Source organism: Serratia sp. JSRIV002, assembly GCF_019968725.1.
Lineage (GTDB): Bacteria > Pseudomonadota > Gammaproteobacteria > Enterobacterales > Enterobacteriaceae > Chania > Chania fonticola_B.
The window spans coordinates 1-57671 of record NZ_CP074145.1; the positions used below are offsets into that span (position 1 = coordinate 1).

The window sequence follows — 57671 nt, forward strand, 5'->3', positions numbered from 1 at the left end:
TGCACTTTGTTTTAATGAGACTATATAATTATGGATTATAAGAAAAAGTACTCATTCATCACTACTGTTATTCTTTTCCTCTTTATGGTAGCCTCTGTTCAGGCTGAGGGTGAGACAGTTGAATTTGAAACCAGAGCGCTCGGTCTGGGTGATAATAAAAATGTTAACCTGAGTGATTTTTCTCGTTCCGATTATATTCCTGAGGGTATTTATCCACTTACCTTAATGATTAATGATAGGGTAATTACTAATTATAACTTTAACATTATTAACGTAGAGGATAAAAGCCAGATCTGTTTTCCTCTTCAGATCGTCGAGAAATTTGATCTCAAAGAGGTTCCTTTGGCTCAGTTGAGAAAAAATACAATACCTGGCAATCCAGAATGCATTCTGATTACAGGCTACCAAGGGGCAACCACTCGAGTCGATCGTGAAAAGAGCATTCTGCTAGTAAGCGTACCACAGGCATTACTTAACTATAGCGATCCGGATTGGTCGCCACCGAGCCAATGGGATGATGGTGTTCCTGGGATCCTGTTTGATTATACCTTGAGTGGCAACTTGTATGGCCGGAGCGGCAGTACTAGCAATAGTATTGTTTCAAGCTTTGGCACTTTAGGAGCAAACTACAACTCTTGGCGCTTAAGAAGTAATTATCAGGCGTCATTGTACAGCAGTGGTTATGGTGAAAAAAAACGTCAATTTAGCACAACTGCAGTTTATGTAACCCGTTCGCTTAAAGAGGCTGGAGCGCACCTGACTATAGGCAAAAACTATCTTCAGTCTGATGTTTTCGGTTCGCTGAACTACCGAGGAGTCTCGATTTTCAGTGATGACCGTATGCTGCCTCCTGCTTTGCGTGGTTATGCCCCTAAATTAACAGGTGTGGCTAGAACTAATGCACGAGTCACCATCAGTCGAGGCGATAGTATTGTTTATGAAAAGATGGTACCACCGGGCCCATTTGTTATTGAAGATCTTACCAATAATACTTCTGGTCTGCTCACTATGTCCATTAGAGAAGAAGATGGGGAAGAGCAAACTTCCACCATTGAAACTTCGAACGTCCCTTTCTTGACCCGTTCCGGTCATATTCGCTATAAGGTTGTGCTAGGTCAAATGGTCGAAAGTTATGGATCATTTAAACCGATGTTGGCGACAGCAGAGGCCTCTATCGGTATTCTATCAGGCATTTCTTTGTTTGGTGGAACAATCCTGACAGATAAAGACTATTATGCGTTCAATAATGGGATTGGCTATGATATGGGGGGGCTGGGTGCTCTTTCTATTGATGTAACTCATGCCCGTGCCCATGTAAATTCCCAAAGCTTCGCAGGTGAAAGCTACCGGTTTAATTACTCGAAAGTCTTCGATAGTATTGACAGCCAGATCACTTTTGCCGGTTATCGTTTTTCAGAGAAGAATTATCTTTCTCTGGACAATCTAGCATTTATGAAATCAGCACCTAACTTTGCCGCCACTAACAAGGAAAACTATAACTTGGTCGCCAGCAAGAATTTTCATGATGTAGGATTATCAGTTAACTTAATTTATAACCGTCAAACTTATTGGCAGGATGTCTCTGACAGTAACAGCTATGGTCTTAGCGTTTCAAAATCTTTTGATATTGGTAACCTGAAAAACATAAATGCCTATGTATCGATTAACCGAACTGAGTTTAAAACTAGTTTTCTTTCGCAGGAGCAGAAAAACAACAATACGGTTTATTTAGGGTTGAGTATCCCTCTTGATTCGCATTCTTACCTCAGCACAGGAATGCAATTTAATAATAGTCAGTTTTCCCCGAGTACGACCTACACCAATAGTGCTGATTTACGCAATGTCTGGTCGATCGGTGCTAACACCAGTTCACCCAATTTTTACAGTCAAAGCAACTTGAATGGCAATATTGTGCAGAACCAAGATGCCTATTCCGCAGCTTTTAATGCCTCAGTAAATAAGGATAACTATTATCTGGGAGGGAGTATCAAATCTGGTATTACAGCGACCGAGTATGGGGTTGCAATGCACCGCGATGGTTATGCTGGCAATACACGTCTAATGATAGATACCAACGGTATTGAAGGCGTATATGTTGGCAACCAAAGTGCCAATGATACGCTGATGACTAATGCTCAAGGTATTACGATGATTAACAACGTACCGGACTATTATCGAACCAACTACACCATTGATACCAACCGTTTGCCAGACGATGTCGAAAGTACTGACCCAAACATTCAGATGGTGCTGACGGAGGGGGCTATCGGCTACCGTAAATTGAATCTTTATCGCGGTATCAAAGCATTGATCAAGCTCACTGACGCGCAGGGAAGAGCTATTCCTTTTGGCACCTCGGTTGACGATAGCCAACAGAAACGTCAGGTGGGTGTTGTGGGCGAAAATGGCGAAGTTTATGTCTCTGGTATCGCCGCAGGGGCTCGGTTGACCGCGTTGAACGGCGAAGGGCTACGTTGCACATTCATACTACCAAAACAAAATTTCTCATTATCATCCGTTGTGCCACTGACCTGTCGCAAGGACATATTTTCTTGAGGAGACTCACAATGATATCTAATACTTTTGTTAACCGCCGATCAATCGGATTATTTTTCCTCCTTACAGGTATAAGTGGCTCGGTCCAAGCTGCGATATCTATTGACCGAACTAGGGTAATTCTCATGGGTGATGATAAATCGTCTCCGGTTAATGTGATCAACCACAGCAAGACCTTGCCCTATCTGGCACAAACCTGGCTGGAAAATGAAGCAGGAGAAAAAATAAATTCACCACTGACCGCATTACCACCGCTGCAACGGATAGAAAAAGACAGCACCGTACAGGTCCGCGTGATGCCTTTGCCAGACGCCGCCAGATTGCCACAGGATCGAGAGTCACTGTTTTACTTCAACCTGCAGGAAATCCCTCCAAAATCCGATAAACCCAATGCGGTCCAGCTTGCTCTGCGCCTTAAGGTGAAGCTTTTCTATCGCCCAGCTAGCCTAAAGTCACAGGCCGAGAGTGTATGGCAGGAAGAGATTCGCTTGGAACCTGGCAGTCAGGGGATGAAATTTGTGAATCCTACACCATTCTTTATCATTTTGCCGGAAGTTGTGGTAGAGAAAGCAAGCCTATTGGGGAAAGATGAAGCCGTAACGCTGAAACCAAAGAGTGAAGTCATACTTTCAGCCATCAAGCCTCAAGTTCAAAAGATTACCCTTAAATACATCAATGACTATGGGGCTTACCAGCCATTGAACTATACCTGTACTGTCAAGCAATGTGTAAGGGATAAGTCATGATGATTAGGATTATATTCTTAGGCATGCTAATACTATATTCCATAATGAGTAGTGCGATAGCTGGGCCTATTATAAATTGTGTTTGGGATAATACTAAATTTTTTCCATTGACCACTAGAGGATTTAAAGAAGTCATTGATGCAGCTATTACTAGCCATACAGAGGAGTACAATTGTAATTCTGATGGACAATGCCTTAAGCGCATCTACTATACTGTTCCTAACCAGACCTTTACAGTAACAGCTTCAAATTCGGTAACTTGCATCAATAATGGAGATAGTGCCGGCGATATTAAATATCAGTTTTATCGTATACTTAGTCAGACTCCACATAATTACAAAGGGTTAACGATGTTTGTACCAGGAGGTGGTGCTTGGCTAACATTAGATGGTCGTCCTGCGGGTATCTCTATATGGCAAGACGGGACCCTTGCACCTTGCGAGAAAAATTGTACAAATATAAGAACCGGATCGCCGCAGTATCGTAAAATATTTTCTCTTACTTTTACTGCGTCACCAATCTTGACTAGATCATATGATTACAATTCACTTCGATGGGATGCACCGGATTATATAGGGAATTGGTCTGTAGACTCTCGAAGTCCGGTAACTTGGGCTACTATACCAGTCTGCATTTCTAATCAAAATAATTCTACTTGTGGTCAATATCTTGGTGGGATGGGCAGTGGTGGTAATTTAGTTCCCCCACCACCACCGACCCCTCAGTGTACACTAAAAATAACTACGCCAGATATCGTCCAATTCCAGCCAATATCATCTGATGACTTGAGCCGTAATCGGGTAAGAATGGAAGATTTTACGCTTACAGCGACTAAGGGACCTGTTCAGTCCGAGGTCTGCATTGGAAATGTCTATAATCTCCCTGGTGAAATTAAAACCGAAGGAGGGTATTCCATCAGCAGCACATTCTGGGGGATTAACCATTCTAGTGGGATATCACAAGGTATCGGCCTGAAAATTTATGATTTGGATGAGGGAAATTACATGCAGTTCAATCATCGTTACTCAAACTTTATTAAAAATATCCGCACGATTAGTGAGACCAAAAGGTTCCGTGCAGAGATTGCTGCCAGCACTAATGATTTAAAAAAGATAAAATCAGGAGAATATAGCCAGGTATTGACGTTTGAAGTCAGAATACCTTAACGATCAATATTAATTGTTGGAGGGGAGCCCTCCAACTTTCGGTCATCTGGAGTGAATAATGATAAGAATACTCTATTCTTTATTGATTTATCTTTATTTGATTAATATGGCACAAGCAGAGATTGTGGCAACTAGTCGGACGACGTTTAAAGGCAACATTACTATTGCTACCTGTAATATAGTTGTAGGTGATGACAGCCAGACCGTAAACATGGGAGAGATATCCACGGCTGAGTTGGAGGTTCGGGGGCGTTCAACCCCGGTTCCTTTCACAATAGGTTTGTATGGCTGTAATGCTGCAGATAAAATTGTTAAGACACTGTTCGACCAAACCGGTCGGGGGGGCAGTGGCTCAGTGATCACGGTCAATGGCATCAGCGGCGTTGGTCTAAGCCTTCAGGACGGTGCTGGTAATCCAATTTATTTTAACCAGAATACTGCCGGGCAGAAGATTCAGGCTGGGGATAACGTGCTGCTCTATTCAGCCTATCTGGTAAAAACAGGTACAGTGCAAGCGGGCAACTTTTCTCGTTTGCTACATTATACGTTGTCCTATGAATAGCGTTGGGCGTTCTATCATGTCCATGGCTCCACTTCTGCGGCAATACCTGTGAGGCGCAGCAGTAGCGGCGTACGCCTATGAGACAGGTACCGCAGGCGAGCAGCGTTCGACCGCGAGTTTGGTCCAGTCGCTGAAGGTGTCGCCGTATTTGTCGAGATAGTGGCTCCAGCCATCATCGTGCTTGAACAGCAGCTTTGCGGGGCGCGGAATATACATGGTGCAGAGTCTACAGTGCAGCAGCAGGCTGGAAAAGGGCGTCGGCGTTAGCCGGCTCACGGCACAGGCGTGCACATTTTATGAGGGGGTCAATGTGGCGGTGGTGCATGTCCCACCGCGAGGGTCTTGGTGCGCTCAGGGGTTGTGTCGCATTAAGGCGTTGTCAGGTAACATGCTGTTTTTTGATGTTACCTGACTATGTCTCTGATCCGAAGAGCCTTTAAACGCCTGCATTATCCTGTCGATATTATCGCGCAATGTGTTCGCGGGTACCTCGCTTATTCACTGAGCCTGCGAAACCTCGAAGAGATAATGGCAGAGCGTGGAATTGTCCTTGACCATTCGACGCTGCACCGTTGGGTTATCCGCCTGGTACCGCTGCTGGATAAAGCTTTTCGCCGACACAAGCGCACAATAGGTCGGCGGTGGCGAATGGATGAAACCTACATCAAAATCAAAGGACAGTGGAAATATCTGTACCGCGCGGTAGATACTTCAGGCCAGACTATCGACTTCCTGCTGGCCGCTAAACGGGATACCGCAGCGGCGCTGCGCTTCTTTCGCAAAGCCATTCGTCATCACGGCGAACTCGAGGTGGTGACCATTGATAAAAGTGGAGCCAACACGGCAGCGCTGACTACACTCAACACCGACAAACCAGAAGAAGAAACCATTACTGTCAGACAGAACAAGTATCTGAATAATCTAGTTGAACAAGATCACCGCAACATCAAACGCCGCATACGCCCGATGCTGGGATTCAACTCGTTTCGACGAGCACAGACGATCCTGGCCGGCATCGAACTGATCTATATGATACGAAAAGGACAATATCAACATCCGCAAAGTGAGGGATTGTCGCCTGCGGGACAATTCTACTTGCTGGCTGCTTAAATAACCGACAGAGCAACTTTTGCCAACTTCATATCACTAATGCGACAGAATCCATTTTATTATCCTTAAGATTTCAGGCATTCCTGAAAAGACCCATTCAATTATTTTAATCAGCGTTCGTCCATTACCATAACTCGCGTAAGAAGGATTGTAACTCAACAATTATTGTAGTTAACATATTTAGGAGGACTTTTTCTTCTAAATCCAAAGTAAATAGCAGAAAGATAAATAGCCATATATCTTTCTGCCATCTCGATAAACTTTGATGTGATAGATATCTTACGTTTGCTGGTGCATAATGTCAGAAAACCATTTTTTTCGGCATCATTCAAACACCTTTTTAAATGTGACCGTGAGACTCCGCACTCCTTAGCCACATTTACCAACTCAAAATCAAAGGAAAGTGCTTTGCTTCTAATGTATTTAACATAAATACTAGTTATTATCATATGCCCTGAATCCCTCATTATAAATGTAGAGCTAGCAGGGTGTATTAAATGCATGAAGTTACCTGTAAAAATTATCTTTGAGTAATTAATAAAAAAATAACGCAATGATTCGTTACTGTTCACACAATAATCCCCACTAAATATTTCCATTAATGGTTTTGCCATGCTATTAATAAGTGTTTTAGCCTCTAGTAACGCTCTTTCTGTCAGGTAATAAGTTAATTTTCTATTATCGAAGTCTGACTTTATAACCTTTATTAAACCAAGTACTCTTAGCGTCATTATAAAACTGCTTATTGAATTCATGCTAATTAAGTCAATTCTCCCGCAACGTCGCTTTACATCCTCTATATACGAGGGTTCACTAGTGTAGTATACCGAAAGTATAAATAATAGAATTATAAATCTGCTCGAGTTGAAAATTGATTTAAAGAAGAAAGGTTTTTTTTTGAAGCTATCCTGTATTAAATCATGATGGGCTAATACAGCCCTTTCGAATCCCGATTGCTTTGCTATCTCATAGGATAGATAATTTAAATATATTCTTATATCATTGGTTTCTCTATCAATAGTAGTCATGCATCCCACTTTACTTATCAAATAATATAACTCTCTTGACTATAAAATATCATCCTCAACAGCCAGAGTAAATAGGGGTTCTACGCCGGAACCGCCGAAATTTCCGTTACCCCAGCTTCAGCCCGGCAACCAGCGCATCCAGGTCAACAATCTCATCGCTGCTCTGGAAGGTATAATATCTGTTCAGCAAAATGCGTTGCCAGGTCACCGGTGATATCCTTGCGTAAAAATGCCGGTTTTTTCATTCTTTTTAATCCCAAATCTGCTTTTTAGGCGCTCTGATCCAGAGCCGGTTCCTGAAGCCATCGTTTTTTCTCCATCCACTGCAGCCTGGCCGACAGTAATTCTATCGCATACCTGCCAGCCTCGACGCCGGCAAATCGCAGCCTAACACCGCACAAGATGCATTGGTATGGACCTGTGCCCAGGGGAAGCCTTTCATCAACACCGCGAACTCGGGCCGTTTGGGCTTATCCCGCACCGTCATCGACAGCGCTTCGTAGACCTTCGGCAACAGGTGGCCCCGTTTGCGGTTGGTCAAAAAGCAGTAGTAACGCACCATCTTAAAATGCCGCGCTGGTATATGGCTGACGTAACGCTGCAGCATCTCCTCCTGGCTGACTTTCTGGCGTTTATGTTGCTGTGTGCGGTGAACGTAATACTGATGCACCATAGCCCCGCCGCGATAGTGGCGCAGCTGCGAAGCCGCCACCGGTAGGCGCTTCAGATAACGGCCCAGGTATTTCACGCTGCGCCAGGCACCGCGGGTCTTTTTGGCGAAGTGGACCTTCCATGAACGGCGATATTGCGCATGCAGGTAACGATGCCACAGGTCTTCATTATGATATGGCCAAGGCCCAGCAGGCCGCCAGGGTTAATGTGCGCGTAGTTGTCGCGCAGCAGGTAAACCACGGCGTTGCGCCAGATGGCTTCTACCTCTTTCTTTTTAAAGAGTAGCGACCGCCAGCCGTTGTGTTTGATGTCGAGACTACCGCGGGTGACGGAGACGTGGATTGCGGATGCTGATTGAGCTGGCGTCCGTAGGTGTGCAGCGCGCAAAATATACCGACTTCGATACCTTGCCGGCGCGCCCAGCGGAGCATGGCCCGGGTGGCGCAGCGAAACAGGTCATTGAGCAGGGGCCAGTTGTTGTTGAAGACGGCCACAACTGCTGCAGGCCTTGGACTTGCAGCTCTGGCAGAAAAAGCGGGAATGGGTGCAGTCCGGTGAGGCGCAGCAGTAACGGCGCACGCCCATGGCGCAGGTGCCGCAGGCGAGCATGCGCTCGACGGCGAGTTTGCTCCAGTCGCTGAGGGCATCGCCGTGTTTGTCGAGATAGCGGCTCCAGCCGTCGTCATGCTGGAACAGCAATTTTGCGGGTCGCGGAATGTACATGGTGCAGGGCAGAGGACAGGAAAAGGGCGTCGGCGCCAACCGGCTCACGTCGCAGGCGTGCTCATTTTATGCGGGTGTTGCGGCAGGGGGCATGCGCCCCCGTGCGAGCTATAGGTCTGTCAGACGGCGTCGGCGTTGAGGTGAGGCTGTATCTTAAAGACGGTTGAGGCAGCGCTGCCGTGCTCGCCCCGCAGGGGCGCTACGTTCACACTACCTGAGGATATTATGAAAGGGGAATTGAGGCCGTTAAATCTAAATATAAACAATAAATTATCTCCTTAACGTGGTTTTTTACATCATTGGAACCTCGAGCCCCTATGTGGAGTTTTTAATTCTTAACAAAAAAGAACAGTGCATCATGGAACTTTATCGGTGACAATGATTTAAGAGGGTATATGCTGATAGTAAAGGAATCGCGAAGATGAGGGTTATATTTAACCGAGGCGCTATGCTATCTAAGATCACTATCCAATGGTGAGGTGAAGTTAGTTCTATATGCTGACTTTGATCAGTTAAGATATGGCTATTTAAATTATCTCACAGGCCCGGCCTGGGTAACAAATAAAGAATCACTAGTATCAGAAATAGAAGGGTTGATAAATAATTTTAATACCAATGGAGTTGAGTCTGTATATTATTAATAAATACAAAAACAAACCACTTGACACAATGCGAGCTTAACTATCTTACATGTTTTTTGAAAGGTATGACAGCGGAGGTTATATCAAAAAATTCGGTAGATCTAAAAAGACAATTTACTCACACAGAAGAAGTATACTTGATGGTTAGGAAACTCAATCGGTCATTATTAGGTTTCCTAACCATGAACTGTGGCGATGAATACCTCCATATGGTGAGGGTTGTCGCGTGATAATGAGTAAAAATGCCAGTTTGGCCGTGTTTGATATCGAGGCCGCCACGAGTAATGGAAACGTGAATGTGCGGATGCTGATTGAGCTGGCGGCCGTAGGTATGCAGGGTGCAGAAGATGCCGACTTCGATACCCAGCTTGCGCGCGTGCCTGAGCATGGTGCGGGTGACACAGCGAAAGAGGTCGTTGAGCAGCGGCCAGTTGTTGTTTGAAGAAAGGCCACAGCAAGTGCGGCATGGTGAAGGTGATATGTTGTCAGTCACATGTCGGGCAGGATGTACTGCTGCTCGGTAATCCATTGATCGGTGGCCTTGAGGCCGCAGCTGCTGCAGTCCTTGGACTTGCAGGTCTGGCAGAGAAACGGTTCAGGCAGCAACGTAGGTCTACTCGCGTCTGCAGTGGTATTGCATACCATGAAACATCTGAAAAATAACATATCGCGCATTCAGCCTGACGTGACAGGCCTGATGTAATAATTAGCTGAGTCTGTCCGAAGATGTTAATCCCGGAGTATGGGTTGGTTTTAAAAAGTCCAAAACAGATTCAGAATAACTCTCAAGTAATGAGGGGGGGGATGACAGCTAATTACCCATAGACAAATAATTAAGGACTTATGGATGAGAATCTGGCCTTTAACCAACATCGCTTCATACCTGATGGCAATCTGTAGTGCTTCAGTGTTTTGCCATACCGCACATGCAGCTATGTATGTATATCCGATGGAGACTACAGTCGGAGAAAACGGCACATCTCAGATAAGGGTAATATCCCATAATGATGAAGTTGAGTTCGTTAAAATAAAGTTAAAAAAAATCACAAACCCCGGAACCAGAAATGAGCGCGAAGTGGAGTTCGATATGTCTGACGCCGACCAGATTATTGTTGCGCCACAGAAAATAGCCTTGTCGGCTGGCGGAGAGCGGGTCGTTAGAATTGTATCAATGAGCCCTCCAGAGAAAGAAACTACCTGGCGCGTATATTTTGAAGGAGTAAGTGAGACAGCTTTCAATTCTTTTTCAGATAAAAAGAATCAGGAGGAAAAAGCAACCAAGGTTGGAGTTAATATTATATGGGGTGCACTGGTTCACGTGGCTCCACGTAAAGCCGAGGCGAGCCTTAAATATATTCCATCAACGGGGAGTGTCATCAACGACGGAACCATTCGCATCCCGGTGACAGAAGTCGGCGTGTGTAACCCAGCCGGAGAATGTAGCTGGAAAAAAAAGGCGCTGACAGTTTATCCGGAAAGCGAAACCTCCATCCAGGAAATGCACTTCTCTCCTAGTAACACCTACAAAATAAAGTATTTCAACTGGACGAAGAACAGGACAGAAGAAACCGAACTGCCTGCATCGCAGGCTGATTACCCCCCCTTTCAGTTAAAGGGCAATGTAAACCTAAAAGGAAATCTCAATGAAAAGTAATTTCAAAATCGCTCTCGGCGCTGCCGCGTTGATCGCCGCATTCAGCGCCAGCGCCGTCCAGCGTGATATCACCGTAACCGCCAGCATCGATCCTAGCATTGAGGTGACGAAGGCCGATGGCTCCCCACTGCCTGCGGCTGTTGAGATGCAATATCTCCCGGGCAAAGGTCTTCAGCCCTATCAGCAACAGATTAAGTTCTGGTCTAACATGGAGGATAGGGCCCTGAACGTGAGCCTAGCTTCGGAGCCTTCGCTGATCGACCGCGCGGGCGCAAACCCTATTCCGTTGAGCATATCCGTCAACGGCCAGACGCTGACCACTTCAGCCACTTCCTTCGCTTATGCAACGACGTTCCCTGGTGGTTTAACTAACGGTTCCTCTGCAATGCCTCTGGTCATTGCCCAGAAAACGCCGGGCGTCATTACATCGCCGGCCGGCACCTACAGCGGCATAGTCAGTCTTGTGGTTACTCAGGCCACTGCTCCCGCTGGTCAATAATCTTTGAACAACTAACTTTAACGGGGCCAGCGCCCCGTTTTCATCACGGATATCGTTAAGTCGGGAAGACAGAAATGCGTATCAGGTTGAAGCTTATTTCTGCTGCCACCGCGGCGGCATTATCTGCGGTCATAGGCGTTCAAGCCGCAGTCAGCGTACCCGCGGGATTTGAAGAGCTTGCGCGCGGACAGAATATGATGCTGGACGTATCTCTCTATGGTGAAAGTCTCGGCGTCTTTCAGGCTAGGGTCGACCTTGAGGACGTGCAGTTCTTACAGCCAGGAGCGCTTGTTGGAGCCGTGCTAAAGAAGTTTTCGGACGCTCCCGGGCTTGAGGCCCTCCTCAGCAGTTCTCTTAATTCTCCGCTCAAGCGCAACGGCAACCTTGCCTGCGGCACCAACGGCAGGGCGCCAGGATGCGACTATATTGAAACTGACAGAGTGGCTATTATATACGACGAGAACAATGCCAGAGTCGGTCTGTTTCTTGGCGGTCAGTACCGGCTGTCAAAAAAAAAGGAAGAAGTTTACTACGATGCCAGCGCGGAGAGCAAAAATGCGCTGGTGCACCAGCAGAACCTCAACTTTGTTGCCGACAGAGACTACCAGTCTGCCTCCGTGCAAGGTAACGGTTCGCTAGGAGTAACGGAGACTGGCTATCTGAACATTGACTGGAACTGGCAGGGGCAGCGGTCGCGCTCAGCCAGCATGCAGAAGGCATATGTCACAAACGCATATTTTCGTCAAGACCTGCTGAAACGCGTATATCTCCAGGGGGGGCTCATGGACGCCCGGGATATCTTCAGTAACGCCGGCGGGAATATTAACCTCAGCCAACTGCCCCTGGGCAAAATTCGCGGGGCACGCGTAGGGTCAACCCTGTCATGGATCAACATGGATAAGGTCTCTCGGGGCACCCCCATTAACGTTTTTCTCTCTCGGGACTCCCGGGTGGACGCCTACCGTGACGGTCAGCTTCTCTCCTCTTTCTACCTGAAGGCCGGTGCACAGGAGCTTGATACGCGAACCTTTCCGGCAGGCAGCTATGCCGTCACCCTGCGGGTGTATGAAAACAACCAGTTGGTCAGAACCGAGAGCGTACCCTATACCGGTACCGGCGGCGCCCCTCTCAGCTCATTCCAGTGGTTTGTACAAGCCGGTAACGTAAGCGACGACAGCGGTACAGCGCGCCGCTCTTATGATGACGACAGGAACGTTGTGCAGGGCGGACTTCGCCTGCCAGTGAACGAAAACGCGTCCGTTACCGCCGGCGCGGCTCTTTTCGGTGCAGCCCGCTACTGGGAGGGGGCTGCCGACTGGGGGCACGGCTTCGAAATGGGGCCCGTTGACGGCACGCTGACGACCCGTGCCAGCTACCTATACGGCACAGACGGATCGCGCGGTAATATTCAGCAGTTTAACTACAATGACGGCTTTTCGCTGAGCTTCTACCGTTCGGCGATGGTCGCCCCCGACTGCAACAGCCAGGGGGCGCACCGTTACAGCTACAGCGGGTGCTATAAAAGTACGAACGTGATGCTGTCTGTGCCCTTTTTAAAATGGTACGGCACGCTGGGCTATGCGCTTAGCAGTAACGAAGGCCGCTACGTCTACCGCCGAGACCTGCCCGAGGATGACGGTAATAGTCAGGCAGGGATACCCTGGGAGCAGGTGTATCAGACCCGGTCGCGCAGCCGCACCTGGCAGACAGGCATCACGCGATATTTCAGCTGGGAAAGCCTCAACGTGAATGCAGGCTTTAACGTCTTTATGCGCAAAGACACCGGATATGACGGTACGGACAAAGGCATGTTCCTCACTTTTACCCTGTCGCACGCGGGCAGCGGCGCTGGTCAGTTAAGAAGCTCCTCCTCTGCGGGAGCAAGCTGGCAGACCAGCCGGCGCGGCAGCAACCAACTGGGCTATAACGCTACCTACAGTCGTTATATGGGCGTAAGCGGAGAGAGCGAGCTTGGAGCATCCCTGTACGGCGTAAACACGGATACGGTGACCACCTCCGCGTACGGTCGTGCCGGCGGGCAATACGGCAACGGTGCGCTTACGGTCAGTGACGCCTGGAGTAAGTCAGACGGCATGCACAGGCTGAGCAGCAGCGGTAGCTACAGTTCTTCACTAGCGGTTGACCGCAGCGGTCCGCTCTGGGGGCGGTGGGGAAATGGAACGCCTTCGTCGGCCGTAATGATTGGTGTGGAGCAGGACGATGAGCAAAAGGACTCCCGGGTCAGCGTTTCACTGGACAGCGGCGGACGCAGCGACGTGAGCGGTAACGGCCGCGCTCTGTTTACCGTGCCGGGCTACCGGCAGACCACGTTCAGCGTTACCGATTCCGCGTCTTCACCGAACAGTATCAGCAGCGAACTCCGTAAGGGCGGCGGCTCGCGCACTGTCTTTTTGATCCCGGGCAAGGTATTTAGCCGAAGCGTTGAGGTGGATACCCGCTACACGTGGCTGGGCAGGATGACTGACGCGCAGCGCCGGCCGCTTGAGGGCGGTATCCCGCTGAATGTCGCGTCCTGGACGCCGCTCGGCGGTGGGGGTGTCATGCTGGAAACATCAAGACGACTGGAGACGCTGTACGTCATGAAAGACAGCAAATTCTGGCGGTGCAGCATGAAGGTAAGGGCCGTGCGCGACGTGGTGCGCTACGTGGGCACCATGGTGTGCGAAAACACGGACGTGGCGAACCTACCGGGCGAGGAGAAAAAGCAGGTTGAGCTGATGACCGCCGGCGTGAGTCGTGACGCGAAGCCGACCGCATTGACCGGCTCGTGAATGCGCCGCGAGTATGGTTGATGGGAAATTACAATATAAACTCAGGTAGTGAAAACGCCAGGAGATGGAATGAAAAAAAGACATGTTATTTGCCTGCTGTCCGCACTGTTATTATGCTTTGTTTCGTCGGCAAGTGCGGAGCTCCCGACCACCGAAATAACCGATTTTTCGGCAACTTATGACGCGTCATCCGTACCGTCCAGCCTGTTCATATGGGACGCGCAGACTAAAGGTTCGGGCTCTGAGGCTTCGACAGTGACCATGGTATGCCAGAGTACCACGGATACCGCCCATGGGGCGTGCCCCGACTCACCCGTATGGCAGTCTGCCATAGCAGACGGACAGATAACTCTGAGATTCGTGCAGGACGACACCCATGCCGAACGCGATATCATTATTACTAACAGAAGGTTTAACGGGGTAAGTAATCGTCCAGTTTGGAATGCGATAAATGCTGCAAATTTTGAGATAGCGCCTGTTTTTTCCTATTTCATATCACAGGCTGACCTTCGTAACCTCACCGGCGGCGTCTGGCGGGCGACTCTTATTATGAATTATCGAAAATGGCCGCACGGAGATCTGAATGCGACTTGGACGGCCAATATCGTTCTGACGGTGACGGACCTGAACAACCAGCAGCTCTACTTTCCGGAGTTTCCCTACGCCGCGCCGCAAGTGGACCTTAACCTGTCGAACCGCCCGGGCACGGCTAATAACCATTCGGCCAGCGGAAGCGTATCTCTGGACATGTGCCTCTATGACGGCAGCAACGGCACAAGCGAGCGCATCGATATGCTGTTTCAGGACGAAGGGTCAGACGCACCAGGAAGACCGGACGGAATGTTCTCCGTCTACCGCACGGGGGGGAATAAGTCCAGCCAGACGGACCGGCTTGACTATCAGGTCAGCGTGATTGACCCGACGACGGGGACTTCCCGGACGGTGTCTAACGGTAAGGATATTAGCTGGTCCAACATCAACAGGCGTAACATACTGCGCCAGGTCGTCCTGCCGGGAAGGTCCGGGGTTTCGCTGTGCGTGCCGGCACCTATAACGCTGACGACTCCGGTCTTCCCGCTGGCGGCCAAGGCGGCGGGCCGTTATACCGGCAGGCTGAAGATTATCTATACGCCATCAACACAGAGTAGCGTCTCCCAGTGATATAAAGGATCTTAAGGGGGCAATCTCAAAATCAGGGTTGTGGCCATGGTTAGGAAAGTAAGCGTCTCAATTAGACCGTCTGTGCAGCAGACGGTCTAATTGAGACGCTTACTTTCACCCAGCCTTATCTACGTTTCCGAAATACCTGGAAGAGCATGCGGGATTCTATCGCATTAGTGATATGAAGTTGGCAAAAGTTGCTCTGTCGGTTATTTAAGCAGCCAGCAAGTAGAATTGTCCCGCAGGCGACAATCCCTCACTTTGCGGATGTTGATATTGTCCTTTTCGTATCATATAGATCAGTTCGATGCCGGCCAGGATCGTCTGTGCTCGTCGAAACGAGTTGAATCCCAGCATCGGGCGTATGCGGCGTTTGATGTTGCGGTGATCTTGTTCAACTAGATTATTCAGATACTTGTTCTGTCTGACAGTAATGGTTTCTTCTTCTGGTTTGTCGGTGTTGAGTGTAGTCAGCGCTGCCGTGTTGGCTCCACTTTTATCAATGGTCACCACCTCGGGTTCGCCGTGATGACGAATGGCTTTGCGAAAGAAGCGCAGCGCCGCTGTGGTATCCCGTTTAGCGGCCAGCAGGAAGTCGATAGTCTGGCCTGAAGTATCTACCGCACGGTACAGATATTTCCACCGCCCTTTGATTTTGATATAGGTTTCATCCATTCGCCATCGACGCCCCACGGGACGTTTATGTCGGCGAAAGGCCTTATCCAGCAGCGGTACCAGACGGATGACCCAACGGTGCAATGTCGAGTGGTCAAGGACAATTCCACGCTCTGCCATTATCTCTTCGAGGTTTCGCAGGCTCAGTGAGTAAGCCAGGTAACAGCGGACGCACAGGGCTATCACATCAATGGGATAATGCAGACGACTGAAGGGTTTTCGGATCAGAGGCATAGTCAGGTAACATTTCAAAAAACAGTATCTTACCTAACGACTCCTTAATGCGACACAACCGCATTCCCTTGCACCGGAATCACATTAACTGCAAATGAAATTCATCATACCGGCATGCCCACCTCCAGTATCCCCTGCAACTCCCGGTAACGGATATCAGGTCTTTGCAGAATGTCAGTAAATTTTCGGGTCAAAAATCACGGTTACCGCCCCGCGATAGGTATCCGGACGTGTTGTCAGCATGGTATCAACGTCTTTCTGACCGACAAGAAAATCAATACTGCCGGCCCTGTTATGACCAAACGTCTTTGTCACAAAAACGTTCTTCGTCAAATCACGTCCAGCCTGCAGCCTGCGTTTTGACACGGTTGAGCCGGTGACGCTATCGACGATGTTGTCGGGTAATGTCAGGAGCATCTGAACGGGAACCGTCTGTGAGGGCATTTTATCGCTTCTGAGGGCGCAGTCCGGGCCGCTCTGCTGCTCGCATTCCAGATAAACCGTAAATTCGCCTGAACTGGACAGACTGAAGTTACTCCGGCCTGTCAGCTGTGGGGTGATACGCGTGACCATCCAGCGCTCCCAGTTGGCCTGCCCCTCATCTTCCGTGCAGACCCGGCCTGGAGCACAGGGCTGCAGCGACACGGTCTGGTTCTCTGCCGTGGTGGTTAACTTCAGTTCGTGGTTTACCGACAGGGTAAAATTGATGGTCAGTTCCGTGTCTGATACCTGGAAGTTATCCCCGAAATCGATATCGCCTCCCGGACCGACGTTCAGCGTTAATGTTCCGGTGTAAACCCCGGTCTCCATTTTTAAAGGGTCAGGTGTTTTAAGTTCATAACCAATACTGGTGTGATTGATTAAATACGGCTCCCCAGTGAGATCCTTTTGTGCGGTTTTGTAGCAGGCTGCATTGCTGACAGGCCATTTCCACATGAATGTATAAGCTTTAGGTGGAAGCCATCCCAATCCTGAATAGCTGCAGGGGGAAGGCGCATAAACGAACGAAGAACCGTTCCACGCTTGCTGATGTTGCACAATACTCCAGTCGGTGAGTGTGTTGTATCTGGCAGAGAAGGCATTGGCTCTAAAACTCACTGTCTCTCGGGTTCCCGTAATCTGATTCATTACTTCAACATCTCGCCACGCCCCGGGCATTTTGAAATACATACCCATTCTGGGTTCTGAATTAGCTGTAAATCCCGATGTTGCCAGAGAAGCTGTGATCCCCCCCATGTCAATACTGAATGTGTTGTTATCTGTGCACTCGCCAGGTGCGTCGGCACAATACCCACTCTGTGGCGTGGTGTTCGTGAAGGTATTGTTTTCCGGCTTGTCTATCGACGGGGTAAACGACGCCGTAATGACCATGGTCGCCGCCATACCCGCGGCACTGAACGCAAGCAGTGTCATCCCCGCCAGCGTTCGCAATATTAAGTGATTCATTGTTTTTCTCCTGAACCGTCTGCCCGGCATGTCACTGTGCTGATAAACTGTACGTTCCTGTCTTTGTCCATTTCCGCCGGCAGCGTGCACTGCATTGCCGGCTGTCCATTTTCTGCCCTGACCGTCAATGTCCGGTTCGCAATACCGGAATCCAGGGTCAGCACCCCCTCGGCGTTTATCACCCCGCCGGAGACGTCGCTGCTTACGTAGCGGTTCTTCAGTACGTTTCCATTTTCGTCCTGCAGCATGCCCACCACCGTGAGGATTTTCACCGCCTTCACTCTGATGTATTTCACGCTGCCGCGTTGCATCTGCACGCTGCTGGCGGGCGGGAACACCTGCACACTCTCTCCTCCGCGGGCAGTGAACTGTACGGTCTCTTTTTTCCACAGCCCGGCCGGAACGATATTGCGTCCTGCTTTCAGCTGTGTTTCGGCCATCTGGCCGGAAGCCAGTACATTCGCGGTTTCATCATCTGAATCCACATCCACAATCAGCGCGGATTCCATGCTGCGGCTGTTGTTGCCGTTCACGGAAGCCACCCTGCCGCCGCCCATCACAAGCACCTGACTCAGGTTACCCCCTGCCGTGTTCGTGCTACCGCGGGTGTTATGCTGCACATAACCATCCCCGCTGACGTACGGGGTATCAACGGAGGCATTACCGCTGATAACCGTATTCTGCGGACTGTAGGACACTCCCCCGCCCAGAGAGCGGATGCTGCTGTCATCTCCCGGCTGCCACTGATAGTTCAGACTGGAATACCCCTGATTCTGGTTCATCCCCGTTTCTGCCGACAGGGTGTGCCGGGCTGCCGGGGCTAGCGAGATGCTGACGCCAAATGCGACCCCGTGGTCGCGACGGCGGTCATTAAAGCCGGGGCGGTCATATGCGCTCACCCGGAAGTTCATGTCGCGTCCCGACAGGGTGGCCAGCGTGGTTACCGACATATCGGCACCAAACCCACTGCGCCAGGCCGTATCCATATACTGCCCGTTGACGATAAGCGACGTTGACCTGGGCAGTCGCAGCGCCAGGGAACTGCCCCAGGTATCACCCTGCTGACGGGATGCGGTTCTGTGCCCGTAGACGTCCGTCGTTGTTGAGCGCCAGAACAGACTGGCTGAACCACCACCGGGAATATTGCGGTAGTAACGGATGTCGGTATTCTGATTTAAATGATATTCGGTGTTACCCAGCGTGTACTGGGCAAACAGGGAGTCATCAGGTGAAAGCGTGATATTTGCCCGCGTCCTGACCTGGTGCTCTTTTTCCGTTGCCGCCCCGCTGAGCCCCAGAACAGCCCGCGGATGTGCCAGGACATCAATTCCTCCACCAACGGAGAAGGGATTATCCTCACGCACCCGTCCTTCACCGGTGGCCAGCGTTCTGTGCTGACCAGTCCACAGATTCATGCGCCAGCGCCGGTTCGGGTCAGACCACCCCTGTGGTTTGTAAATCTGCGCCTGCTGCGTGTCGACGGTATGACCATTCTCAATAATCTTGATGGTGATGTCATAAATGCCGCCCGGTAACGGCCGCGTGTCCAGCGCCTGCACACCCGCCTGTAACTGCTGGGTATGAACCAGGCGACCGTCACGCCAGACTTCTGCGATGGACTGATTGCGTCCGGTCACATAAACCGGCCAGGCGCTGACGCTGTCTGTGCTGACCAGAAGCGCATCAGAGGTTCCCCACATCGCCCCCGCCACGGTGTCGTAACCGAAACCGGCAGTCTGCACATTACCGGTATCACTGTCCGGGGTAAAAAAACCCAGCCGGACGAAACTGCCCTGAAGCTCTTTCTGGGTGTAAAGCTCGTACAGGCTGGCGCTGCTGTAGTGGTACTCGCCCTCCGTGCCGGATGACTGGAAAGACGCTCTCTGGCTCCAGCCTGCCAGTGATGACGTCAGGGATGAATTTATACCCCAGCTACGCGTGGACGCCGTGTTTGTCACGGATGCATCGTTGTACATAATGACACCACCCGGCGTATCTGCCGGCATGGCAATATAAGAGCTCCTGGTCCGGGCGGTCTCATAGCTTGCGGTGTAAAGTTTCAGCACGGAGTTGTCGAGCCGGTACTGAACCGCCATCAGCCCGGAAGGGCAGTTTTTCATACACTGACCTGTCGAAACCCCTTTTTGCAGCACGCCACTCCAGAGCGCGCGGGTTTCCGGATCCGTATCCTCTGCATCATCAAGGGTACGTATCAGACGGATGTCTCCGTTCTCTTTCAGGGCTACGGCAGCATCAAACAGCAGCGTGTCATTCAGGTAAACCTGAACAATCAGCTCAGAGTCATAAAAATACCGGCGGAAGTCTTCCGGCAACCCCCGCATATTGGCCGCCAGCGTCATATCCGCAGCCGCCACACTCAGGGGGAACAGAGCAAGAATAAGCAAGCGTTTCTTCATAAAAAAAGCCGCAGCAGTCACCTGCCGCGGCCTCCATCTCACGTGAAAGGACAGGCGTTGTTATGCTTCCGGAGTAACCACTACCGGCTCGAAAATCATCGACACGCTGCCGGTAAATGACCCGTTCACGTCCAGCGCCCTATCATCCGCCTGTGCGATTCTCAGCGCGGTACGCCCGCCGGTTTTTGCCGCCGCGGCTTCCACCACGGTGGTCGCCGTTTTGCTGATGGCAACATTGTTGAAGCTGACCGACAGAGGAATAACGTCAGTTCCGTTTGACAGCTGGGGTTTGCCATCACTGTTCAGGTTGCCCGTCAGGGTTGCCTGAATACCGCCTGCGGTGTTTTTGTACTGGAAATTTTTTGTAAACACTCTGAGTTTGCTGGTCGCGATGTCGTAGCCCATATCCTGGGTCTGGTCAATCCAGCCCGCGTCTACCGGGATAACCTGAAAAGAGTCTGAAGGGATGGTGGCGGTCAGGTTGATGGTATAGCTCTGGCTGTCTGCAGCGTGCGCGGCAACGACGCCGAAAGCCGCACAGGAAAACAGGGCGGCAGCCAGAGATTTATTCAGAGCAGAAAAATTACGTTTCATTTTACTATATTACCTAAGGTTTGAAGTTAATCCATAACGGTCAGGCGAATTTGCGTAACCGGTACTGATATTCCGGGTGTTAATAACTCAACGCCCGCTTGTTATTCCCCTCAATAAGAGTGAAATTCGTTTTATATCCGGATTTTTTGCCCACGGTATGCGTTCTTCCGGGGAGAATAAATTCTCGTGTGACGGCACCGCAGTCGGTATTCGCTGTTCTGCACTGGCGGATATTATCCAGCGATACCGTGGCATTACCGTTATTTTTTACGGTGATACCTGCCGCGCCGGTACTGTCGATGGCCGTGTTAAACCGCGGTTTTTCGGGCTGGACAATCACTATCGTACCGTAGCCCGTGAGCACATTAAGTCCGGCATGCAGGGTGCCTTTGCGATAGGCGCTCATCGCCTTTTTATCGAGCCCAAAGCTGTCATCAGCCTCAGGCATGACCGGGGTGAACCTGACGCGGAAATACCTTTCGCTTTCCCGCTCTCCCGGCCACAGAATACGCACAGCCTGAAAACCTGCCGGAGGGATAATAAGCCGCTGGGGCGTGACAATAAGACGGTTACGCTCCGGAGTTGTCCCGGACAATTCTTTTTGCGGCATTTCTTCTTCCCCTTTTTTACTTCCAGGGTTTATTTCAAGCAGTTCTACGCGCACAAAGGCCGTCGAGTCCCCGGTATTATAAATCCGCTTGGTCATACTCTGCATGTCCGGCGTCAGAACGTCGTACATACTGCCAATACCAATAACCGGCGTGGCATACGCAGGGGACAACGCTGACAGTGCTGAAATAAAAAAACCGGTAAGAACAAAAAATATTTTAAAGTAACTCATCGTATCACCTGTTAACATAGCCCCTTTAAGGGGAGCGAATAACACGGGGGCGGAATTAGCCCGCAAAGTCAATCATGAAACTGCAGGCATACCGATAAGTTTCATTACCCGATTTAAACAACAATTTACGCTGCCGTAGCTATTTTTTATGTGTCCGGCAGTGTAAACACCTTGCTGTAAAGCGAGATTAACTTAACGTCATTATCCACAAACGAAATCGATCGTTATCACCGATCATTAAGAAAGGTTAACAATCAGGTAAGGGGGCTGATGCTCAGTCAAGTATCAATATATGATATTTTCATTTATTATCAGAACATATCCTGTGTATATAACTAATTTTCTTGAAGCATTTTCACCGATACAGCACAACGATGCACTGTCCTTTTTTGGTAAGAATTAAAAAATCTAAATATGTCTCTCTCATGCAAGCCAATAAATAGGATTCTGTCGCATTAGTGATATGAAGTTGGCAAAAGTTGCTCTGTCGGTTATTTAAGCAGCCAGCAAGTAGAATTGTCCCGCAGGCGACAATCCCTCACTTTGCGGATGTTGATATTGTCCTTTTCGTATCATATAGATCAGTTCGATGCCGGCCAGGATCGTCTGTGCTCGTCGAAACGAGTTGAATCCCAGCATCGGGCGTATGCGGCGTTTGATGTTGCGGTGATCTTGTTCAACTAGATTATTCAGATACTTGTTCTGTCTGACAGTAATGGTTTCTTCTTCTGGTTTGTCGGTGTTGAGTGTAGTCAGCGCTGCCGTGTTGGCTCCACTTTTATCAATGGTCACCACCTCGGGTTCGCCGTGATGACGAATGGCTTTGCGAAAGAAGCGCAGCGCCGCTGTGGTATCCCGTTTAGCGGCCAGCAGGAAGTCGATAGTCTGGCCTGAAGTATCTACCGCACGGTACAGATATTTCCACCGCCCTTTGATTTTGATATAGGTTTCATCCATTCGCCATCGACGCCCCACGGGACGTTTATGTCGGCGAAAGGCCTTATCCAGCAGCGGTACCAGACGGATGACCCAACGGTGCAATGTCGAGTGGTCAAGGACAATTCCACGCTCTGCCATTATCTCTTCGAGGTTTCGCAGGCTCAGTGAGTAAGCCAGGTAACAGCGGACGCACAGGGCTATCACATCAATGGGATAATGCAGACGACTGAAGGGTTTTCGGATCAGAGGCATAGTCAGGTAACATTTCAAAAAACAGTATCTTACCTAACGACTCCTTAATGCGACACAACCGCTGTTTATCCAGACCTTTTTCCAGGATCGATTTTACTCCCGCAAGCCGCCATACCTGAGTTTTCAACGCCCGGGCACATGCTGCGTTAAGTCTGGCTTTACTGTATTTCTTGTGCAGGTCCAGGAGTCCCAGACAGAACCGGTAACTTTGCTCCGGGTGGGGGCGTGAGTTCAGGATATGAAGGACGTAGTCGTGGGTTTCACTACCAACGCGCCCGGCCCACTCCAGAAGCCGTTCCGGTGTCCAGGTGGCGTGCTGGCGATGGGCCTCCGGCATATGCTCTTCACGGGTACTGTAGCCGTAGTTACGGTTGCGGGGATGTGCCGCCACTTTCAGGAACTCCACCCAGCCACTGGAAGCAGCGAACATAGCTCATCACCCAGTCTTCAAGTTGCTGGGACCAGGTGACCTCTGCCCATGTGTAACTTGACGCACCGAGAACAGCTACGATGATCTGCGCGGTTCTTATTTCCCCAGTATCAGGGTTGGTAATGTCAACGGTTGGCCCACAGTAATCAACGAAGAGCTTTTCACCCGCTTTATGGACCTGGCGCATCGAAGGCGAGGTGGTTTTCAGCCATTCGCGGTACATCCGGCAGTAATGGTTATAACTGTAAAAACCACCAGGATTGCGCTCTGCGTATTCTTCCCAGAGCAGTTGCAGCGTCACGCATTTATTACGCAGCTCTTTGTGTGCCGTAGCCCAGTCTGGCAGGGAGTGCTTCTTCATCTTCACCTGCGTTTGAAGGAACGCATGCTTTAATGCTGCATCATCCCATTCTGCAGGCAACGGCCACTGCTTTATACCAATCTGAGCCGCCCGATTGGCATACCTGGATACAACGGAGGGGGAGATCGCGAGACTACGGCCAATCTGACGATGGCTGAGTCCGGCACCATATTTAAGTCTAAGTATTCCTTTAAGTTTTCTCATGGAGATTGGCGCTGTCGGCATAGGTATCCTTCACCGGAATGGCAAAAGATACAGATCAACACACCTGTGAAGCTCCAGTAACATTGATGGAGATCACCGAATAACAAAGTGAGTCAAAAGTGATCTCCATCGATGTTATTCAGCGATCCACTCAAATGTTATTACCCGATCTCGATGGATGTTATTGGGTGATCTCCGTTCATGAAAATACGCAGCTGGGGCTTCCATTGCCCAAAAATAAACGGCAAATTCCATATACCCATTGCAAAACAGTGGCTGTTTAAATACCCGCCTTACTGTACAATTATGTCCAATTTACAAGTTAGTCACTGATATAGCCAACGTAGGATATAACCACGCACTGAGAGGGATGGGAACAATGAAGCAGAGGCAGATGGCTGAGGACAGGATTCGTACTGTTCCTTGTCGTCCTTCTGATGCTGTTTATGTTGAACAGCATGGCCAAAACCAGTGACTTCACTAACTGGATCATCGCACTTGCCAACATCACCATGGCATTTGCTGCTATAGCCGCATGGCGTTCTGCACGTAAGTATCTGGCCACGTTTTTTGCCCAAGAAGGTTATCGGCTTGCCATCGAATTTATTAATCAGAATATCATTTATCTTGGTGTCAAAAACCGATATATGGTAATTACAGGCAATGCCCTCGTCATATTGTCACAACTCGGCGGAAAATCACACACAGAAAAAATAAATCTCAGTTTGAGCATGCTTTGAATCAAGTAAAAAAAACACAGAAAGAACACGAAATTTGGCTGAGTAATATCGAGTCTCTGTCATTCCAGATGGAGACTTATGGGATATATGCTGTGGAAGATAAAAAAGCGTCATTCATTGATGTGGTACTCGCCTTACATGAATTGGTTTTATCTGGCGATAGCTTCATCGCCCTAATTAGTGATAACTTTTCAATATATGAAAAAAATTCAAAGCAGACAAAATCTATTCTTACCCTTCAATTATAAAAACTTGTCTGAGATGAGGGATATCCATAAAAAATTGATACTCAATGGTAAGCGTACAGCGAAGACCGTATTGACCAAGGTCGGGTAAGTTATTCTGTTGGCAGGGTTATACGCCACGGCAGTAGCTCACTGACCCGGGTTATTGGCCAGTCGGCGATCACATTCAGCACATGCCGTAGATAATGCTCCGGATCGACTCCATTCAGGCGACATGTCCCCAGCAAGCTGTACAGCAACGCCCCTCGCTCACAGCCGTGATCCGAACCGAAGAACAGGAAGTTCTTGCGCCCCAGGCTCACCATCCGCAAGGCATTCTCTGCGATGTTGTTATCCACCCCCACCCAACCGTTCTCGGCATAATACCTCAGCGCCGACCATTGGTTCAGCGCATAGGCGAACGCCTTCGCCAGTTCTGAGTGTCGCGACAGCGTTTTCACCCTTTCCCGCAACCAACTTTCCAACCCAGTTAGCAACGGTGTGGCCTTTCGCTGTCGTTCCAACCGCCGTTGCTCTGCTGGCCACCCGCGCACTTGTGCCTCGATGGCGTACAGTTCCCCGATACGTCTCAGCGCCTCTTCGGTTGTTTCCGAGGGCGTGCGGACATGGACATCGTGGATTTTACGCCGCGCATGATCCCAACACGCAACTTCCTTTATCACCCCGGCTTCTCGTTCTGGACGGTACAGTTCATTGAACCCGGCATACGCATCGGCCTGAAGCACACCGCTGAAGCCAGCGAGATGGCCCTGCGGGTGGGCCCCTTTTCGGTCCGGCGAGTACGCGAACCACACCGCCGCCGGTTGCGTTGAACCCGCATTACGGTCATCTCGGACATACGTCCACAGACGCCCGGTCTTCGTCTTTTTATTCCCCGGCAACAACACCGGCACTGGCGTGTCGTCGGCATGCAGCTTGCCGTTTGTCAGCACGTACTGCCGCAGAGCCTCCTCCAGTGGGGACAGCAGCCGGCTACACGCATCTACCCAACCCGACAGCACCGAGCGACTCAGTTCCACACCCTCTCGGGCATATATCTCGCTCTGGCGATACAGCGGGGTGTGTTCCGCATATTTTGAGGTCAGTACCCGGGCCAGCAGACCCGGCCCGGCGATACCGCGTTCGATAGGTCGTGAAGGGGCCGGAGCCTGAACGATATGGTCACACTTTTGGCAGGCATGCTTTTCCCGTACCGTGCGGATAACCCGGAAGGCGCTGCGTATCAGCTCGAGTTGCTCTGCCGTATCCTCACCCAGATAAGTCAGCGCCCCGCCACAGTCTGGACAGCGCGTTTCTGCAGGCGGCAGGCGTTTCTCATCGCGAGGGAGTGATGCCGGGAACGGTTTGCGTGTGCGCGTCTGGCGTAACGGTCGGGGAACCGGGGGGTCATCCACGCGGCCGGTAAGGACATCGCTTTCTTGCTGAAGGCGCTTGAGGTCAGTTTCCATCTGGGCGATGCGACGGGCCATTTTCTCTGACTGACGCCCGAAGTTCATACGACGCAGCTTGTCCAACTGTGCCTGCAGATGGTCGATTTCGCGTTCCCGCTGACTCAGCTTTTCCTACAAGGTGCGAACCAACGCCTCCTGTTCGGCCAGGCGTTGTTTTAACAGCAGGATGTCATCGGGGGGCGTATTGTCCATCCCGGCATGATACCGGGATAGGGCATTTTTACAACATTGTCAGCGAGTTAAGCAGGCGTTTTGGATGCCGCCAGTCGATACCCTCCATCAACATCGCTAGCTGGGCTGGCGTCAGGAACACCTTGCCATCCCGTACTGACGGCTAGGCGAAGCGGCTGCGCTCCAACCGCTTGGTCAGCAAGCACAACCCGTCACCGGTAGACCAGAGCAGTTTCACCTGGCTACCGTTGCGGCTCTGAAGATAAAAACATGGCCAGACAGGGGGTCATCTTTAAGCGTGGTCTGCACTTTGGTCGCCAGGCCGTTGAAGCCGTTCCGCATATCAGTGATACCGGCCACTATCCAGATTTTTGTGCCAGCCGGTAGTGGGATCATCGTTTGAGCTCCTGTATCAACATCGCCAGCAGATTTTCGCTGACGACACCATTGAGACGGAGTGCTCCGTGCCGGAACGTTATCTTACAGGATAGCGGGAGCGCTTCCGATCCAGCATGGGTGGATGAGGGTTGATTAGCGGGTTCGGGTTCGGTTTCAAGCGTTACCGGGAGTAACGCGGGCATAGTTGCTTCAGACGATGGCGATAGGTGGAGTTTTCCTTGCCGCCAGTGTTGACGCCATTTAAACAACAGATTGGCATTGATACCATTGTCCCGTGCCAGTTTTGAGATAGAGACGCCGGGTCCACAGGAGGCTGCAACAAGCCGTTGTTTAAACTCGAGAGGATAATTGGGGCAGCCTTTTCGCCTGCCGACAATAACATTTTTCTGGGTATATGACATTTTGGTTACCACTACTATTTGGTGGGAACTACTTTGTCGAATGTGTCAGATATTCGCCAGACGGTACACGGTGTACGCTTACACTCAATGGAACAGGATGATTAAAAGCAGGGGAAAATTCCTCTCAGAAGGAAAGCATGTAAAAGCGCTTTTTGAACACTGCCGCATTGATTTAAATAGGATGTCGTAAAGGTCGCAGTATTGTTCACGAGTCAGGCGACTGATGCGCCATGCGGTGACGTGGTGTTTTTTTTGTCAAGGACCCATCTTATTTTTGGCATTATGCGGTCTCCACAGGAGTTAAACGAATGCCAGCAATGCTAACTGTCTTAAAATTCTTGTGAAGATGATTTCGCAGTAATGTTACTCATCGGATTGCGAAAAACGATGGCTTCAGAGCCCCTCTCTGGGTAAGTGCGTCTGAAGAATGGTTTTCAGCATCAAAATGGCATTTATACGTTTTACCACTCGATAGACCGAACCACATAGCAATCCTAATTGCAACAGTTCATGGTTGATAATTCAAAAAAAAATACGTTTTAGATTCCTAACCATAGAGAACTAATTTAAGTACTCATTCATAAATTGTTGGCCTTTCTCATCTATAAAGGTGGCTTTAACCGTGAATTTTTGGAGGGGGGAAGATATACTGATATTGCTCACACGATAGTCTCTTATGCTTAGCGGCGCAATCATCATATCGTTTTCTTGTCGTACAGCGTAATCTAATCCGTCTATCTGAATAGAAATATTGGCGAATGAAAGGTAGAATGCTGAACGATTGTTACATCGTAGCAAATATTCGTTCGGCGATTCTTCTACCAGCGAGAATGAAACGCCCTTAGCCGCGCGCTCTACGCCTCCCTTCAGCGTCTTCGGGCGGTAGAATATTTTCATCTGAGTATTCATTGATAGCGTAATACGCGACGTCATCGGCGGCATGTCTTGCTGAGTTGGCGGTATCTCATACAGATTCAGCCAGTATACTGACTCCCTGTCGGTGGGCAGATTGGCACCGATAAACAGGATCCGTAGTCCTTTCATCACGGAAGGCCGTAAAACGAATACGCTGGGTAGCGTAACAAACGGCGCATGGGATCGTTCGGGGGCGGCGTTGACGTCGCCGTTATCGACCCAAGTTTGCGCTACTATCGGATAGCCGTTGGTGTTGGACAACATTAGGCTTTTTTCCGTGTCTCCCTCAAGGAAAAGGACCCGGGTGGCGGACGCCATGATGCCCGCCTGTACGTTCATTGCCGCCAGCAGCAAAGCGCATCCCATAGCCAGATATTTCTTTCTCATTATTGCACCTTAACCCAAACGTAGGCTCTGGCGTCCACTTTTCCCGCGGTAACTGTTTGCCCGGGCAGTCGGGCGAGCGTGGCGGTGAGTTGGGTGGTATAGTGGGTGAACCCTCCCGTGGTGCTGCCGCCGCCAGTGGCACCGTTAAGCACCGGATACCAGCCAGCGTTGTTTCCCTGTAGGCATTGCCCGGAGCCGCAATTTGCCCAGCCGACGAAGTTCATCTGCCCACCGTTGCCGACATTAGCGAGCGCGATTCCTACGCCGGTAGCAACACTGCTGTCGGTCCCGTAGCCGCTAGAGAGCAGATAACGCACGCCGCCGTAGGGGTTGACCAGACCGAGTCGCTGAGTCGCAACATAGCTTTCATACGGCACCTGCACGCCGAGGGCGATATTGTTGCTGCTGACGCCGGACACGGCGGCGTTGTCACATTCGATATTGATAGTGAACTGCGCCTGCGAAGTTTGCCCGGTGGTGAGTTGGCTGACTGTTATGGGAGGGAATCTCACCAATGGTGTCACGTTGCGTGCTACGCATGTTGGGGTATAGGAGATCGAAGAGGCTGGTGCAGTTCCCATACCAATAGCCTGATAACGTCCTGTCCACCAAGCTGCAAAAGATGTTGCTGAATCGCTGCCTATAGGATCAGAGTCAATACCTGGTCCCTGAAATGTGACGTAACCATTTGGCTGGGCGCATATATAACTTGAAACAACATTAACAGGCGTCATAGAACACCAACTACCAAAATTACCAGGTAGGGAGCTAAGTTTAATCAAATCTGCTTTGGTTGCGCTAAAGTCCTTCACCCGGACCTGAATCTTGCTACCGACGGTTGCATAGCGGGTAATCGGTGCTGACTGCCAGTAGCGGGTAAAAATCTTGCCGGAATCCAAGTGGGTCAAACGGATCCCAACATAGGGAAATGCCGTCGCATAATACCCTGGATTTCCATCTTTGCTCCCTAAATCATAATATCCTCCCAATCTGTCATCACCGTTAGTAGCAAATACTTCGTTGATCTTTCCTGCGTCGGTTAGGTCACATTCGTACAATACTGTATCAGGACTCGGATAAGTAGCGCTATCACTAAAACGAAATACACTACTTCCAAGCGGAGAACCCACCGGTTGCAGGTAGGAGTTTGTTAGGTTTATTCTGCCTAAACTGGTTCCAACTCCAGTAAGGTCATAACCGGCATTTAACCCTGGATTAACCCGAATACAGAGTGCTTTTGCTGCAGATGAGCCAAATAGTAACATGGCCAATAGTGCTAGGACGGTGGTCGGGTAAGTAATGTGTTTCATCGTATCTATATGAACGCATCCCGTTTGCAAGGTCTCCATGGTGTTGACGTTGACAGTAGGTTGCAGCTCTATATCCGGTCTTATTACAGCCGGTGCTGCAGGCCTCGATGTAATACGCTGACTCACCCCTTATTCTCCTCGCGAGCTTTAAGCTCAAGAAACGAACTAAGTTTAGCGAGTCCCAGTCTTACATGCCGTTGTCATCACTACGGCTGCCCTAGCAACCTTTCAGCATTCACCCTTCTGTTAAGAGAGTTAATGTTTTGACAGCCTCTGTCGTTCAGAACGACCTGGTGCTGACGGTTTTTTTATCGTAGGTACGGTTATGAGCTACCAGGGGCAACACCGTACGCGCTATCTTGTTGGTCATCCCCACCACCGCGACGCTGGTCGGCCGTCTTTTCAGCAGCTCGGTTACCCATGGACTTGGTTCTTTCGCCAGCAGCGTCACTGCCCTGGCTCCGTGGATAAACAACGTCCGCATATAGACGTCGCCGCACTTACTGATGCCCAAAAGTCGCACCTTACCACCGGTGCCTGTTTGCTTCGGCACCAACCCAATGTAGGCCGCGAACTCCCGTCCTGAGCGGAAGGCTCCTGCATCACCCATGATGGCAACTGCTGCTGTGGCGACCAGCGGACCTAAGCCCGGGATGTCCATAAACCGCTGACAGGCTTCATTCTGTTTCGCCTTGTCGGCGAGCTGTTTTTCGATGCCGTCTATCTGCATATAAAGGTCACTAAGCCGCCGGTACTGGTCTTCAATCTAGTAGATCAGGAACGGCGGCATCTTTTCCTTCAGACGTTCTAGTACCTCTGGCATCGCCTTGTACAGTGAGGCACGGCTCTTGCGTACTGTTTCACCAAACTCCAACAGTAATCCGTGTAGCGCTTTTATCTGCTTGTCGATCACGTCACCTGTATGCCCAACAATGAAGTAAACCTGCATCAGATTTTTTACGTTATAGACGCCAACAAGTGTATATTTCATCTTGTGGGTCCTCCAGTTATCAGGGAGCTTTATGCATTCCGTATTGGCCACCATGATGCAGGAAGTCTGCGAGGATTCACTCCTACCTGCCGTCCCCTTCGCCACTATCAAATGGGTGGGATGTGTTTATTACATTCTCCTGAGAGGAAGTTTAACGGGCTAGTGGCATGGGGCGCTGAGGCGCTGAATCGGACTTTCTTCCGCGATGGACAGACGGTAACGCAGCGTGCACTGTTGGCCTGGCTCATCGCCCCAGTTCAGCGTCAGTTCGCCGGCGCGCTGATCGCTGCGCAGATACACCAGATTGGCTTGGCCGACCATGCCCACGCTGTTGCCTGTTTTGTCCAAAACGTTAGCACCCATCGGGATCGGCGCATTAGCGGGCCGCTGCGCGGTGATCAGCAGTGCCTGGCCGTACACGGTGTTGAAGTGCGTGCGCACCGTGGCGCCTGCATACGGGACTATGCGCCGCTGACCTTCTTCCAGTTCCGCTTTGTCGTTCATGCCCTCGGGGTTCAGCACGACGGTGTTGTTGTGATACGGTACCAGCGACGGTGCCAAGGCGTAGCCGAAGCGATCGACACGTGCCCCTTGGCTGTCCATCACCCGTGCGCCGCTGGCTCCGGGCGCCTCTATCAGGGCGAAGGTGTCGCCGACATACGGCCCTAATGTCATGCCGCCACGATGCGCTACAACTGCGCCCTGCAGCGATAGTGAACCTTGTCGGTAATGGTGTGCTGTGGAGAACGAGCCGGTGACGTTGGCATAAGGCAGACGGACTTGCAGGTTGCCGCCCCAGATGCTTTGTTGGCGGTCGTCATCGGTGGTGAAGTTCAGGCCGTAGCTGATCGGCTGTTCGCCGCCGCCGCTGCCCGACAGCGCAGCCTGATAGTTGTCGCCCTGACCCTGGCTGTGATTGGCCAGCAGCGATACGCTGGGGGCGGATGACGAATGCCAAAGCGGGAAGCTCAGCGATAGGGCGGTGAAAATCTGAGTGTTCTGCGCCAGCGGCGCGCTGTAGACGTTATCCCGAGGCGCATAGCCGCGGTAGTCGCCGTTACTGTAGCCTTGGCTGCGGGTGCGGGTGACAGAGAGGTTAAGCGCCACACCATTGCCGAAGGTTTTCCCCCAGCCCAGTTGGAGTTGATCGTCGCGGCAACGCTGATCGCTGTAGTCCTGAGTCGAACCGGATATCGTCAGGCTGCCAAACGCCCCCATACCCTGATTGACGGCGACTTCGAAACGCGAACGCTGGCGGTAGGAGTCGGACTGCCAGTGTTCGCCGGCGGCAGCGGCAGCCCGCACGCCGAGCACGTCGCTGAGATCGCGAAATCCTTCGGTAGAGTAGCGGTAACCCGCAATGGATAAGGTTGTGTCCGCCGGGCTGAAGGTTCGGCTGTAAGAAAGATGCAGCATCCAGCCTGAGAGGCCGCCGTTCGGCAGGCTGGCGTGGGAATAGGTGGAGTCCATGCCGAAGGCGCCCAGCCAACTGCTGTACACGCCGCCCAGCATCATCGCATGATAGCCGTCCGCCAACTGGTTGCCGAGGTTAAAGGTTAGGGTGTTGCTCAGGCCGTGCTGCCAGGTCAGTTCGCTGAACAGGTCGTTGTCGCCGACGTGGCGGGAATGGCCGACGATCGCAGAATAGCGCAACTGGCCGGGCCGGATGGATTCCGGCACCGCTGCGAACGGAACGGTGAAGGTGCTGACGCTGCCGCCGGCTTCCGTCACCACCACTGTGAGATCGCCGGCGTAGTTGGTGGCGTACAGATCGTTTATGGTGAACGGTCCCGGCGCCACGGTGGTTTCGTACAGCGTGCTTTTACCCTGTAACACTGTCACGCGGGCGTTGCTTTTCGCCACGCCGCGCACCACTGGCGCATAGCCGCGCTGTGAATCTGGCAGCATGCGATCGTCCGAACTGAGCTGAATGCCGCGAAAGCCCATGCCGGAAAAGAAGTGTCCGTCCGTAAAGCCTTCACCCAGCAGCATTTCGCTACGCCAGGGTAGGATCGCGCGCTGCACATAGCGGCGGCTGGTGTCCAAGTGTTCGCCGAATTCCCGATCGTAGCGGTAGCTGGACTGTTGGCGGTAGCGCCATAGCCCGAGGTTGAACCCGCCGTTAAAGTTGGCGTAAGTCGAGTCGAGTTCGCGGGTCTGTTCCTGTCGGTAGCTGACGTGGTACTGGTTTAGATTGTAATTGACGAAGAGCATCGATTCGCCGCTGTCCAGGCTGGCGGGATTGATGCTGCCGTGCGGCTGACTGTTCAACAGCGCCTGCGGAATGCTGAGATCCAAGCGCATCCGCGAGATGTCCGCGTTCACCGTGATATCCTTGAGATCCTGGCCAGGCAGCAGGCATTCCGTTTCGGCTGTCGGCGGTTTTTTCAGCCCGAATCGCGTCAGCTGTAATCGAGCAAAACAGGGCAGCACCTGCTTGCCTTCGCGAACGAAGCGAATTTGATCGCGCTCGAGAAAGTGGCCGTTGAGGTACAGATCGATCTGATAGCTGCCGGGGGCGACGGCGTCCTGTTGATTGAATTGATTCAAGGCGCTGTTGCTCAGCACGCTGCCGCGCAGCAGTTCTGGGTCGAAGGTATAGTCATCTGCGGCGCAGACCAGCGGCAGCGCCAGCAGCACGCAATACCAGCATGCGGTAAGTGACGTCGCCTTACGAACATCAAACATGAAAACCTCCCTGTCTGGTTCAGCGCGTGACGTTCATGGTGCGTGTGATTTCCACCCCATAGTCATTAATGATGCGCAATGCGACCTGCTGAACCTCCCCGTTCACAGGCCAGCTGGCCTCTGAAAACGGCGGGATCAGATCCGCCTGCGGGATCACGGTGCGTTTCGCGCCTCTGAGTATCGCGGCCTGGCTGACGTTGGCATAGTAGCCGGTAGGATTATCGACGCGCAAAGCGTTGCCAACCTGGCGTAGACTGAGTCGATCGATGATGTGGTTGGCATCGCCGACCAGCCCGATGGGGCGATAGAAAACCTTCAGCCGATTGGTGACCAACAGCAGCAGTTTGTTCTTATTGCTGTCCGTCTGGCGCACCGCAGGCACCTGCAGGAAGTTGAGGTAGAACAGCGATTCGCGATCGCGCGGCAGCGGCAGGCCGACGAACGACAGCCGCACCATCTGCCCGCTATGCGGGGCCATACGGAAGATTTGCGGCGAGGCGACAAAAGGTGCATCGGCGTTTTCCGGTGCGGACTTGGGGTTATTGATGTCGAGCCAGACTTGCATCAGCGCCGGTATGTCGTCGTCGTTGGTAAAATGTAACGTTTTATCACGTGCTTCAGCAGGGTAAATCAATCGATTACCGAGCAACGTGACGCTGGCCGACGTGTAGGTGACAGCAAAACTCATCAGGCAAAGCGACAGGGCAGCCCATCTGCGGGCGGTACGGGTTATCTGTGGCATAAACGTGAACCGATAAAAGGGAACCAGTCGGTCAGCACCACCCGGCGACGAGCTGTACTGGTATCAGTTGGGATTGAATGCGAACACCAACTTATTTATAGGTAATGGCATATTGTGCAGTAGCAATTACCGCCCCTGCAGTCACATTATTATCTTCTGCATAATAACGAGCGATAAGATTCTGCGAGGTTGAACTAGCACCAGCAACAAGTTTCATATCAGACGTAGTGACGCTGGAACCGTTGGCGAATGAAAGCGGCGTAGTGGCGTCGCTGTCCAGCAGTTGAATGGACACCTTAGTCGCATCGCCCGCATTGCCCAAGTTTCCGTTTTCGGTAGGATTGTTAGCTGTTAACACGGTTTTTATCGTAGTATCACTACTCGAAAAATTACATCCAGTCACGTTAACCGTAAAAGTTGTATCACCGGTTGTGGAACCTTTTGTTGCAAGTTTACTTTCAGCGACAGTCGGTAATAGGACTACTGGGTTGGACTCGCTTCCGTTAACATTCACCGAACATGTTTGCGTAGTAACCTCACCTTGAAACTGCACTGTATTAGTTGATGCTGCGATACTTGCATTAGAGATAATTATAGATAGTGGTAAAGCTGAATTAAATCTCATACAAACGCCTCTCATTTTTTTAACTACACACGTTGAGCTCAATAAGTAAAGCACTCATTTTATTACTTTGCATCACATTGAAATAACTGATTAATCAAGCCATATACAGAACAAATACAGCGTAGTTCCCGCGAGACCATTGAGTTACTGACGTCTAACCGGTGACCAATCTCGGCCTGACTAACTTTGTCTTCATACAACAGGGTTGTCAGGTATCGTAATCCTGCACATAACTGCTAATATTTCGGAGTTACTCGCTCATATTTAGTCGGAAGATCAGGATAACTTATCGGTAGCTAACCGTTCCCCCGCCCCCACATGACCGAGCATCGCAGAGTCCGCCAAGTTAACATTCCTTCTTTATCCCAAAAATACTCATAATTTCAAGTTTATGATTGTATATTCCATCACTTATAATTAACCTGATTGATATTTTACATTTCGTAGAAAGATGGCAAGGTAATGTGCCCTCCCCGTTTCCGTTTAGTAAACATGCCATTCTGGCACAAATAATTACTTGTACTTTCATTGTCACAATGTACAAAAATATTATTTCATACATCATATTAATGATACTTCCATAAGTCTATTATATTGTCACTGCCCTTTTTTTGTTATATGTTCGAATTAATTTTTAGGGGTTATGGGGGCAAGGCATCCGCATGAGTATTCATTAATTAGCCACCGACCTAAAACCGGCCAGCAAAACACGCTCCAAAAATTCAGGTTTCATCAGACAACGCCTCTGTTTCATCGGTTGTGTCGCATTAAGGAGTCGTTAGGTAAGATACTGTTTTTTGAAATGTTACCTGACTATGCCTCTGATCCGAAAACCCTTCAGTCGTCTGCATTATCCCATTGATGTGATAGCCCTGTGCGTCCGCTGTTACCTGGCTTACTCACTGAGCCTGCGAAACCTCGAAGAGATAATGGCAGAGCGTGGAATTGTCCTTGACCACTCGACATTGCACCGTTGGGTCATCCGTCTGGTACCGCTGCTGGATAAGGCCTTTCGCCGACATAAACGTCCCGTGGGGCGTCGATGGCGAATGGATGAAACCTATATCAAAATCAAAGGGCGGTGGAAATATCTGTACCGTGCGGTAGATACTTCAGGCCAGACTATCGACTTCCTGCTGGCCGCTAAACGGGATACCACAGCGGCGCTGCGCTTCTTTCGCAAAGCCATTCGTCATCACGGCGAACCCGAGGTGGTGACCATTGATAAAAGTGGAGCCAACACGGCAGCGCTGACTACACTCAACACCGACAAACCAGAAGAAGAAACCATTACTGTCAGACAGAACAAGTATCTGAATAATCTAGTTGAACAAGATCACCGCAACATCAAACGCCGCATACGCCCGATGCTGGGATTCAACTCGTTTCGACGAGCACAGACGATCCTGGCCGGCATCGAACTGATCTATATGATACGAAAAGGACAATATCAACATCCGCAAAGTGAGGGATTGTCGCCTGCGGGACAATTCTACTTGCTGGCTGCTTAAATAACCGACAGAGCAACTTTTGCCAACTTCATATCACTAATGCGACAGAATCGTTTTACGTTTACGGACTTCTTGCCCTAACAGGATCCTGGTCATCTCAAAATTGGCGTTAGTGTTAGACATATATTCAAGCCTATCTCTTATCTGGAGATACAGCTACTGTCTGGTGTTTCAGGGGGCTAGATCAGCCGTAAACCCCTCTACTTCAAGTAGGATTAATGGCGTGATATCACACCATTAATCATTATTCCTACGCTTCGCCTCAATCACGGCCAGATCGTTGCCAGACAATACAGGTAAAGAATATTGTTGTACCAGGGAACACCACTAAAAGCGGTACAGGGGTTATTGGGGCATGAAAAAGCGGAAAGTACCGAGGTCTATACGCGGGTGTTTGCACTGGATATTGTGGTCAGCCGCCAGGTGCAGTTTACGCTGCCATCACAGGAGGCGCTCGCCATATTACGGGGGGCTCCTCATCACTACGGTGTGGTAGACAAGGGACAATGAGGTGTGAAGGGTTAAGCGTATCCGGAATAGGCGTTCATGCAAAACCAGAAAAAGCATTCATGTTCCGTCAGAATGCGTGTTCATGATCGGCCAGGATCTGCAAGGTGGATACACGGGAGTAGAGCGAGCTACGATAGCTGAAGAACGTCACTTTCTCTCAGCGTCTTAGCTCCCGCCGCAGGCGGGCTACTGCCCGGAAATGCGTTGACGCCAGGGTTACAGCGATGGAGATCGCCGCATTCATCAGCACTGTCGCGTGCCCGTCCCAGTGCTATCCGAAGTGCTTCCACGCAGGCCGGATTTCTATCTTCATCCCTTTCCCTTCCCGCCAGCAAACTCTTGCCGTGCCAGGGCCAGCAGTTCGCCCTGCAAGTTACGGTTTTCATCCCTGGCGCCCTTCAGCTCCGCCTTCGTCTCTTTCAACTGCGTCGTCAGATGTTCGCCGGTGGCGGTCAGGCGGGCCACCTGCTCGCGTAGCGGCAGCGCTTCGGCCCGCAGCTCACGGACCTCTGCCAGCAGACGGTCACGCTCGGTGACCACCTCACGCAGCACTGCCAGTTCGCTCTCCAGTGTTGCCACCTGCGCCAGGGCGGCGTCGCGCTCCTGGTCAGCTTGGGCGATATCCGCATCGGCCTGCTCACGCGCCGCCAGGGTGTCCGCATTCGCCTGTTTGCAGGCCGCCTGCCATAGCAGTCCCAACTGGCCAGTGAGCAACTGCAGCAGTTCTGGCGGCAGCGCCAGGGTCTGTTCGCTGGCCAGCTCCCGCTGCCGGGCGCGGAACGCGCGCATCACCGGGGAGATGTGGGACAAAGAGCCGCCACCGAGGTGCTGGCGTACTTGCTCGTTGGTCGGGTTCGAGGTGCCGGCGGCGATGAGGGCGGCGGCGGCGTCCTCGATGCGGCGTACGGTGTCGTGGGGAAGGCTGCTCACGATGTCATCTCCAGGATGAGGGGGTAATGGCGACAGTGTAATCGTTGTGTAGAATAAACACAATACATTCAATACATACAATACATACAATACATATAGTGCATACAATACAGTCTGTGTATGTACTATGGGTATTACATACAGACTGTACGCCTTTTCTCCGTCAGATCCGTTTTCGGGTATTTTCGGCAACCCGCCACCCTGCCCCCGAAAATACCATATCTAGTAGCCTTGTCAGCTGATAGGGCCACTACATGTGGTGGTTTACCCCGCCTGATCCGGTTCACACCTCTCACGCTTTACGATTAATATGATTCCGAAATATGGTATTATTCCTTAAGTCGGAAGTAGTAAAAGGATCCATAAGGATCCTCACGACGAATTACTTTGCGTGCAGTGGGATGCCCGTTGAGCGATAATTTTAAGCAGCAGCGCGCATGAACATTGCCAGAGGCTAAAAAGTACGCGTTTTAGGACAAGATTGTGCTACGTGAAATCTGAACGTCGACGTGGGGCGTAGATGGGCAGATTTTACGTAGCGCACCCTAATGAAAATGGGTCATTGCGTCAGGTGGGCAAATGTGTGAAAGCCGACTGAGCGACGTGTTCGCTTTTCCCGGATGTAACCATGTCATCGTTGTCACTGGACTCATGCCATACGGGCAACACCATGAACACCATGACAACGCATTGGCTCAGGTCTGAGTAGGAAGGGAGCATCGCTTGGCATGCTGCAGTCATCAATTCGAGCCGAGGAGGGATTGTGGCCCATGGAAATTAATTCTGGGTACCGACAATGAACGATCATGACAACTACCGTGCGCAACTGGTGACCACCGGCACGCCAACTGGCCAGGTCACACCGCTGTTGGCCCCGCAGAATTATCAGCACGCGCTGGCATTACGTAAAATGGCGCTGATCTATGATGAACTGCCTCGCTATCTGCTGGCCCCGGAAGTCGCTGCGCTACTCCATTACCTGCCTGACTGGCCACAGCATGCGCTGATCAACCTGCTGTGGAATACCGGGGCCCGGATCAATGAAGCCCTCTCCCTGAAGCGCCGGGACATTCGGCTCACGGTTGAAATGCCGCATATCATCCTGCGTACTGCCAAGCAAAGGCGCAACGGCCCCGGACGTCCGGCCAAAGGCAAGTCGGCCAACCGACTCATTCCGCTGACCGATCCGCAGTTTGTGGATGAGCTGCGCCGATTGTTCGCCAGTACCAAGGAACAGTTTGAGATCGACGCACAAACGGGTGAACGAACCCCCTTGCCGATTTGGCAAACCACCGATCGCACGGTACGCAACTGGCTCACGAAAGCCGAGCGCCAGGCCAACAGCGAGGGCATTCATTTTAGCGTGCCGGTGACCCCGCATGTTTTTCGGCACAGCTACGCGATGCATATGCTCTATCAGGGCACGCCGCTGAAGGTGTTGCAGGGGCTGATGGGCCACGAAAAAGGGGAAAGCACAGAAGTGTATACCCGGGTGTTTGCGCTCGATATCGTGGCCAACCGCCAGGTCCAGTTCACGCTGTCGACGCAGGATGCGCTCACGATGATACGGGAGGCGGAAGCGTCTGTTTTGCGTCGTTGACGCAGCAACGGTTCTAAAATCCGGGGGCTTCGGCTCGCGTCTGCGTACGTTGATCACACTCGAGCATCATTTCAGTATGTTATAGCGATAAAGTAGCGTGCCAAAATCTTGCTTCATGCTGACAAAAAGCAAGATCTCGATAGTCTTGCCGTCAAAATCGTAGAGCACGCGATACTCGCCGTCGACATCAAGCCTTTCACGCAGCATCAACCCCCTGTCTGAAAGGTAGACGTTAAAGCGGTATCTTTCAGGATCCTGGATAATGTTAGCGACTGACTCCATCAGCAGGTTATCAACGAAGTTGGCGGCCTGTTGCGCCCCGACCGTTCCGCTTTTGTAGGATTCAATATCGGCCAGGCACTGGTAAGCCACAGGCGCGACGGTGATGGAAAACGAGTTAGTTTCTGGCGGCACGCAACCTCCCCAAGACGTCTTCAGGGGTCATGCCTTTGCCCTCTGCGATCTCTTTTTTCGCTTGCATTGCCAGCTTAAAAAGGGCGTTGATATTTCGGTCTTGCTGCATTTCTCTGACTTCGGCTTCACGTTCTGCGGCAGTCTGGATAAACAGTTCTGCCACACCGTTTTTTGTCACGTAAACCCCCCCTTCAAAGGTTTCTGCATTGCCAAGACTGTCTCTGGCGAGTTTTTGGGACATGGTTTGAGTCATCGTTTTCTCCACATAAAAGGCGATCCCGTGGCGGGAACGGTCATCTCGCCTCAGGTCAGGTTGTACGGAAACACACCGCGGCGTACTTGCTTGCGCCTGCGCGTCCGCATATTAAAAGGATAACACGGGCGGGGTTTAATCGTGTACATATTTGCACGCCATTGAACCTTGTCACATGACCACTGGGGGACCGCTAAACGGGGGGTTTAGGGTTTTTGGCGGCTACAAAGTCAATTGTGGCTCTGTTGGCGATAAACACTCTCTGACGGGATGCGGACGCTGTCCTTTGCCTATCATGAAATAGATCCACGGGAACGAGGAAAAGTTTCCACATATAAAAACGTTATTTTTTTGATAAAATACAATTAGTTAAAAAGTAAATGGAGGATTAAAAAGAATAAAAAATATCCTTCGGATATCGGCTTATGATCTTCGAAAATTCAATCCCTTCTTATATGTCCTTATGATCACGTCGGATTGTCTTTTGCTGACATACGTCACGCTTATGCCTTATTTGTCTCATTATGCGCTTTAATGGTTGTTTTGCGCTTTTATTGGTGTTTTACTATAAAGATGCAAAAATACGAATAAGGTATAATATGGACCTCAAGTCAACGCTGGATCGTTGTATAGAACGCGGTCAATTTATGACGCAGGAAATCGCTAAAGCACAATTTGGTAACGACAGCCCAGAAGCTCGAGCGATTACCAGGCGTTGGCGGATCACTGAAGCTTCAGATCTTGTGGGTGTCACGGCGCAAACGATCCGAAACTATGAAGAGTCAGGGAAGTTACCCTCCCCAGAGACTGCGATGATCGGACGTGTTGAGCAACGCACCGGATACTCAATACAGCAAATTAATGCAATGAGAGATGTGTTTGGTACCCGCCCAGCAAGGCCGGCTGGACAGGATCCTGTTGTCCTTGCGGTAGCCGCTCATAAAGGGGGGGCTTATAAGACATCCACATCGGTACATATTGCTCAATGGATGGCATTACAGGGGTTACGTGTCTTATTAATCGACGCCACGGATCCTCAGGCTACCGCGTCACTTTATCATGGTTATGTTCCAGATTTGCACATTCACCCGGAAGATACCCTTCTCCCTTATTATATGGGGCAGCGTGACGATGCAGCTTATGCCATCAAACCAACATGCTGGCCTAACTTGGACATCATTCCATCCTGCCTAGCTGTACACCGCATCGAATCTGAAATTTATCCGTTGCATGATTCCGGGAAACTCCCTGTTGCACCGCACCTTCTTCTTCGGGCTGCCATTGAATCTGTTTGGGACAGTTATGATGTGATTGTGTTGGACAGTGCTCCAAACCTTGGGATAGGGACAATTAATGTCGCCTGTGCCGCCGATGTCATTGTCGTTCCTACACCGGCGGAACTGTATGACTATGTCTCTACTCTGCAGTTCTTTACCATGTTGCGAGATCTGATGCTCAATATTGACTTGAACGGTTTTGAACCAGATGTTCGCGTCCTGATTACGAAATTCAGCAATGCAGTCGGTAGCCAATCTCAATGGATGGATGACCAAATCCGTAACGCGTGGGGCGGGATGGTTCTGAAGGAAGTTGTACGTGTGACTGATGAAGTCGGCAAAGGTCAAGTGAGGATGCGTACCGTTTTCGAGCAAGCGGCGAATCAACGTTCAACGCCGGCTGCTTGGCGTAACGCTGTGGCTATTTGGGAACCAGTTTGTGCTGAGATCTATAATCGGTTAATCAAAACGCGTTGGGAGAATGCATAATGAAAAGAGCCCCTGTATTACGTCATGCACCGACAATAAATTTTGATGAAGCTAATTCGGTCTCGGTCAGGGAGAGCGGTCTCTCACCTTCTGCACCTGCAGTCAGCCAACTTTCTTCACGTGTTAGCGCGATGAAAGGAAGCAGTATCACCCTGCCGGTATGTGGGGAGGACGTTATCTTTGTTCTGAAAACCATCGCTGCGGACCAGATAGAAGTCAGAACTGCCGTCTATGCCGGCAACGAGCGTCTTCAGGACTTATTGACAGAATCTTCCCTCGATGATTTGTTGCCCTCGTTTCGGTCGTCAGGTCAGCAGTCCCCAGCTTTTGGGCGCAGTCAGAATGGTCTTATCGAAATTGCAGATGGTAGTCGACGTCGTAAGGCCGCAATGTTGACTGGCAGTGAGTACAAAGTTCTCGTCGGTGAGTTGAGCGATGCGCAAATGCGCTGGCTATCCCAAATTGGAAATGATTATCGTCCGACCAGTGCATATGAGCGTGGGTTACGCTATGCCCGTCGGCTCTTCTCTGAATTTAGTGGGAACGTCAGCCATCTCGCTGAGGTAGAGAACATATCCCGCAAGATTATTCAGCGCTGTATAAAAACCGCTGAACTGCCAATTGAAACCTTACAGTTGTTTGCGAATCCCAATGAACTGAGCGCCCGTAGTGGTGAAATGCTCTATAGGTTCCATAAATCTGATTTAACTGAGCTTAAGAAGCTGATCCAGGCGCTGCGCGCACAGCAATCTGAAGGTGTTACATTCAGTAGCGAAGAACTGCTAAAACGTCTGATGCCTGTTACCAGGACAAAATCACAAGTCACGGTGCGTAAGTTTGCCGTCGGTATTGAGGCGAAATATTCTGACAACTCAGTTTCCTTTAATCTGACGGATGTGCCTGCTTCTCTTATTGAACGTATTGAAATGCTACTCGCCGATCATTCAAAATTACAGAAGCACTGATCCTTGAAGTGGGACCACGGTCCCACTTGTCAGTTATCCCTCTCCTATCTTAGTATCTATTGAGATATATCGTTAGGTGGGACCGTGGTCCCACTTGATGGCTAGACGTTATGGTCACCCCCGTTTTTACAGTACTGATACTAAAAATATTGTTGTCCTGTGTGAATCTATCCTGCGTCTGAATGAGCCATATGCTTGTGCCTTGATGAGTTCTACGCCTGATTAAAAGGGGGGCACTGATGATCTTGGAGTAGGGGACGACGATGCTGGCGCCAGCCATGGCCAGACGGTAGTACTCAAGACGTTGCGTTCTAATCGGCAGGTCTGATTGACCACAACTACGGTCAGCGTGTGGGCGGCATACCTTAATATGTCCACCTCCTTCATTCGGGTGACCTGCGCACCTATGGCTTCACATCCTAGGTATATCATGAGGTTGAGACCGATCTTCTCCAGCTTGGCTTGATGGCTACCACTGCAGACCATCAACTTGACGCCTTCTTTCCGTGTGTTATCTTTGACGTCCTGCGCCAGTCGTGAGAAAAACGGATCGTCGAGATTGCCGGGGAGCAACCCCCAACATGTAGCCGCTTCTTTTTACCAGCGCCAACGCGGTCGCATTCCGGTGATAGTTAAACTCCCGCATAGTTTTTTCAACCCGTTTGCGTGTCACAGGCTCAACGTGGTGGTGTGGTTGAGGTGGTCACGGATATTCCTGCGCGACGCGCAACTTATTTCATGGTGACCATGTCATATCCTGTCGGTTTTATTCTGGTCAAATTCCCGGTTAAGTGCAGTTACTCAGGATGTTAAGGATGTCGCTGCGCTCAGTTTTCCTCACCGCCTTGCGGCAGACGATCATTTGCCCGGATCTTCCTCAGCGGTTGTTAAATCACACCTGCAACCCGATGACATATTGGCAGCCCCCGCTGATGGCGTGGCGGCGGGCGGAGCCCTGCCTTTGCTAAGGAATAACAGCTTCGTCCAGAATCAGTTATTACTTACATGGTGCGTCTTGGCTTGTTGGATAAAATCCACGATCCGCGCTGACACTGCCAGACTATGAATTGGCGGCGAATCTGTCCGCCCTCCTTATTGAGTCAGCCTTCACTCCATCGTCAGCAGTTACTCCCTCCCTCCGCTTAACAGTCGCACCGTGCCGGAAAAATTCAAGCCACCGACTGCTGTGCCCGTTCGCATTCCTTCCCCCTGGTCAGTCATTTGCGCTGCGGCCTTGCGTCCGGAGCTGGATTTTTTCCTTATGGCCCGTTGCGTCCAGCGCGGTATGGCGGGAGCACACCGCAGATCGCCACAAAGGAAGGAACACCAGAATGACGCAGCTGACCCTGGATATACTCGCGCCAGCCAATACCCCTGATCGGTTACGCCACGTTGGCCAGAACGGCTATGACCATTACCGCCGGGAATTTATCCGGTTGTTTCGTGAAACGGCGCGCTATCACCACCGACATGAGGTTTTCCGCGATTTTGCAGAAATGGCGACACTTGCCGTGCAGAACGTTTTTCTTCGCAGTCCTGATCTGGAAAAAGAGTATCTGGCGATTGCCGGTCGCTATCAACCTGATGATGTTCACCGGATGACTCAGTTGCTGGGGTGTCTCACTGGCGCTCTGGAGTGTCAGCCGGGTGACTTTCTGGGCCAGCTCTTCATGGAACTGGAGATCGGCTCAGACCATATGGGCCAGTTTTTCACACCTTATCATCTGTCTGCCCTGTTGGCTCGCCTCACCGCCGGTGATGTACTCAGCGAGCTGGAACACAAGCCGTTCATTACGTTGCAGGAACCGGCAGTTGGGGCAGGCAGTATGGTGATCGCATTTGCTGAAGTGCTTGCGGAACAGGGCATCAACTATCAGGACAAGCTATTCGCCAGTTGCATGGATATTGATGCGACTGCAGCACATATGTGTTACTTGCAACTGTCCCTTCTGGGGATACCTGCAGAGGTTGTGATTGGCAACACGCTGACCCTAGTCGTTCGCCGGACTTACCGGACGCCGATGTGGTATGTCGGAAATTGGCAGGAGCGCCTGGGAACGGCGGATGTTATTGATGCACTGTGTCGGTTTCTCAAAGGCTGAAGATCCCGGGGCAGTTGCCCCGGTTTTCATGGTGCTTTCAGGGGGCATAAGCCCCCGGCGCGTTAGCCAGTCTGGCCAGATGACCGGTCCCATAAGGATGCCCGCCCCGGCGGGCCTGTACCGCACATCTTGTCTTCCCGAGTGCTCCTTCCGTGTAGACGTTATCTCCTGCCATCGCTTAAACGGTTGCACCGTGCCGTCAAAAATCAAGCCGCCAGCTGCGGCACCCGTTCGCACTCCTTCCTTTTCAGTCAGTCATTTGCGCTGCGGCTTTGCATCCGGAGCGTGACTTTTGCCTGATGGCCCGTTGCTGACCGTCGCTCATGGCAAGAGACAACGACCCTCCTTCGAAAGGAGGAACGCCAGAAGAAAGTTTTTTAAGACCATCATGCGAAGGAGAATTTTATGAACGATCGCCAGGTAGTTCAAAGCCTGCTGCAGGCACTGACGGATAAGCTGCTGATTTCATCCCCTGAGTTCGCCGCCGCGTTGGCACATTTCAATATCACCACAACGTATCAGAGCGTTAAAGGCGATCCTGACTGGGCGGGCTTGTTCGGGCGTGAAGGCTGTTTTTACGTGGATGTCTTTAACACCGAGCATCCAAAAGGCCTGCGCTATGAGTTTAACTGCCCGGACGACGCGAAAGCCTTCTCCGACGGCGCGCGTGACGGGGAGGTGACCCTGTGAGCCTGTATGACCAGAGGAAACACACGATGACATTTCAGACCTTTCACAGCCTGACCAGTGCGCTGAACCACACCATGGCAAAGCAGGAACTGCTGGCCTTGAACTGGCCTACGTCACTCCACCTTGAATATGGCCAGCAGTGGGGTCAGAGCGACGGGGTGGTTTTCCACGGCACTCTTTCCAGTGCTGACCTGCTTCGAATTATTCCGGGGCTGCGAGGGAAGCGTTATCTGTCCAGGTGCAATGCGCGGGCGTTATTCACGGCTGTGAGGGAGCAGGGCATTCGTGTGCAACTTGAACTGACACAAAGCTGGTACAGCCTTTCCTGGGATACTCGACTGGCTGATGAGGGCTTTTCTGATGAGATGGAAATGCTGGAAAAGCGTCTGCTGCAGGCGCTGCGCGAACAGTATGAATGTCTGTGTCACAGCGTGAATATGCTGGGCTATAAGCTCACGGAAGGGACGTACCCGGCAGAATATGATGAGAACCTGTTCACTCGGGCGACCGCGAACATCACCCTGGAAGCCGTGGCTGTAGACCCGTGCGACTGTGGCTACTGTGATACGGATGAAGCCATTCTGGAGGAATATATCAGGATGATCCTGGACGATAATGCGCGTGTGGTTTCCGTCCGGTTTCAGGTGAAGTGTGCGGGCCAACTGATGGCGGAGTCCTGGGCCAGTGAGGTCGTCATCCTCCCTGGGCAGCCGGTAAGAAAGTGGGTCTGCCGTTCAGAAATTCAGTATGTCGCAAACGAAGCCCGCCACGCCACTACTGATCAGGTGCAGGCCTTCCGCAGTTTTGTACATGCCGCCTGATCCCCGGCACTCCCGGGTCGCTCCCCAGCGGCCCGTTTTCCCCCTGCCGGATACCCCCGGCGTTGAGCCGGTGTTATCCGGAGTCAAAAAGGCCGCGCCCGTACCGGTCGCCTTCTGTCGCCGTGCCGGCGGAAGGTGATTTTTCCCGCGATACGTTTTGTGCCAAGGGTGGCTGACGCCGTGCCCAGACCTTAGCCCGGGCTGCGTGCGTAACAAGGGAAGCTTCGCCGCGTTCCTCACCCGTTCACGTCAAAAATCAGCGCATTCTGCCCTGATTTTCGCCTGCGCTGCGGCTTGCGGGCGCGCCCTTGTTTCCCCCGCTGACCGCCCGGTCTGGTTAGTGGTTACGGCGACAGCCGTATCCACGAACCTTTATGGGAGAAAGAACGATGCCGAATTGGTGTGCCAACCGAATTAAACTCACCGTGTCTGCGTGTGTGCAGGCCGAGGTAGAAGCCTGGGCGAACGGGACGATGTACCCGTATTACAAACGTGCCATCAATCAGAGTGTCCACATGTTCATCGCTGGCGTGGCCGGGCGACTGAAGCCGGGTATCGAGATGCAGTATCTGCCGTATCCCGCGCTGACTGCGCATGGCAGCACCGAGCCGACAGAAGCCTCACTCGCTTTCGGGGGATGGATCGAGATGCTGGAGAGCAATGTTTGGCTTGATAAGTCCTGTTGTCATTATATTGACCAGTATTATCGGGCAACGGGGCTTGCCGGGCTGAAGTGGGATAACCACCAACAACCAGCGATGAGTTGGAGCCGTTAAGCTCCACTTGGTAACCGCCAATCTCAAGCACCAGGCCATTCGGCAGCTTGCAGCCCACTGTCACTAATTCAGACATTCGTTAACCCCCCAACATTGAAGCAATGCCCAGAGGCTGGCGAATAATCGCGCCCCAGGTGCCGCCTGATTTTTTCTGCTTCCAGCTTGACTCTTCCACCACCACGGCATGAGCGCGCATCTTTTCAGTGAATGAGCAATAAGCGGTGTCCTGCTCGCCCAAGCGATCAGCGATTAGTTGGACCATTTCACCGGCATCCGTTGCGTATTCAATGGCTGTCTCAACACGCAGGTTAGGGAAGTTTTTCTTAAGCTGATCGGAGACGTTCACGTTGTACATGTTGGTCTTAGTCAGGTTAACTTCTGCTTCTGGGGACATAGCCAGAGTCATCGAGTCAGTGCGCTCAATCAGACCCTTAGTCTGCGCGATCAGGCGAGCATACAGGCGACCAGCAATATCGTCGTAAACCGCCTGGCCGTCTTTGTCTGCCCACTTGACACTGCCGCCCGCGCCGGTTGCCACCCTGGTCAACGCTGAAGAATGTAGGCAGCGAGACGATGTCAGTCATTAGGTTTGTCGCCGTCGTTGGGATGACCAAATTCAGGCCGGTAAACGTGACCTCTGATTTCTGTCTTACTGCAATAATGCCTGATGGACCCTGAACACCTTGCGGGCCCTGCGGACCGGTTGCGCCCTGAGATGCAAGTAATGCCCACTTGGTGTCACCAGGAAGGCCAGTAGGAGCGCTGTTTGTATTTGGGGCTATGCAGAAGTATGAAGCGCCGTTGTAACCTACCGCATCATCAATCACGTATGCGGTAGCGGATGACCAAGTGCCTTTCCATTCCAATTCTGCTGGGCCAACTGGACCTGTGGGACCTTGCGGACCGGTCGGGCCTTGAGGACCTGCAACACCAACGCCAAACCCTTCTGGAACTAATGCCATTTTCAAATCCTCAGTTAATCGCAGCATTGCCACGCTTGTCAGAGTTGCGCTGCCACTTCTCGTCTAGTTCCGAGCCGCCAAGACAGGAGATCACCTCGATGGTTGACGCCAAATCTATGCTTCTTGTCGGGTAAGCATTACGCAGCAGCCTCGAAATGCCGCTCTGTGATGCGTGTCGCATATAGTCAATTTTTGATTATAAATACCTTGCCGCATAATCACTTTTTGATTATATTGGTTCCATCGACAACGAACTGAGGCAATAACATGAAACTCTTCCACGGCTCATACAGCAGCACTGCACCGGTTATCAAGGTTGGCGCTTTCGCAATGACTGGTGACAACGTGTTTGATGGCCTGTTTGCCAGCGTTGACGCCGATGTTGCTGGTTCTCACGGTGATAACGTTTATGCCTACACTGTCGAGAAGGTGGCTACCAGCGCCGACCTGAGTGACCGTATCGAAGAGGTTGTTGCTTTCCTGGCTACCGAAGTCACTGCCGATGAAGATGAGATCGAAGCACTGGCTAACGCTATCGCTGACGACGAGTGTGATGATTCGTTCGAATCTATCTTGGAGCCTCGCTCATCTGCTGGCGGTTACGCTGCTGCAAGTTGGGAAATGCAGCGTCTGCGTGGCTGCGTGGCTGCATACCTCGGCTTTGATGCTGTAGAAATGGACGACGAGCACGGCACTTCTTACCTCATCGTTAACCCTTCAATTACTGCGGAGTAATACAATGAATAATGACAATTTGGTATCAGGTAGAACCTTGCTGGGATACATCAATATTTTCCATAATGGCAGCCAAGCTGATTTTGCTCGGCATATGGACGTAACACCGCAACAGGTTACCAAGTGGATTAGCGGGGAGTGGATAGTCGTTAATCACCAGCTTTTTAGCCCGAAACGGGATGTTCCTGAAAACATCTCTGGTGGCGAATCTGCTGGCAACTAACGTTATTTCCGCCTATCTTCGATTTCCCTGATTGCCGCCTTGTCCCGGTTGCACTGGCCCAGCGCCACGAATAGCTGGGCATTCAGAACCAGGCTATCACCGTATAGCAACGGGTTCGGTGTTTTCGGTACCGGCGTGGACGCAGTCAGCTCAGGGTTTATCTTTGGCGGGTACACCGGTACGGGCTGAGTTTTCGAGCATCCGGAGATTATCAGTAGCGGCATCAGGGACAGTACGAACAGCACACTCATCGTTTTTGACCGCCTTTCTGATATAAACAATTCTCGTCTCGCCCTCATCAGCAAGTTTCTGTTTGTCTTCATGGGCGGCCTTTGAAGTGGCGTACATTAGGTCAATAGCAGTGAGTACGCTGGTAGTGACTGCCTGCGCGGTTGCTACATCTCGCTGTGCGGCTGTGTACTTGCCGTGGTAATGGAACGCCGAGTAGCCCAGCCCGCCGACCATCGACACAATGACGATGACAATGGGGATTAGGTATTTGATGCTCATACCAACGCCCCGCCAGCCTTCTTGTACTGAGCCAGCAGCAAATCCAATTTGTGCTCCGGTTGCCCATATCCAGCGCCAGGCAGTGAAGCCCAAATGTTCCGGCACTTGCTGATAGCTGATGCAATGTTATCGACGTCGAAAATGACACGGGAAACCGCCGCTTCAATTACTACCCCTATGCGGCCGCATTTTTCAGGCGGCTGACAGGGCGCGGAAAAGTGACCGGTAAAGCACTGAAATCTATTGTCGGCATCATATGGAACCCCCGCGAGAGGCTGGCTACGTTGGGAGATTACGAAATGGCATTTGATACGTTGATCCGAACCCGTGGCGAGTATTGCCCGACGCCATTGTGCAGTTCAACACGACACTGGCTGTTCCCTGAGGTGGCGTTTCAGCGGATGGAGCGTGACCGACAGCGAGCCAGGCTGAGTGCGCATAAGTCCGGCATCAAATCCCGCCGCCAGTGGGAACGGCTGCGAGAGCAGGAGGCGATTCAGTATCATCGTGTTGTGCAGCTGGCTGCCCTGGATTTGAATTTCCAGAGTCCGGATACCTTCAGCCAGTGGAACAAGCGGCATCCGGATCTGAAGGAAGTTGACTGGCTGAACATGTTCTGGCGCTGGCAACCGCGTTTTCCAACACTTGCTGAACTGGAATGGCTGCGTTATGGCTCAGAATCGCTGTTCACACTGGTGCTGAATCTGGCGGCGACTGTCAGGGATACTCCTGAGGTGATCCGGGCACAGGAACGGCTGTACGTACCGAATAAACTGGGTTATTCAGGCTGACAGTGTTGTGTTTTGCACCTGAAGCTCCTTTGGGAAGGGACTATCTGAGTAATCGGGCAGTTCCTTTTACTCTTCTGTCTGCCTCAAAACTGCGCCTCTGCGCTTGCATCTGCCGTTCCGGCAGTGCCGCTTTCACTGGCCGTCACGGACGGCCGCTAAGGAAAGCCGGTAAACCGGCTTTTTCCGGCGCCCATGTTCACCCCGTTGTCAGCGGTGTTCACTTTTGCTGTGACTGACGCTGCCCTGTTCTGGTCCATAAACAAGGGTCCGGCTGAAGCCTGATGCCTGCACCCGTTCGCACTCCCTCCCGCTGGTCAGTCGTTTGCGCTGCGGCTTTGTCATCCCCCTTGTTTCCGTCCCCGATGGAACAGGGCGGTCATGTGTCACAGCAACGTGCTCCCCGCCTTCCGGAAAGGGAAAAAGAGGACACCAGAAAGAAGCCGAAGGAGGCCATGATGACTACGACCGCAGCGACCATTTTCCAGACTGAGCAGATAACACGTATTGAAATCTCCCACCCACGCCAGCGCCAGGTGTTCGTGCCGCGCCTGTTCGCTACGCCGTTTGGCGAGCAACTGGTGCAGTCATTTCTGGACAGACACAGCAACTACGAGGGCGGCATGTGGCAGTTCTGGGAAGTGCCGTGCGGGATTAGCGGCCATGTCGGCCCATATACAGACATCATCACTACCCGCCCGACCGGGTATATGACCCCACCAGAGGGAACCTACCGGCTGAGCATTCCAGGCAATTATTTTGATGAATACGTCTCCGCAGACGCTGCCGGGATCATTGCCACGCTTTTCGTACTTAACCAACTGTGTTGGAAGACTTCCGAGATGGGGCCGCAGTACGCGCAGACCTGCCAGGGCCTGGTTGACCGTCAGGACGCCCTGAAAGACTACGTAAGCATTATTGAGCATCCGGAACGCAGCAAAATTTTCCGCGCCATTGACTGACACAGCCAGGACCCGGGCAGGGTGCCCGGGTTCAATAAGGAGAACTAGAACATGATCAAAGCATCAGTAGTTATGGAAGGGCTGACTATTCTGGCCCGATGGCTTGAAGGCAATATCAACTGTGAATCAGAAATCTGTTTTGATGACCCGGAGGTCGGGACGGATTCCGAAAAAAGCCTGCCCTGCGTGGAAGCCGCGCTGGCACTGATGTCCGCTACGTTACCCAATGACGGGCAGGAACCCAGCAGTGAGATCCGGATTCGTGCTCAGGGGGAATCCAACAGTTATGTGCTGCTAAAAGATAATACCTGGTTTGCTCTGGTACTGATGAATGGCGAAATGACCACGAACCGACAGGAAGGTTGTTTACGGGCGGTGGTCGCGGGGCTGAATAACGGGCACGGAGCTGAATAAGATGGCTGATACGATGACGGGGGTCAGGGTGCTGACCGCGATGGCCATCGAAAGAGACTGGCCCACTTTCCGCGAGCCCGATAACGCTGACCGATCAGCAGTCGCCGCTGAGACGCTCTGCTACTTCGCTCGCCAGACAGGGCTTGCGCGCAGCGATGAATCCGTGGACACCATCATGGTGGATCTGATTACCGATTTCAGGCACCTGTGCGACAGGCTGGACATCGACTTTACGGCGTTGTTGACTGTTTCCGCGATGCATCATGACGATGAATCTGACTGCTGATCTGCGGCCCCTGCTGAAGCCCCCGCGCATCGAGCGCGGGTACTTCAGAACCCTGTCTGCCTGGGTTGTGCCAGTGTATCAGGTTAGCATTCTCTGGAGCATCTCTAAGGCTTTCGACTTACTGGTCTGAGGCCGTGCCATTAGAGGCATCAATCCCCGCACGGAAAGCGTGATCGTGGCCAGCTCGATGGCGCGCTTTACTTCTGGCGCGTTTTCGTAATCTTTGTAAGAACGCAGGCACACGCCCAGCTCCTCTGCGGCCCTATCACTGCTCCAGCCCAGGCTTTTTCGCCATAATCTGAGTTCAAATCCAGTCATAAAAAATCTTAAAAAGGTGCAAATATTGCACTTATTTTAACTCAATATTCAATCGGATATCGAGGCTTTAAAGCACAATAATCACCAAAATTCAAACCCGTCTGGGCCCCTTCGGCTCCCCGGTGAACCGGGTCGTCGCCTGCACTTCGCAGGGTGTCCCCGTGGTGGCCACCCAGCTCCGCGGAGCCAGGGCGTGGCCTGTCTCCGTCCCGTTGGGATAGCAAGCGATGCCTGAAGGGCGGCGTGAGCAGCTGCCGTTCCGGCAGCGCCACTTTCACTGGCCGTCACGGACGGCCGCTAAGGAAAGCCGGTAAACCGGCTTCTTCCGAAGCCCATGTTCACCCCGTTGTCAGCGGTGTTCACTTTTGCTGTGACTGACGCTGCCCTGTTCTGGTCCATAAACAAGGGTCCGGCTGAAGCCTGATGCCTGCATCCGTTCGCACTCCCTCCCGCTGGTCAGTCGTTTGCGCTGCGGCTTTGTCATCCCCCTTGTTTCCGTCCCCGATGGAACAGGGCGGTCATGTGTCACAGCAACGTGCTCCCCGCCTTCCGGAAACGGAAAAAGAGGACGCCAGAAAGAAGCCTAAGGGCTCAACCAGTGAGGAAATAACCAATGACAGCAATGGCATTTTGGAGCAAATCAAGTGAATTCGACGGCTGGCGCAAAGCGCATTTTGTGGACGGAGCGTGGCGAACTATGGTCTCGCCGAAGACGCTGGATGAGCTGAATACTCGCGGCGATTACTGGGAGCTGGTGACGGTGGAAGAAGCTATAGAGCGCTTTATACGGAAAAATTATCAGCCGGTGTCTGAAATCACGGAAGCGCGGTTTATGGACATGCTGGAAGTGCTTCCGCCGCTCAACTGGCGGGGAACGGCAGACAGCCAGTCATTCAAGCTGAGCGAAATGTACAGCGGAAACATCACTGATATTTTTGCCCAATATGGTACGCGCTACTTCCAGATGCGCAACCACGCCTCACTCACACACGACGAAATTATAGAAAAGGTTAAGGCGTTTATTTATGCCGAAGGGATTGCCGCGTAAGCGGCAATAAAAAAGCAGAGCGGGCGCTCTGCTTTATCACGCCGGTCTGTTCGAGCAGGCCGGTCACTACAAGTCTTAGATGGAGTTACATCATGAAAGACCGTTTTATCCTCGCATGTCAGGAATATTTTGTAAAGCCGCGCGAAAGCGCGGAGGTGAGAAAGCAACATCGGGTACAGCGTGACACCGTCACAGAAGAGAGCATCTCGCCACGCGTGAAGGCGCTGGGGCGTCATATCGCCCGCTGTCAGCGCAAGCGCAAGCCTGTGCGCATCCCGGCACTGAACGTGGTGGAGTGGGGGCAGTTGCTGCGCTCACTGGAGATTAAGCGGGCGTATGCCTGATACCTGTGCCGTCCTCCGGGGCGGCATTTTCTGACCCGTCCGGGAGTCACCGGCATCGAGCCGCTGACTTCCGGAAACGAACGCCTGCTGCGACGGAGTATACAATGAAAAAGATTACAGAGGGCGCGCCTTATGGCGTCACGGTTATTCAGCTTGAAAACTGCGATGAGGCGCTTTACCTGCATGGAAATTACCTGGCGTGTGCCGATTTTGCTGAAAGAGATGATCCCGTCTGCGGTGTTGGAGAACACCTGGCGGAGACGTTGGGTGTTCCGTTTAAGCTCCTGACCCTGCCCGCTCCGGAAAACGAAGAGTGGGCCTGGAATGATGTTGTTGAGTTGCTGGGATGGGGAAAAACGCTCACGCTGGGCGCGAGCGTGATGCGCCCTGTTCTTGAATGCTCCACCTCCCATATTACGCTTGCTGACATCCATCTGTTGGGTGATCTGACTTGCGACACGTCTACCCGGGAATGGATCCATGACACAGGCGTCGGATTCATGATCCGTCTTGATGCTGTCAGATCCCCCCTCCTGAAGCTGAAACAAAAAGGGCTGTCAGGTGCTGCGCGCTGGGTTATCTGGCAGGGCATAAAGCAGGGCAATATCAGCATGATCTATTTTTCTGCTGTGGGAGATGAACTGGACGGTCTAGCGACATTCGACTGGTAATCATTTTGCCCCGGACTCCGGGGCAATGTGTTTCCCGAACAGCATAATTTTCCGCGTACTCAGCAATCGGGGCTCGCAGCTGGCTTGCGCCAGCGCCGCCCCGACCGGGTCCGCATGGCGGCCCCTCAAAGGAAACGGGCGTTGCCCGCCACTTCCCTCCGGCGTTTCCCTTTCTGTTCCCTGCGTGGTCACGGGTTGTCCTTGCCGTGAAAGACACTGGCACGGACCGTGATTCAGGCAAGGGTAAAGGCTGCGCCTGCTGCCATCACCCGTTCGCACGCCTTCTCTTCGGTCAGTTGTTTGCGCTGCGGCCTCCGGCAGCCCCCTTGCATGAATCCCTGATGGTCCGGGCCGGTCATTTCATCACGGCAACGCCCTCCCGCGACGGTGATTCACCTTCGAAAGGAGAACGCCAGAAGACAGTCATTATTAAAACCATTCAGGAGAATTACCATGGCCCGTTTATCCTCTGCTTTCCGTTCTGCCAATGTTATTCGCAAAGAGCGCGCTCTGACTAATGACGAGTTAATACGCTATGTCCCGAGTGTGTTTTCAGAAGACAAACACGCGTCCCGCAGCGAGCGCTACACGTACATTCCGACCATCACTCTGCTGGACAATCTGCGCACGGAAGGTTTTCAGCCTTTTTTTGCCTGCCAGACCCACACACGCGATGAGGGAAAACGCGAACACACAAAACACATGCTTCGTCTGCGCCGTGAAGGGCAGATTGGCGGGCAGGAAGTGCCGGAAATTATTTTGCTCAACAGCCATGACGGGAGTAGCAGCTACCAGATGATCCCAGGGCTTTTCCGCTTCGTCTGTGCGAATGGCATGGTGTGTGGGCAGACGTTCGGTGAAATTCGTGTTCCGCACAAAGGTGACATTGTGAGTCAGGTTATCGAGGGCGCATATGAGGTGCTGGAAATATTCGACGGTATCACCGAATCGAGTGAAGAGATGAAAAGTATCCCGCTTAACAGAGATGAACAACGTATCTTTGCGGAGACAGTCCTCAGCTGGAAATATGACGAAAAAGGGGAGGGAAAACATATCCCACTGGAGCCAGAAGATGTGTTACGTGCTCGCCGCGAGGCGGATAAGCCAGGCGACCTGTGGACTACCTATCAGCGCGTTCAGGAAAATATGGTTAAGGGCGGGCTGTGGGCGTCATCGGCGAAAGGAAGATTACAGCGTACCCGTGCGGTCACGGGCATTGACGGGGATATCAAGCTGAACCGCGCGCTGTGGGAAATGGCGGAAAAAATGAAGAAAATTAAATCCTGATGTGTATCCGGCGGGGGAAAACCTCCGCCACCTTTACAGCCTTGTCGTTTCATACAGGTATTGAACCTGTAAGAAACGATCCCCCTTCCAGACCGAAAGAGAAATGCCACTTACGTGACTTTTCTCTTTCTCCCGTCCGCCCCTGAGTGGATCACCTGATTAGCTCACCGGATTCGATTCCGGTTCAGGTTTTTTGTTACTGCTATCAACCGTGCCTGCCGTTTTTTTACTTTTAACCGAACGTGGTGGCGATTTTTTTCGGGTATTAAGAATATCCCTGATGGCCTTAACGCTGGTTGGTATCCCGGCAGATTCGAGCGCACTTCGAATATCTTCCACGCTGTAACCTTTGTTATTCGCCAGCTCAATAATTTTTTCCTTCAATTGCTCCAGTACATCTGTTTTTGTGAGACGTATTGGTGTCAAATCTGGCAGATCATCCAGTGACGATTTAGCCAGCTCAACATCCTCGACGCTATACCATTTCTTCTCAGCCATTCTTCCATTTCCTGTGTTTATGTGCTCAATTCTAGGCTACGAGTATACCTCCCGAAATAACACAGTGCCAGAACCCGGCATTTCTGGCGTAAGCCAGTGACGGCGAAGCCGAAATAAAATATACTTCAGACAAAGAATCAGAATATGATGCTAAACGTGGGACAGGGTATGTTTTGTAGCACCGCCTGCACGCAGGCGGCCCCACAAAACGACCTGGTCAGGACTCTGTCCCGACACCCGGATTACGGTTCTCGCCTCAACTGGCGTGAAGGATTGAAGATGAGTAAGAGTGAAAAACGCCAGAGAACGGCGCTCTTGGGCAGCGTGCGGTGCTATCCGGAAGAGAAGGAACAAATCCAGGCCAGTGCGAAAGCTGCTGGTCTCTCGATAGGAGAGTTTCTCCGGCGTTCAGCCCTTGGTCGTCGCATTGTGGCCAAAGGTGACACCAGGCAGATGAATGAGATTCTGAAGTTGGGGGGCCTGCAAAAGCACCTCTACACCGAGATGCAAAAACTGGGAGTGATGACACCAGAACTCAGCAAGCAGTTTGCTGATACGCTGGCCTCACTTCAGAAAACGTTAATGAAATTTCGGGCCGAGAGCCTGAACAACACAGAGGATTAAGATGCTCGCAGTCGTGGCCGAAAGGCGTCGTGATGGTAAATCCAGCTTCGTGCAACTCGTCTCCTACACCATTCTGCGCGATGATGTTGAGATGAGCGAAACGCTGTCGCCGGAACGGCCCTTTGTTCGCAAGTCACGTTCGGAAGATAAAATTTTCAATGACCTGGTCGGGTATGCGACACGTAATGCGCTACCGGATTCTCAGGATGTTATCGCAACGTTCCCGGACGGGCGCCAGCAGGTGCGTTGCGATAATGTCATCTGCGAGACCAACTGTTTTTCCCTGGCTACAGCCTCCACGGAAATGGACATGGTTGGCGTGCAAAATACTCGCTGTAATGACCCTGTCTATCACGTCATCTTGTCGTGGCCTGAGACCGAACGACCGACGCCTGATCAGATTTTTGAATCCGCAAGGCATTGCCTTAACCGCCTTGGAATGGAAGGGCATCAGTATGTTTTTGCCATCCATGACGACACCGATAATCTTCACTGTCATATGACCGTCAACCGCGTTAATCCGGTGAGTTACAAAGCTGCGTCACTGTACAACGACCACTTCACCCTGGACCGATGCTGCCGAGAGATGGAACTGAAGTATGGCTGGAAGCATGACAACGGTCCTTACGTGGTTAACGACTCCGGGGCGATCGTTCGTCAGCGAAACTTTTATAAGTCTGCACCTGCAGCTGCGCGCCAACTGGAGCATTTTAGTGATAAGGAGAGCCTGTTTTCTTATGCCGTGGATACCTGCAGGGAGAAACTTGACTCGCTATTTCTGCAGGTAGAGTACTCCTGGGATGACGTGCATAACGTGCTGATTGCTGCCGGTATTGAGCTTCGACAGAAAGGCAAGGGGCTGGCGATTTATGATTTAGGTGATGATACTCAGCGA

The 57671-nt window shown here is 51.6% G+C and carries 49 protein-coding genes and 11 pseudogenes (1 of these 60 running past the window's edge); 31 read left to right on the top strand and 29 right to left on the bottom strand.

All coding sequences use genetic code 11. The features are described 5' to 3' along the window. The first annotated feature begins 30 nt into the window (after positions 1-30). The 5 genes from KGP26_RS29195 (at position 31) to KGP26_RS29215 (ending at position 6140) form a co-directional block, all read left to right on the top strand. Entirely contained in the window at positions 31-2556 is a 2526-nt protein-coding gene (locus KGP26_RS29195) for a fimbria/pilus outer membrane usher protein (RefSeq protein WP_223665738.1), read from the top strand. An 11-nt stretch (positions 2557-2567) separates the two neighbouring features. After that, positions 2568-3302: a fimbria/pilus periplasmic chaperone gene (locus KGP26_RS29200; protein WP_223665739.1), complete on the top strand. Its 735-nt coding sequence runs from the start codon at positions 2568-2570 to the stop codon at positions 3300-3302. Beyond that, positions 3299-4468, top strand: a complete 1170-nt coding sequence (locus tag KGP26_RS29205) for a hypothetical protein (RefSeq protein WP_223665740.1) — start codon at positions 3299-3301, stop codon at positions 4466-4468. Before KGP26_RS29200 ends, KGP26_RS29205 begins: the two co-directional genes overlap by 4 nt. Before the next feature lie 58 nt (positions 4469-4526). Further along, on the top strand, positions 4527-5030 hold the full coding sequence (locus KGP26_RS29210; protein ID WP_223665741.1) for a fimbrial protein: 504 nt from the start codon (positions 4527-4529) through the stop codon (positions 5028-5030). A 414-nt stretch (positions 5031-5444) separates the two neighbouring features. Next, positions 5445-6140, top strand: a complete 696-nt coding sequence (locus KGP26_RS29215; RefSeq protein WP_223665742.1) for an IS6 family transposase — start codon at positions 5445-5447, stop codon at positions 6138-6140. Between the two features lie 155 nt (positions 6141-6295). Here the strand turns inward: KGP26_RS29215 and KGP26_RS29220 are convergent, their stop codons facing one another. The 3 genes and pseudogenes from KGP26_RS29220 to KGP26_RS29240 form a co-directional block, all read right to left on the bottom strand. After that, positions 6296-7168, bottom strand: a complete 873-nt coding sequence (locus tag KGP26_RS29220) for a hypothetical protein (protein WP_223665743.1) — start codon at positions 7166-7168, stop codon at positions 6296-6298. A 269-nt stretch (positions 7169-7437) separates the two neighbouring features. Further along, a pseudogene (locus KGP26_RS30480) lies at positions 7438-8563 on the bottom strand (transposase). An 897-nt stretch (positions 8564-9460) separates the two neighbouring features. Continuing rightward, positions 9461-9792, bottom strand: a pseudogene (locus KGP26_RS29240) (transposase); the annotation flags it as partial. A gap of 259 nt (positions 9793-10051) precedes the next feature. Here KGP26_RS29240 and KGP26_RS29245 point away from each other — a divergent pair. The 4 genes from KGP26_RS29245 (at position 10052) to KGP26_RS29260 (ending at position 15310) form a co-directional block, all read left to right on the top strand. Beyond that, a complete protein-coding gene (locus KGP26_RS29245) occupies positions 10052-10858 on the top strand; it encodes a fimbrial protein (RefSeq protein WP_223665746.1) in 807 nt (268 codons plus the stop codon). Next, positions 10848-11357: a CS1 type fimbrial major subunit gene (locus KGP26_RS29250; RefSeq protein ID WP_223665747.1), complete on the top strand. Its 510-nt coding sequence runs from the start codon at positions 10848-10850 to the stop codon at positions 11355-11357. Before KGP26_RS29245 ends, KGP26_RS29250 begins: the two co-directional genes overlap by 11 nt. Before the next feature lie 74 nt (positions 11358-11431). Next, positions 11432-14149 (top strand): TcfC E-set like domain-containing protein, encoded by a 2718-nt coding sequence (locus KGP26_RS29255; RefSeq protein WP_223665748.1) that lies wholly within the window; start codon positions 11432-11434, stop codon positions 14147-14149. A 69-nt stretch (positions 14150-14218) separates the two neighbouring features. Beyond that, on the top strand, positions 14219-15310 hold the full coding sequence (locus KGP26_RS29260; protein ID WP_223665749.1) for a CfaE/CblD family pilus tip adhesin: 1092 nt from the start codon (positions 14219-14221) through the stop codon (positions 15308-15310). A 213-nt stretch (positions 15311-15523) separates the two neighbouring features. Here KGP26_RS29260 and KGP26_RS29265 read toward each other — a convergent pair whose 3' ends face one another. From KGP26_RS29265 to KGP26_RS29295, 7 genes and pseudogenes are all read right to left on the bottom strand, one after another. Next, positions 15524-16219 carry an IS6 family transposase gene (locus KGP26_RS29265; RefSeq protein WP_223665750.1) on the bottom strand — a complete coding sequence of 232 codons (696 nt, stop codon included), beginning with the start codon at positions 16217-16219 and terminating at the stop codon, positions 15524-15526. Positions 16220-16393: 174 nt separating this feature from the next. Then, positions 16394-17665, bottom strand: a complete 1272-nt coding sequence (locus KGP26_RS29270) for a hypothetical protein (protein ID WP_223665751.1) — start codon at positions 17663-17665, stop codon at positions 16394-16396. Beyond that, positions 17662-20082 carry a TcfC E-set like domain-containing protein gene (locus tag KGP26_RS29275; RefSeq protein WP_223665752.1) on the bottom strand — a complete coding sequence of 807 codons (2421 nt, stop codon included), beginning with the start codon at positions 20080-20082 and terminating at the stop codon, positions 17662-17664. The genes KGP26_RS29270 and KGP26_RS29275 overlap by 4 nt, the downstream gene beginning before the upstream one ends. 60 nt (positions 20083-20142) lie before the next feature. Next, positions 20143-20676, bottom strand: coding sequence for a CS1 type fimbrial major subunit (locus KGP26_RS29280; protein ID WP_223665753.1), 534 nt, complete (start codon positions 20674-20676; stop codon positions 20143-20145). Positions 20677-20755: 79 nt separating this feature from the next. Further along, positions 20756-21517, bottom strand: a complete 762-nt coding sequence (locus KGP26_RS29285; RefSeq protein WP_223665754.1) for a hypothetical protein — start codon at positions 21515-21517, stop codon at positions 20756-20758. Between the two features lie 495 nt (positions 21518-22012). Next, positions 22013-22708: an IS6 family transposase gene (locus KGP26_RS29290; protein ID WP_223665750.1), complete on the bottom strand. Its 696-nt coding sequence runs from the start codon at positions 22706-22708 to the stop codon at positions 22013-22015. Next, positions 22662-23724 (bottom strand): annotated as a pseudogene (locus tag KGP26_RS29295) (hypothetical protein). Before KGP26_RS29295 ends, KGP26_RS29290 begins: the two are co-directional and overlap by 47 nt. 437 nt (positions 23725-24161) lie before the next feature. Here KGP26_RS29295 and KGP26_RS29300 point away from each other — a divergent pair. Further along, positions 24162-24443: a hypothetical protein gene (locus KGP26_RS29300; protein WP_223665755.1), complete on the top strand. Its 282-nt coding sequence runs from the start codon at positions 24162-24164 to the stop codon at positions 24441-24443. 337 nt (positions 24444-24780) lie between these two features. On the opposite strand, the pseudogene KGP26_RS29305 reads toward KGP26_RS29300, so the two are convergent. From KGP26_RS29305 to KGP26_RS29350, 10 genes and pseudogenes are all read right to left on the bottom strand, one after another. Then, positions 24781-26331: pseudogene (locus KGP26_RS29305) on the bottom strand (IS66 family transposase). Between the two features lie 28 nt (positions 26332-26359). Next, a pseudogene (gene tnpB / locus KGP26_RS29310) lies at positions 26360-26706 on the bottom strand (IS66 family insertion sequence element accessory protein TnpB). After that, entirely contained in the window at positions 26703-27110 is a 408-nt protein-coding gene (locus KGP26_RS30485) for a transposase (protein WP_223665756.1), read from the bottom strand. The pseudogene tnpB and the gene KGP26_RS30485 overlap by 4 nt, the downstream one beginning before the upstream one ends. Before the next feature lie 159 nt (positions 27111-27269). After that, a pseudogene (locus KGP26_RS29320) lies at positions 27270-27391 on the bottom strand (IS66 family insertion sequence element accessory protein TnpB); the annotation flags it as partial. A gap of 280 nt (positions 27392-27671) precedes the next feature. Further along, positions 27672-28412: a molecular chaperone gene (locus tag KGP26_RS29325; protein WP_223665757.1), complete on the bottom strand. Its 741-nt coding sequence runs from the start codon at positions 28410-28412 to the stop codon at positions 27672-27674. Beyond that, complete coding sequence (locus tag KGP26_RS29330) at positions 28412-29677, bottom strand: fimbrial protein (RefSeq protein WP_371824956.1); 1266 nt, start codon at positions 29675-29677, stop codon at positions 28412-28414. The genes KGP26_RS29325 and KGP26_RS29330 overlap by 1 nt, the downstream gene beginning before the upstream one ends. A 325-nt stretch (positions 29678-30002) precedes the next feature. Further along, positions 30003-30623, bottom strand: a pseudogene (locus KGP26_RS29335) (IS110 family transposase); the annotation flags it as partial. 249 nt (positions 30624-30872) lie between these two features. Further along, positions 30873-33401 (bottom strand): fimbria/pilus outer membrane usher protein, encoded by a 2529-nt coding sequence (locus KGP26_RS29340; RefSeq protein WP_223665759.1) that lies wholly within the window; start codon positions 33399-33401, stop codon positions 30873-30875. A 19-nt stretch (positions 33402-33420) separates the two neighbouring features. Further along, positions 33421-34143 carry a molecular chaperone gene (locus KGP26_RS29345; RefSeq protein WP_223665760.1) on the bottom strand — a complete coding sequence of 241 codons (723 nt, stop codon included), beginning with the start codon at positions 34141-34143 and terminating at the stop codon, positions 33421-33423. Between the two features lie 91 nt (positions 34144-34234). Beyond that, positions 34235-34768, bottom strand: a complete 534-nt coding sequence (locus KGP26_RS29350; RefSeq protein ID WP_223665761.1) for a fimbrial protein — start codon at positions 34766-34768, stop codon at positions 34235-34237. Between the two features lie 815 nt (positions 34769-35583). On the opposite strand from KGP26_RS29350, the gene KGP26_RS29355 reads away from it, so the two are divergent. Both KGP26_RS29355 and KGP26_RS29360 read left to right on the top strand, forming a co-directional pair. Further along, complete coding sequence (locus KGP26_RS29355; RefSeq protein ID WP_223665750.1) at positions 35584-36279, top strand: IS6 family transposase; 696 nt, start codon at positions 35584-35586, stop codon at positions 36277-36279. 309 nt (positions 36280-36588) lie between these two features. Next, a complete protein-coding gene (locus tag KGP26_RS29360) occupies positions 36589-36789 on the top strand; it encodes a hypothetical protein (protein WP_223665762.1) in 201 nt (66 codons plus the stop codon). Between the two features lie 309 nt (positions 36790-37098). Here KGP26_RS29360 and KGP26_RS29365 read toward each other — a convergent pair whose 3' ends face one another. Further along, entirely contained in the window at positions 37099-37719 is a 621-nt protein-coding gene (locus KGP26_RS29365; RefSeq protein WP_179249220.1) for a DNA-binding protein, read from the bottom strand. A 796-nt stretch (positions 37720-38515) separates the two neighbouring features. Between KGP26_RS29365 and KGP26_RS29370 the strand changes: the two genes are divergently transcribed. Beyond that, positions 38516-39319: a tyrosine-type recombinase/integrase gene (locus tag KGP26_RS29370; protein WP_181375076.1), complete on the top strand. Its 804-nt coding sequence runs from the start codon at positions 38516-38518 to the stop codon at positions 39317-39319. A 66-nt stretch (positions 39320-39385) separates the two neighbouring features. Here KGP26_RS29370 and KGP26_RS29375 read toward each other — a convergent pair whose 3' ends face one another. Next, on the bottom strand, positions 39386-39733 hold the full coding sequence (locus KGP26_RS29375) for a type II toxin-antitoxin system RelE/ParE family toxin (RefSeq protein WP_223665763.1): 348 nt from the start codon (positions 39731-39733) through the stop codon (positions 39386-39388). Continuing rightward, positions 39717-39986 (bottom strand): hypothetical protein, encoded by a 270-nt coding sequence (locus tag KGP26_RS29380; RefSeq protein WP_065685884.1) that lies wholly within the window; start codon positions 39984-39986, stop codon positions 39717-39719. The genes KGP26_RS29375 and KGP26_RS29380 overlap by 17 nt, the downstream gene beginning before the upstream one ends. A 599-nt stretch (positions 39987-40585) precedes the next feature. Between KGP26_RS29380 and sopA the strand changes: the two genes are divergently transcribed. Further along, entirely contained in the window at positions 40586-41752 is a 1167-nt protein-coding gene (gene sopA, locus KGP26_RS29385; protein WP_074032299.1) for a plasmid-partitioning protein SopA, read from the top strand. Further along, complete coding sequence (locus tag KGP26_RS29390; RefSeq protein ID WP_223665764.1) at positions 41752-42717, top strand: ParB/RepB/Spo0J family plasmid partition protein; 966 nt, start codon at positions 41752-41754, stop codon at positions 42715-42717. Before sopA ends, KGP26_RS29390 begins: the two co-directional genes overlap by 1 nt. Before the next feature lie 229 nt (positions 42718-42946). Here KGP26_RS29390 and KGP26_RS29395 read toward each other — a convergent pair. Then, a pseudogene (locus KGP26_RS29395) lies at positions 42947-43430 on the bottom strand (transcriptional regulator); the annotation flags it as partial. A gap of 618 nt (positions 43431-44048) precedes the next feature. Between KGP26_RS29395 and KGP26_RS29400 the strand changes: the two are divergent. The 4 genes from KGP26_RS29400 (at position 44049) to KGP26_RS29415 (ending at position 47106) form a co-directional block, all read left to right on the top strand. Beyond that, positions 44049-44819, top strand: a complete 771-nt coding sequence (locus tag KGP26_RS29400; protein ID WP_223665765.1) for an N-6 DNA methylase — start codon at positions 44049-44051, stop codon at positions 44817-44819. Positions 44820-45224: 405 nt separating this feature from the next. Continuing rightward, complete coding sequence (locus tag KGP26_RS29405; RefSeq protein ID WP_223665766.1) at positions 45225-45509, top strand: hypothetical protein; 285 nt, start codon at positions 45225-45227, stop codon at positions 45507-45509. Positions 45510-45535: 26 nt separating this feature from the next. Next, positions 45536-46330, top strand: a complete 795-nt coding sequence (locus KGP26_RS29410) for a hypothetical protein (protein WP_223665767.1) — start codon at positions 45536-45538, stop codon at positions 46328-46330. Between the two features lie 515 nt (positions 46331-46845). Then, complete coding sequence (locus tag KGP26_RS29415) at positions 46846-47106, top strand: DUF1281 domain-containing protein (protein ID WP_245399455.1); 261 nt, start codon at positions 46846-46848, stop codon at positions 47104-47106. On the opposite strand, the pseudogene KGP26_RS29420 reads toward KGP26_RS29415, so the two are convergent. Together KGP26_RS29420 and KGP26_RS29425 are read right to left on the bottom strand one after the other, a co-directional pair. Further along, positions 47069-47182, bottom strand: a pseudogene (locus KGP26_RS29420) (hypothetical protein); the annotation flags it as partial. The gene KGP26_RS29415 and the pseudogene KGP26_RS29420 overlap by 38 nt on opposite strands. Before the next feature lie 3 nt (positions 47183-47185). Continuing rightward, positions 47186-47650: pseudogene (locus tag KGP26_RS29425) on the bottom strand (DUF2184 domain-containing protein); the annotation flags it as partial. Positions 47651-48335: 685 nt separating this feature from the next. Between KGP26_RS29425 and KGP26_RS29430 the strand changes: the two are divergent. Continuing rightward, positions 48336-48803, top strand: a complete 468-nt coding sequence (locus KGP26_RS29430; RefSeq protein WP_074032235.1) for a hypothetical protein — start codon at positions 48336-48338, stop codon at positions 48801-48803. Positions 48804-48807: 4 nt separating this feature from the next. Next, positions 48808-49026 (top strand): hypothetical protein, encoded by a 219-nt coding sequence (locus KGP26_RS29435; protein ID WP_074032234.1) that lies wholly within the window; start codon positions 48808-48810, stop codon positions 49024-49026. Positions 49027-49176: 150 nt separating this feature from the next. On the opposite strand, the gene KGP26_RS29440 is transcribed toward KGP26_RS29435, so the two are convergent. Both KGP26_RS29440 and KGP26_RS29445 read right to left on the bottom strand, forming a co-directional pair. Next, positions 49177-49536, bottom strand: a complete 360-nt coding sequence (locus KGP26_RS29440) for a DUF2570 domain-containing protein (protein WP_223665768.1) — start codon at positions 49534-49536, stop codon at positions 49177-49179. Next, a pseudogene (locus KGP26_RS29445) lies at positions 49533-49661 on the bottom strand (lysozyme); the annotation flags it as partial. The pseudogene KGP26_RS29445 and the gene KGP26_RS29440, both read right to left, overlap by 4 nt. Positions 49662-49664: 3 nt before the next feature. Here KGP26_RS29445 and KGP26_RS29450 point away from each other — a divergent pair. From KGP26_RS29450 to KGP26_RS29485, 8 genes are all read left to right on the top strand, one after another. Continuing rightward, on the top strand, positions 49665-50327 hold the full coding sequence (locus KGP26_RS29450) for a plasmid SOS inhibition protein A (RefSeq protein WP_223665775.1): 663 nt from the start codon (positions 49665-49667) through the stop codon (positions 50325-50327). 452 nt (positions 50328-50779) lie between these two features. Beyond that, positions 50780-51286, top strand: coding sequence for an antirestriction protein (locus KGP26_RS29455; protein ID WP_074032232.1), 507 nt, complete (start codon positions 50780-50782; stop codon positions 51284-51286). A gap of 51 nt (positions 51287-51337) precedes the next feature. Continuing rightward, the gene (locus KGP26_RS29460) at positions 51338-51700 is read left to right on the top strand and encodes a hypothetical protein (protein ID WP_223665778.1); all 363 of its coding nucleotides are present in this window, start codon (positions 51338-51340) and stop codon (positions 51698-51700) included. Position 51701: 1 nt separating this feature from the next. Further along, positions 51702-51986 carry a hypothetical protein gene (locus KGP26_RS29465; protein WP_074032230.1) on the top strand — a complete coding sequence of 95 codons (285 nt, stop codon included), beginning with the start codon at positions 51702-51704 and terminating at the stop codon, positions 51984-51986. Between the two features lie 931 nt (positions 51987-52917). Continuing rightward, positions 52918-53352, top strand: coding sequence for a DUF1419 domain-containing protein (locus tag KGP26_RS29470; protein ID WP_186486719.1), 435 nt, complete (start codon positions 52918-52920; stop codon positions 53350-53352). Positions 53353-53444: 92 nt separating this feature from the next. Next, positions 53445-53696, top strand: a complete 252-nt coding sequence (locus tag KGP26_RS29475; protein ID WP_074032228.1) for a hypothetical protein — start codon at positions 53445-53447, stop codon at positions 53694-53696. A gap of 104 nt (positions 53697-53800) precedes the next feature. Then, positions 53801-54367: a DUF5983 family protein gene (locus KGP26_RS29480; protein ID WP_223665769.1), complete on the top strand. Its 567-nt coding sequence runs from the start codon at positions 53801-53803 to the stop codon at positions 54365-54367. A 453-nt stretch (positions 54368-54820) separates the two neighbouring features. After that, a complete protein-coding gene (locus KGP26_RS29485) occupies positions 54821-55654 on the top strand; it encodes a DUF932 domain-containing protein (protein WP_223665770.1) in 834 nt (277 codons plus the stop codon). A gap of 159 nt (positions 55655-55813) precedes the next feature. Here the strand turns inward: KGP26_RS29485 and KGP26_RS29490 are convergent, their stop codons facing one another. Continuing rightward, on the bottom strand, positions 55814-56152 hold the full coding sequence (locus KGP26_RS29490; protein ID WP_223665771.1) for a molybdopterin-guanine dinucleotide biosynthesis protein MobC: 339 nt from the start codon (positions 56150-56152) through the stop codon (positions 55814-55816). Between the two features lie 279 nt (positions 56153-56431). On the opposite strand from KGP26_RS29490, the gene mobA reads away from it, so the two are divergent. Both mobA and traI read left to right on the top strand, forming a co-directional pair. Continuing rightward, complete coding sequence (gene mobA / locus KGP26_RS29495; RefSeq protein ID WP_059202209.1) at positions 56432-56776, top strand: plasmid mobilization protein MobA; 345 nt, start codon at positions 56432-56434, stop codon at positions 56774-56776. Between the two features lies 1 nt (position 56777). Beyond that, on the top strand, positions 56778-57671 hold the beginning of the coding sequence (traI, locus tag KGP26_RS29500) for a TraI/MobA(P) family conjugative relaxase (RefSeq protein ID WP_223665772.1). The gene runs 1038 nt beyond the window's last position; the window shows 894 of its 1932 coding nt (coding positions 1-894); the start codon lies at positions 56778-56780; the stop codon falls past the right edge of the window.

Bases quoted from the DNA above. Each gene is read 5' to 3' on its own strand.
- KGP26_RS29195 (WP_223665738.1), top strand. From the start codon at position 31: ATGGATTATAAGAAAAAGTACTCATTCATCACTACTGTTATTCTTTTC.
- KGP26_RS29200 (WP_223665739.1), top strand. From the start codon at position 2,568: ATGATATCTAATACTTTTGTTAACCGCCGATCAATCGGATTATTTTTC.
- KGP26_RS29205 (WP_223665740.1), top strand. From the start codon at position 3,299: ATGATGATTAGGATTATATTCTTAGGCATGCTAATACTATATTCCATA.
- KGP26_RS29210 (WP_223665741.1), top strand. From the start codon at position 4,527: ATGATAAGAATACTCTATTCTTTATTGATTTATCTTTATTTGATTAAT.
- KGP26_RS29215 (WP_223665742.1), top strand. From the start codon at position 5,445: ATGTCTCTGATCCGAAGAGCCTTTAAACGCCTGCATTATCCTGTCGAT.
- KGP26_RS29220 (WP_223665743.1), bottom strand. From the start codon at position 7,168: ATGACTACTATTGATAGAGAAACCAATGATATAAGAATATATTTAAAT.
- KGP26_RS29245 (WP_223665746.1), top strand. From the start codon at position 10,052: ATGAGAATCTGGCCTTTAACCAACATCGCTTCATACCTGATGGCAATC.
- KGP26_RS29250 (WP_223665747.1), top strand. From the start codon at position 10,848: ATGAAAAGTAATTTCAAAATCGCTCTCGGCGCTGCCGCGTTGATCGCC.
- KGP26_RS29255 (WP_223665748.1), top strand. From the start codon at position 11,432: ATGCGTATCAGGTTGAAGCTTATTTCTGCTGCCACCGCGGCGGCATTA.
- KGP26_RS29260 (WP_223665749.1), top strand. From the start codon at position 14,219: ATGAAAAAAAGACATGTTATTTGCCTGCTGTCCGCACTGTTATTATGC.
- KGP26_RS29265 (WP_223665750.1), bottom strand. From the start codon at position 16,219: ATGCCTCTGATCCGAAAACCCTTCAGTCGTCTGCATTATCCCATTGAT.
- KGP26_RS29270 (WP_223665751.1), bottom strand. From the start codon at position 17,665: ATGAATCACTTAATATTGCGAACGCTGGCGGGGATGACACTGCTTGCG.
- KGP26_RS29275 (WP_223665752.1), bottom strand. From the start codon at position 20,082: ATGAAGAAACGCTTGCTTATTCTTGCTCTGTTCCCCCTGAGTGTGGCG.
- KGP26_RS29280 (WP_223665753.1), bottom strand. From the start codon at position 20,676: ATGAAACGTAATTTTTCTGCTCTGAATAAATCTCTGGCTGCCGCCCTG.
- KGP26_RS29285 (WP_223665754.1), bottom strand. From the start codon at position 21,517: ATGAGTTACTTTAAAATATTTTTTGTTCTTACCGGTTTTTTTATTTCA.
- KGP26_RS29290 (WP_223665750.1), bottom strand. From the start codon at position 22,708: ATGCCTCTGATCCGAAAACCCTTCAGTCGTCTGCATTATCCCATTGAT.
- KGP26_RS29300 (WP_223665755.1), top strand. From the start codon at position 24,162: ATGGCCAAAACCAGTGACTTCACTAACTGGATCATCGCACTTGCCAAC.
- KGP26_RS30485 (WP_223665756.1), bottom strand. From the start codon at position 27,110: ATGTCATATACCCAGAAAAATGTTATTGTCGGCAGGCGAAAAGGCTGC.
- KGP26_RS29325 (WP_223665757.1), bottom strand. From the start codon at position 28,412: ATGAGAAAGAAATATCTGGCTATGGGATGCGCTTTGCTGCTGGCGGCA.
- KGP26_RS29330 (WP_371824956.1), bottom strand. From the start codon at position 29,677: ATGTTACTATTTGGCTCATCTGCAGCAAAAGCACTCTGTATTCGGGTT.
- KGP26_RS29340 (WP_223665759.1), bottom strand. From the start codon at position 33,401: ATGTTTGATGTTCGTAAGGCGACGTCACTTACCGCATGCTGGTATTGC.
- KGP26_RS29345 (WP_223665760.1), bottom strand. From the start codon at position 34,143: ATGCCACAGATAACCCGTACCGCCCGCAGATGGGCTGCCCTGTCGCTT.
- KGP26_RS29350 (WP_223665761.1), bottom strand. From the start codon at position 34,768: ATGAGATTTAATTCAGCTTTACCACTATCTATAATTATCTCTAATGCA.
- KGP26_RS29355 (WP_223665750.1), top strand. From the start codon at position 35,584: ATGCCTCTGATCCGAAAACCCTTCAGTCGTCTGCATTATCCCATTGAT.
- KGP26_RS29370 (WP_181375076.1), top strand. From the start codon at position 38,516: ATGAACGATCATGACAACTACCGTGCGCAACTGGTGACCACCGGCACG.
- KGP26_RS29380 (WP_065685884.1), bottom strand. From the start codon at position 39,986: ATGACTCAAACCATGTCCCAAAAACTCGCCAGAGACAGTCTTGGCAAT.
- sopA (WP_074032299.1), top strand. From the start codon at position 40,586: ATGGACCTCAAGTCAACGCTGGATCGTTGTATAGAACGCGGTCAATTT.
- KGP26_RS29390 (WP_223665764.1), top strand. From the start codon at position 41,752: ATGAAAAGAGCCCCTGTATTACGTCATGCACCGACAATAAATTTTGAT.
- KGP26_RS29400 (WP_223665765.1), top strand. From the start codon at position 44,049: ATGACGCAGCTGACCCTGGATATACTCGCGCCAGCCAATACCCCTGAT.
- KGP26_RS29405 (WP_223665766.1), top strand. From the start codon at position 45,225: ATGAACGATCGCCAGGTAGTTCAAAGCCTGCTGCAGGCACTGACGGAT.
- KGP26_RS29410 (WP_223665767.1), top strand. From the start codon at position 45,536: ATGACATTTCAGACCTTTCACAGCCTGACCAGTGCGCTGAACCACACC.
- KGP26_RS29415 (WP_245399455.1), top strand. From the start codon at position 46,846: ATGTTCATCGCTGGCGTGGCCGGGCGACTGAAGCCGGGTATCGAGATG.
- KGP26_RS29430 (WP_074032235.1), top strand. From the start codon at position 48,336: ATGAAACTCTTCCACGGCTCATACAGCAGCACTGCACCGGTTATCAAG.
- KGP26_RS29435 (WP_074032234.1), top strand. From the start codon at position 48,808: ATGAATAATGACAATTTGGTATCAGGTAGAACCTTGCTGGGATACATC.
- KGP26_RS29440 (WP_223665768.1), bottom strand. From the start codon at position 49,536: ATGAGCATCAAATACCTAATCCCCATTGTCATCGTCATTGTGTCGATG.
- KGP26_RS29455 (WP_074032232.1), top strand. From the start codon at position 50,780: ATGATGACTACGACCGCAGCGACCATTTTCCAGACTGAGCAGATAACA.
- KGP26_RS29460 (WP_223665778.1), top strand. From the start codon at position 51,338: ATGATCAAAGCATCAGTAGTTATGGAAGGGCTGACTATTCTGGCCCGA.
- KGP26_RS29465 (WP_074032230.1), top strand. From the start codon at position 51,702: ATGGCTGATACGATGACGGGGGTCAGGGTGCTGACCGCGATGGCCATC.
- KGP26_RS29470 (WP_186486719.1), top strand. From the start codon at position 52,918: ATGACAGCAATGGCATTTTGGAGCAAATCAAGTGAATTCGACGGCTGG.
- KGP26_RS29475 (WP_074032228.1), top strand. From the start codon at position 53,445: ATGAAAGACCGTTTTATCCTCGCATGTCAGGAATATTTTGTAAAGCCG.
- KGP26_RS29480 (WP_223665769.1), top strand. From the start codon at position 53,801: ATGAAAAAGATTACAGAGGGCGCGCCTTATGGCGTCACGGTTATTCAG.
- KGP26_RS29485 (WP_223665770.1), top strand. From the start codon at position 54,821: ATGGCCCGTTTATCCTCTGCTTTCCGTTCTGCCAATGTTATTCGCAAA.
- KGP26_RS29490 (WP_223665771.1), bottom strand. From the start codon at position 56,152: ATGGCTGAGAAGAAATGGTATAGCGTCGAGGATGTTGAGCTGGCTAAA.
- mobA (WP_059202209.1), top strand. From the start codon at position 56,432: ATGAGTAAGAGTGAAAAACGCCAGAGAACGGCGCTCTTGGGCAGCGTG.